The sequence below is a fragment of the Pelagibius sp. 7325 genome (genome assembly GCF_037652055.1).
GTDB lineage: Bacteria > Pseudomonadota > Alphaproteobacteria > Kiloniellales > Kiloniellaceae > Pelagibius.
The window spans coordinates 55,465-111,103 of sequence record NZ_JBBKAH010000006.1 but is presented as its reverse complement, the minus strand read 5'-3'; the positions used below and the strand labels follow the sequence as shown (position 1 = coordinate 111,103).

General features: G+C 67.0%; 54 protein-coding genes (2 of these 54 running past the window's edge). 18 read left to right on the top strand and 36 right to left on the bottom strand.

The features are described from left to right. The 6 genes from WDC82_RS16565 to cysG form a co-directional block, all read right to left on the bottom strand. On the bottom strand, positions 1–1,230 hold the 5' portion of the coding sequence (locus tag WDC82_RS16565; protein ID WP_340118469.1) for a tetratricopeptide repeat protein. Its footprint begins 492 nt before the window's first position; only the first 1,230 of its 1,722 coding nucleotides appear in the window; it begins with the start codon at positions 1,228–1,230; its stop codon lies off the left edge, out of view. A 185-nt stretch (positions 1,231–1,415) separates the two neighbouring features. After that, positions 1,416–2,204, bottom strand: coding sequence for a phosphoadenylyl-sulfate reductase (locus tag WDC82_RS16560; RefSeq protein ID WP_340118514.1), 789 nt, complete (start codon positions 2,202–2,204; stop codon positions 1,416–1,418). A 2-nt stretch (positions 2,205–2,206) separates the two neighbouring features. After that, the gene (locus WDC82_RS16555) at positions 2,207–2,707 is read right to left on the bottom strand and encodes a DUF934 domain-containing protein (protein ID WP_340118468.1); all 501 of its coding nucleotides are present in this window, start codon (positions 2,705–2,707) and stop codon (positions 2,207–2,209) included. Beyond that, the gene (locus WDC82_RS16550; protein ID WP_340118467.1) at positions 2,694–4,349 is read right to left on the bottom strand and encodes a nitrite/sulfite reductase; all 1,656 of its coding nucleotides are present in this window, start codon (positions 4,347–4,349) and stop codon (positions 2,694–2,696) included. Before WDC82_RS16550 ends, WDC82_RS16555 begins: the two co-directional genes overlap by 14 nt. 41 nt (positions 4,350–4,390) lie before the next feature. Beyond that, positions 4,391–4,720, bottom strand: coding sequence for a DUF2849 domain-containing protein (locus WDC82_RS16545; protein ID WP_340118466.1), 330 nt, complete (start codon positions 4,718–4,720; stop codon positions 4,391–4,393). A gap of 32 nt (positions 4,721–4,752) precedes the next feature. After that, positions 4,753–6,186: a siroheme synthase CysG gene (cysG, locus tag WDC82_RS16540; RefSeq protein WP_340118465.1), complete on the bottom strand. Its 1,434-nt coding sequence runs from the start codon at positions 6,184–6,186 to the stop codon at positions 4,753–4,755. 309 nt (positions 6,187–6,495) lie between these two features. On the opposite strand from cysG, the gene WDC82_RS16535 reads away from it, so the two are divergent. Next, positions 6,496–6,858, top strand: a complete 363-nt coding sequence (locus WDC82_RS16535) for a hypothetical protein (protein ID WP_340118464.1) — start codon at positions 6,496–6,498, stop codon at positions 6,856–6,858. On the opposite strand, the gene WDC82_RS16530 is transcribed toward WDC82_RS16535, so the two are convergent. Next, on the bottom strand, positions 6,855–7,859 hold the full coding sequence (locus tag WDC82_RS16530) for an ornithine cyclodeaminase family protein (RefSeq protein WP_340118463.1): 1,005 nt from the start codon (positions 7,857–7,859) through the stop codon (positions 6,855–6,857). The two genes, WDC82_RS16535 and WDC82_RS16530, sit on opposite strands and share 4 nt — an antisense overlap. 124 nt (positions 7,860–7,983) lie before the next feature. Here WDC82_RS16530 and WDC82_RS16525 point away from each other — a divergent pair, with 124 nt between their 5' ends. Further along, positions 7,984–8,892, top strand: coding sequence for a LysR substrate-binding domain-containing protein (locus WDC82_RS16525; RefSeq protein WP_340118462.1), 909 nt, complete (start codon positions 7,984–7,986; stop codon positions 8,890–8,892). 54 nt (positions 8,893–8,946) lie between these two features. Here WDC82_RS16525 and queG read toward each other — a convergent pair whose 3' ends face one another. The 6 genes from queG to WDC82_RS16495 all read right to left on the bottom strand — a co-directional run bounded on the left by queG (position 8,947) and on the right by WDC82_RS16495 (position 14,116). Then, a complete protein-coding gene (queG, locus tag WDC82_RS16520; RefSeq protein ID WP_370661561.1) occupies positions 8,947–10,158 on the bottom strand; it encodes a tRNA epoxyqueuosine(34) reductase QueG in 1,212 nt (403 codons plus the stop codon). Then, entirely contained in the window at positions 10,115–11,248 is a 1,134-nt protein-coding gene (gene tgt, locus WDC82_RS16515) for a tRNA guanosine(34) transglycosylase Tgt (protein ID WP_340118460.1), read from the bottom strand. Before tgt ends, queG begins: the two co-directional genes overlap by 44 nt. Continuing rightward, entirely contained in the window at positions 11,241–12,308 is a 1,068-nt protein-coding gene (queA, locus tag WDC82_RS16510; protein ID WP_340118459.1) for a tRNA preQ1(34) S-adenosylmethionine ribosyltransferase-isomerase QueA, read from the bottom strand. Before queA ends, tgt begins: the two co-directional genes overlap by 8 nt. A 107-nt stretch (positions 12,309–12,415) precedes the next feature. Continuing rightward, positions 12,416–12,997 (bottom strand): hypothetical protein, encoded by a 582-nt coding sequence (locus tag WDC82_RS16505; RefSeq protein ID WP_340118458.1) that lies wholly within the window; start codon positions 12,995–12,997, stop codon positions 12,416–12,418. Positions 12,998–13,108: 111 nt separating this feature from the next. Next, positions 13,109–13,564 carry a helix-turn-helix transcriptional regulator gene (locus tag WDC82_RS16500; RefSeq protein WP_340118457.1) on the bottom strand — a complete coding sequence of 152 codons (456 nt, stop codon included), beginning with the start codon at positions 13,562–13,564 and terminating at the stop codon, positions 13,109–13,111. Positions 13,565–13,768: 204 nt separating this feature from the next. Beyond that, positions 13,769–14,116: an ArsR/SmtB family transcription factor gene (locus tag WDC82_RS16495; protein ID WP_370661558.1), complete on the bottom strand. Its 348-nt coding sequence runs from the start codon at positions 14,114–14,116 to the stop codon at positions 13,769–13,771. A gap of 194 nt (positions 14,117–14,310) precedes the next feature. Between WDC82_RS16495 and WDC82_RS16490 the strand changes: the two genes are divergently transcribed. Next, on the top strand, positions 14,311–14,538 hold the full coding sequence (locus WDC82_RS16490; RefSeq protein WP_340118455.1) for a sulfurtransferase TusA family protein: 228 nt from the start codon (positions 14,311–14,313) through the stop codon (positions 14,536–14,538). Between the two features lie 15 nt (positions 14,539–14,553). On the opposite strand, the gene WDC82_RS16485 is transcribed toward WDC82_RS16490, so the two are convergent. Then, positions 14,554–15,723: an efflux RND transporter periplasmic adaptor subunit gene (locus WDC82_RS16485; protein ID WP_340118454.1), complete on the bottom strand. Its 1,170-nt coding sequence runs from the start codon at positions 15,721–15,723 to the stop codon at positions 14,554–14,556. 223 nt (positions 15,724–15,946) lie between these two features. On the opposite strand from WDC82_RS16485, the gene WDC82_RS16480 reads away from it, so the two are divergent. From WDC82_RS16480 to WDC82_RS16455, 6 genes are all read left to right on the top strand, one after another. Further along, the gene (locus WDC82_RS16480; protein WP_340118453.1) at positions 15,947–16,876 is read left to right on the top strand and encodes a histone deacetylase family protein; all 930 of its coding nucleotides are present in this window, start codon (positions 15,947–15,949) and stop codon (positions 16,874–16,876) included. 214 nt (positions 16,877–17,090) lie between these two features. Next, positions 17,091–17,342 carry an exodeoxyribonuclease VII small subunit gene (locus tag WDC82_RS16475; protein WP_340118452.1) on the top strand — a complete coding sequence of 84 codons (252 nt, stop codon included), beginning with the start codon at positions 17,091–17,093 and terminating at the stop codon, positions 17,340–17,342. Continuing rightward, a complete protein-coding gene (locus tag WDC82_RS16470) occupies positions 17,332–18,279 on the top strand; it encodes a polyprenyl synthetase family protein (RefSeq protein ID WP_340118451.1) in 948 nt (315 codons plus the stop codon). Before WDC82_RS16475 ends, WDC82_RS16470 begins: the two co-directional genes overlap by 11 nt. A 118-nt stretch (positions 18,280–18,397) precedes the next feature. Further along, positions 18,398–20,332, top strand: a complete 1,935-nt coding sequence (dxs, locus tag WDC82_RS16465; protein ID WP_370661557.1) for a 1-deoxy-D-xylulose-5-phosphate synthase — start codon at positions 18,398–18,400, stop codon at positions 20,330–20,332. 88 nt (positions 20,333–20,420) lie between these two features. After that, positions 20,421–21,845, top strand: a complete 1,425-nt coding sequence (locus WDC82_RS16460; RefSeq protein WP_340118450.1) for an MATE family efflux transporter — start codon at positions 20,421–20,423, stop codon at positions 21,843–21,845. Next, entirely contained in the window at positions 21,842–22,615 is a 774-nt protein-coding gene (locus WDC82_RS16455) for a TlyA family RNA methyltransferase (RefSeq protein WP_340118449.1), read from the top strand. The genes WDC82_RS16460 and WDC82_RS16455 overlap by 4 nt, the downstream gene beginning before the upstream one ends. Positions 22,616–22,712: 97 nt before the next feature. On the opposite strand, the gene WDC82_RS16450 is transcribed toward WDC82_RS16455, so the two are convergent. The 7 genes from WDC82_RS16450 to sppA all read right to left on the bottom strand — a co-directional run bounded on the left by WDC82_RS16450 (position 22,713) and on the right by sppA (position 30,592). Then, positions 22,713–23,744, bottom strand: coding sequence for a histone deacetylase family protein (locus tag WDC82_RS16450; RefSeq protein WP_340118448.1), 1,032 nt, complete (start codon positions 23,742–23,744; stop codon positions 22,713–22,715). Continuing rightward, positions 23,741–24,664 (bottom strand): nitrilase-related carbon-nitrogen hydrolase, encoded by a 924-nt coding sequence (locus WDC82_RS16445; RefSeq protein ID WP_340118447.1) that lies wholly within the window; start codon positions 24,662–24,664, stop codon positions 23,741–23,743. Before WDC82_RS16445 ends, WDC82_RS16450 begins: the two co-directional genes overlap by 4 nt. A gap of 61 nt (positions 24,665–24,725) precedes the next feature. Continuing rightward, positions 24,726–25,769: an extracellular solute-binding protein gene (locus tag WDC82_RS16440; RefSeq protein ID WP_340118446.1), complete on the bottom strand. Its 1,044-nt coding sequence runs from the start codon at positions 25,767–25,769 to the stop codon at positions 24,726–24,728. Between the two features lie 79 nt (positions 25,770–25,848). Continuing rightward, positions 25,849–26,643: an ABC transporter permease gene (locus WDC82_RS16435; RefSeq protein ID WP_340118445.1), complete on the bottom strand. Its 795-nt coding sequence runs from the start codon at positions 26,641–26,643 to the stop codon at positions 25,849–25,851. Further along, the gene (locus WDC82_RS16430; RefSeq protein WP_340118444.1) at positions 26,643–27,530 is read right to left on the bottom strand and encodes an ABC transporter permease; all 888 of its coding nucleotides are present in this window, start codon (positions 27,528–27,530) and stop codon (positions 26,643–26,645) included. Before WDC82_RS16430 ends, WDC82_RS16435 begins: the two co-directional genes overlap by 1 nt. A gap of 6 nt (positions 27,531–27,536) precedes the next feature. Then, on the bottom strand, positions 27,537–28,619 hold the full coding sequence (locus WDC82_RS16425) for an ABC transporter ATP-binding protein (RefSeq protein WP_340118443.1): 1,083 nt from the start codon (positions 28,617–28,619) through the stop codon (positions 27,537–27,539). Between the two features lie 134 nt (positions 28,620–28,753). Beyond that, entirely contained in the window at positions 28,754–30,592 is a 1,839-nt protein-coding gene (gene sppA / locus WDC82_RS16420; RefSeq protein WP_340118442.1) for a signal peptide peptidase SppA, read from the bottom strand. Between the two features lie 184 nt (positions 30,593–30,776). Here sppA and WDC82_RS16415 point away from each other — a divergent pair, with 184 nt between their 5' ends. Together WDC82_RS16415 and WDC82_RS16410 are read left to right on the top strand one after the other, a co-directional pair. After that, a complete protein-coding gene (locus tag WDC82_RS16415) occupies positions 30,777–32,069 on the top strand; it encodes a class I SAM-dependent RNA methyltransferase (protein WP_340118441.1) in 1,293 nt (430 codons plus the stop codon). A gap of 160 nt (positions 32,070–32,229) precedes the next feature. Then, entirely contained in the window at positions 32,230–33,132 is a 903-nt protein-coding gene (locus tag WDC82_RS16410; protein ID WP_340118440.1) for a sulfotransferase domain-containing protein, read from the top strand. Here WDC82_RS16410 and ltaE read toward each other — a convergent pair. The 3 genes from ltaE to fabI are packed head-to-tail and all read right to left on the bottom strand — an operon-like array spanning position 33,129 to position 36,147. Further along, complete coding sequence (gene ltaE / locus WDC82_RS16405) at positions 33,129–34,163, bottom strand: low-specificity L-threonine aldolase (RefSeq protein ID WP_340118439.1); 1,035 nt, start codon at positions 34,161–34,163, stop codon at positions 33,129–33,131. The genes WDC82_RS16410 and ltaE overlap by 4 nt on opposite strands. 16 nt (positions 34,164–34,179) lie before the next feature. Beyond that, on the bottom strand, positions 34,180–35,274 hold the full coding sequence (aroC, locus tag WDC82_RS16400; protein WP_340118438.1) for a chorismate synthase: 1,095 nt from the start codon (positions 35,272–35,274) through the stop codon (positions 34,180–34,182). 33 nt (positions 35,275–35,307) lie between these two features. Next, the gene (gene fabI, locus WDC82_RS16395) at positions 35,308–36,147 is read right to left on the bottom strand and encodes an enoyl-ACP reductase FabI (protein WP_340118437.1); all 840 of its coding nucleotides are present in this window, start codon (positions 36,145–36,147) and stop codon (positions 35,308–35,310) included. 185 nt (positions 36,148–36,332) lie between these two features. Here fabI and WDC82_RS16390 point away from each other — a divergent pair, with 185 nt between their 5' ends. Together WDC82_RS16390 and WDC82_RS16385 are read left to right on the top strand one after the other, a co-directional pair. Continuing rightward, on the top strand, positions 36,333–37,601 hold the full coding sequence (locus WDC82_RS16390; RefSeq protein WP_340118436.1) for a YihY family inner membrane protein: 1,269 nt from the start codon (positions 36,333–36,335) through the stop codon (positions 37,599–37,601). Between the two features lie 47 nt (positions 37,602–37,648). Next, complete coding sequence (locus WDC82_RS16385) at positions 37,649–38,281, top strand: LysE family translocator (protein WP_340118435.1); 633 nt, start codon at positions 37,649–37,651, stop codon at positions 38,279–38,281. A gap of 15 nt (positions 38,282–38,296) precedes the next feature. Here WDC82_RS16385 and WDC82_RS16380 read toward each other — a convergent pair whose 3' ends face one another. From WDC82_RS16380 to WDC82_RS16370, 3 genes are all read right to left on the bottom strand, one after another. Then, positions 38,297–38,641 (bottom strand): chaperone modulator CbpM, encoded by a 345-nt coding sequence (locus WDC82_RS16380; protein WP_340118434.1) that lies wholly within the window; start codon positions 38,639–38,641, stop codon positions 38,297–38,299. 38 nt (positions 38,642–38,679) lie between these two features. Next, a complete protein-coding gene (locus WDC82_RS16375) occupies positions 38,680–39,588 on the bottom strand; it encodes a J domain-containing protein (RefSeq protein WP_340118433.1) in 909 nt (302 codons plus the stop codon). A 156-nt stretch (positions 39,589–39,744) separates the two neighbouring features. Next, positions 39,745–40,221 carry an RT0821/Lpp0805 family surface protein gene (locus WDC82_RS16370; RefSeq protein WP_340118432.1) on the bottom strand — a complete coding sequence of 159 codons (477 nt, stop codon included), beginning with the start codon at positions 40,219–40,221 and terminating at the stop codon, positions 39,745–39,747. Between the two features lie 367 nt (positions 40,222–40,588). Here WDC82_RS16370 and pdxH point away from each other — a divergent pair, with 367 nt between their 5' ends. The 5 genes from pdxH to WDC82_RS16345 all read left to right on the top strand — a co-directional run bounded on the left by pdxH (position 40,589) and on the right by WDC82_RS16345 (position 44,460). Further along, positions 40,589–41,212, top strand: a complete 624-nt coding sequence (pdxH, locus tag WDC82_RS16365) for a pyridoxamine 5'-phosphate oxidase (protein ID WP_370661560.1) — start codon at positions 40,589–40,591, stop codon at positions 41,210–41,212. Next, a complete protein-coding gene (locus WDC82_RS16360) occupies positions 41,209–42,165 on the top strand; it encodes a cation diffusion facilitator family transporter (RefSeq protein ID WP_340118430.1) in 957 nt (318 codons plus the stop codon). Before pdxH ends, WDC82_RS16360 begins: the two co-directional genes overlap by 4 nt. Positions 42,166–42,279: 114 nt before the next feature. Continuing rightward, positions 42,280–43,140 (top strand): universal stress protein, encoded by an 861-nt coding sequence (locus WDC82_RS16355; RefSeq protein WP_340118429.1) that lies wholly within the window; start codon positions 42,280–42,282, stop codon positions 43,138–43,140. 114 nt (positions 43,141–43,254) lie between these two features. Further along, positions 43,255–43,620: a hypothetical protein gene (locus WDC82_RS16350; RefSeq protein ID WP_340118428.1), complete on the top strand. Its 366-nt coding sequence runs from the start codon at positions 43,255–43,257 to the stop codon at positions 43,618–43,620. Positions 43,621–43,674: 54 nt separating this feature from the next. Beyond that, positions 43,675–44,460: an SDR family oxidoreductase gene (locus WDC82_RS16345; RefSeq protein ID WP_340118427.1), complete on the top strand. Its 786-nt coding sequence runs from the start codon at positions 43,675–43,677 to the stop codon at positions 44,458–44,460. A gap of 113 nt (positions 44,461–44,573) precedes the next feature. Here the strand turns inward: WDC82_RS16345 and WDC82_RS16340 are convergent, their stop codons facing one another. The 9 genes from WDC82_RS16340 to WDC82_RS16300 form a co-directional block, all read right to left on the bottom strand. Continuing rightward, positions 44,574–45,140, bottom strand: a complete 567-nt coding sequence (locus WDC82_RS16340; RefSeq protein ID WP_340118426.1) for a hypothetical protein — start codon at positions 45,138–45,140, stop codon at positions 44,574–44,576. 182 nt (positions 45,141–45,322) lie between these two features. After that, positions 45,323–46,174 carry an ABC transporter permease gene (locus tag WDC82_RS16335; RefSeq protein WP_340118425.1) on the bottom strand — a complete coding sequence of 284 codons (852 nt, stop codon included), beginning with the start codon at positions 46,172–46,174 and terminating at the stop codon, positions 45,323–45,325. 4 nt (positions 46,175–46,178) lie between these two features. Beyond that, positions 46,179–47,447, bottom strand: a complete 1,269-nt coding sequence (locus tag WDC82_RS16330) for an ABC transporter permease (RefSeq protein ID WP_340118424.1) — start codon at positions 47,445–47,447, stop codon at positions 46,179–46,181. A 90-nt stretch (positions 47,448–47,537) separates the two neighbouring features. Next, positions 47,538–48,629: an ABC transporter substrate-binding protein gene (locus WDC82_RS16325; protein ID WP_340118423.1), complete on the bottom strand. Its 1,092-nt coding sequence runs from the start codon at positions 48,627–48,629 to the stop codon at positions 47,538–47,540. A 136-nt stretch (positions 48,630–48,765) separates the two neighbouring features. After that, positions 48,766–49,860 (bottom strand): ABC transporter ATP-binding protein, encoded by a 1,095-nt coding sequence (locus WDC82_RS16320; protein WP_340118422.1) that lies wholly within the window; start codon positions 49,858–49,860, stop codon positions 48,766–48,768. A 221-nt stretch (positions 49,861–50,081) separates the two neighbouring features. Further along, on the bottom strand, positions 50,082–51,419 hold the full coding sequence (locus WDC82_RS16315) for an extracellular solute-binding protein (RefSeq protein WP_340118421.1): 1,338 nt from the start codon (positions 51,417–51,419) through the stop codon (positions 50,082–50,084). Positions 51,420–51,603: 184 nt separating this feature from the next. Beyond that, positions 51,604–52,815 carry a 5-aminolevulinate synthase gene (hemA, locus tag WDC82_RS16310; protein WP_340118420.1) on the bottom strand — a complete coding sequence of 404 codons (1,212 nt, stop codon included), beginning with the start codon at positions 52,813–52,815 and terminating at the stop codon, positions 51,604–51,606. 222 nt (positions 52,816–53,037) lie between these two features. Next, complete coding sequence (locus WDC82_RS16305) at positions 53,038–54,429, bottom strand: aspartate aminotransferase family protein (protein WP_340118419.1); 1,392 nt, start codon at positions 54,427–54,429, stop codon at positions 53,038–53,040. Positions 54,430–54,642: 213 nt separating this feature from the next. Beyond that, on the bottom strand, positions 54,643–55,639 hold the 3' portion of the coding sequence (locus WDC82_RS16300; protein ID WP_340118418.1) for an ABC transporter ATP-binding protein. The gene runs 851 nt beyond the window's last position; only the last 997 of its 1,848 coding nucleotides appear in the window; its start codon lies off the right edge, out of view — the gene reads right to left on this strand; the stop codon is at positions 54,643–54,645.

Below are 55,639 nucleotides of genomic sequence, written 5' to 3'. Positions count from 1 at the left end.
CCGCGCGTAGTGCCAGAAGCCTTTTACGAAGGGGAACCGGTCTCCCGGATCGGGCAGGGCGAGCACGGTAGCCGGATCGCTGAACTGCGCATGGGCGCTGTAGGGCGCGGTCTTTATCGCCTGAACCCAGGCCAGTTCCTGCGAGACGTCGTCGGAGGTCACCGCGGCGAGCTTGTCTGCGCTGGCGAGCACGTCTTCAGCCACGCCGGCCATCTGCGCCGAGACGAGCAGGAAGTGCACATTGTGCGGATAGTAGCCAAAGCGATAGAGCGGGCTTGCCGCCTCGCCGGCCTGCCGCAGGAATGCTTCGTCGGCTGCGATGGCATCGCGGTTGACCTCCATCGAATCCTTGTGGCGTCCGATGCGCATATAGATGTGCGCCGGCATATGCGCGAGATGACCGGCGGCCGGCGCCGCGCCTCGCAGGCGATCGGCGACCGCCTCGGCATCTTCGGGATGGGCGGAGGCTTCCACCGCATGGATGAACAGGTGCGCCGCGCCGGCATGATCCGGATCGAGCTCGAGCGCCTGCTTCAGCGAGACGGCGATCTCGCGACCGCGGCCCTTCGGCGTGGTGCCATCGGCCTCCCAGTAGTCCCACGGCTGCAGGTTCATGAGCGCCTCGGCGAAGAGCACAAGAATGTTGGCGTCGCGCGGATAGTCTTGAGCGGCTTTTTGCAGGGCGTTGGCCCATGCCTTGTCCAGTGCGGTGCGATCCTCACTGGGATTGTCTGTATATCGAAGGGCCAGCGCCTCGATGAGCGCCTTCTCCTTGGCGCTGGTTCCCTGCCGCAGTGACATGGCCCGCTGAGCGGCGGCGAAGGCCGGTGCCACGGCTTCTTCGTGCATGCCGTCGTTGATGTTGGGGCCGAGCACCAGGGCCTCACCCCAGTAGCAGAGGGCGCAAGCGGGATCGAGCCGCTGGGCCTCCTGGAAGGCGCGCCGAGCCTCGGCGTGGTTGAAGGCCCAGGCGAGCCGCAGGCCCTGGTCGAAGTAGGCCTGTACCATGGTGTTGCCGGTGGTGATCGGCATCGTCATCACGCCGAGCCCGTCGTAGAGCGGTTGCGTGCCGGCGCCGCTGCCATCGGTGACTGCGGCGCTGATCCCCGGTTGGAAAACTTCCTGTCCGCGCTCGGGCGCCGCGGCGTCGTGGGCATGGGCAAGGGAAATTGTCGCGGTGCTGGCAAGCAGGGCCGCCGCGAGTGGACGCTGTAGGTGTTTGCGAATCATGGGTAAATTCCTTGTCTCTTGTCGTCAGAGGCAGACGCCGGGCAGTTGTCCGTACGGCTCCGCGGTCTGCGCAGGATTGAGCAAGGAGAGCAATAGCCCTGCGGCGTGTCGCGACGATGTCGCCGCGCCGCCCATTGGGTTTCAATTATGTCGGTTACCGAGCGCTCGCCGAAAGGCGGTGGGCGTCAGCGAAGGCCCTTGACGCTGCCAAGGGGGCTCAGGAGGGACTGGTGGATGCCGCATTCGGTTTTGCCGCTGCCGGCCCAGCGGCCGGCGCGCGAACCCGCCTCGCCACCGCTCTTGAAGGTGCAGGGAGCGCAGCCGATAGAGCCGTAGCCCTCCGCGCCGAGAGGATGGCGCGGCAGGCCGCGGTCGGCGAAGGCGGCGGCGATCGCGGCGGTGTTCCACTTGGCCAGCGGATTGACTTTGATGCGTGATTCGGAAGGCTCGAACAGGCCGATCTCTCCGCGCAGTCCGCCCTGGAAGCGCTTGCGGCCGTTGATCCAGGCGCTGAAACCGGAGAGCGCGCGCTCCAGCGGCAGCACCTTGCGCAGGCGGCAGCAGAGATCCGGATTGCGGCGCCACAAGGTACCGTCCTGATCGGCCCAGGCGAGATCTTCCGCGGCGGGCCCGATGCTCCGCACATCGGTAAGCCCAAGGCGCTCGATCAGCGCGTCGCGGTAGGCGAGGGTCTCGGGAAAGTGCTTGCCGGTTTCCAGGAAGATCACCGGCGTCGCCGGGTTCACCTGTGCGACGAGGTCCAGCAGCACCGCGGACTCGGTGCCGAAGGAGGACACTACGGCGATGCGGCCGGGAAAGATCTCATTGATGGCGGCATCCAGCAGCGCGGTGCTGTCCAGACCGCCGTAGCGCTGTTCCAGCAGGCGGGCGCGCTGGGCAAGGCGCAGGGCACCGTCCTGGTTCGCCGGTGGCCGCACGGCGAGGGAACGGCGGCCGACTTCGCCGGGGCGCATCGTCACGACTTCGCGCCGACGCGGCCCAGCACGCCGATGGACGCGCGCTGCCGGCCGGTCGGCTGGTAGGTGAAGGCGATCTCGCTGGTCGCATCGTGCCAGGCTTCCACGGCCTTCTCGTCCTTGACCTCGAAGGCGTCGAAGCCGCAGCGCAGCATCAGCTGGAACTGATCGCGCAGCACGTTGCCGACGGCGCGCAGTTCGCCGGTGAAGCCGTAGCGTTCGCGCAGCAGGCGCGCCGAGGAATAGGGACGACCATCGCCGAAACGTGGAAATTCCAGCGCGACGAGATCGAAGAGCGCGAGGTCGTCGGCGATCTGCGCCGGCGCCTGGTCGCTCTTCAGACGCAGCCCGAGGCGGCCGTTGTGGCCGCGCAGGCGCTCGCGCCGCTCGCGCCACTGGTCCAGCGTGACGATGACTTTGTCGCCGGGCCGCGCATCGGCATCGTCGGCCAGCGGCGTCCAGTCGTCGGTCACCAGGGCGCCATCCTTAAGCAGCGGCATAGAGCTTCTCCTTGAAGGGCGCATGACCGATGCGAGCCAGGGTGTCGTTGAAGCGCTCTCCGTCGCGGCGCTGCTCCAGGTAGGTGGCGACGATATTGTCCACCGCATCGACCACGTCGTCGTAGGAGAACGCAGGACCGATAATCTTGCCGACGGCGGCGTTCTCATCGGCGCTGCCGCCGAGCGTGATCTGGTAGAACTCCTCGCCGTGCTTGTCGACACCCAGGATGCCGATGTGGCCGACATGGTGATGGCCGCAGGCATTGATGCAGCCGGAGATCTTGACCTTCAGTTCGCCGATGTCGTGCTGGCGCTGAAGGTCGCTGAAGCGCTGGGTCAGGCGCTGCGCGACCGGGATCGAGCGCGCGTTGGCCAGGTTGCAGTAGTCGAGACCTGGGCAGGCGATGATGTCGGAGATCAGCCCGGCGTTCGGCGTGCCGAGGCCGTTGGCCTCCAGCGTCTCCCACACCTCGGGCAGGTCCGACAGGCGAACGTGCGGCAGCACCAGGTTCTGCTCGTGGCTGACACGGATCTCGTCATGCCCGAAGCGCTCGGCGAGGCCGGCGACCACGTCCATCTGCTCGGCGCTGGCGTCGCCCGGCGCCTCGCCCTCGGGCTTCAGCGAGACGGTGACGCAGGCATAGCCGGGCGCGCGGTGTGCCGTCACATTGGTGCGGACCCAGCGGGCGAAGGCGCGGTCCTCGAAGCGGCGCGCCTCGAACGCTGGCTGGTTGGCATCCAGCGTCTCGAAAGCCGGCGGCGCGAAGTATTCCTCGATGCGCCGGATCTCCTCGGTGGGCAGGGTGAGAGCACCGTCCTTGACGTGCTGCCACTCGTCCTCGACCAGGTCCTTGAAGGTCTCGGCGCCGGTCTGCTGCACCAGGATCTTTATGCGCGCCTTGTAGAGATTGTCGCGGCGGCCGAGCTGGTTGTAGACGCGCAGGATCGCTTCCAGGTAGCTCAGCAGGTGCTGTTTGGGCAGGAACTTTCGGATCGACGTACCGATCACCGGGGTACGGCCCATGCCGCCGCCGACGATCACCTCGAAGCCGACCTCGCCGGTCTCGTTGCGGCGGATCTGCAGGCCGATATCATGGAAGCGCACGGCGGCGCGGTCGTTCGGCGCGCCGGTGATGGCGATCTTGAACTTGCGCGGCAGGAACGTGAATTCCGGGTGCAAGCTCGACCACTGGCGGATGATCTCCGCATAGACGCGCGGATCCTCGATCTCGTCGCCGGCGGCCCCGGCGAAGTGATCGGCGGTCACGTTGCGGATGCAATTGCCGCTGGTCTGGATGGCGTGCATCTCGACCTCGGCCAGCTCGTCCAGGATATCCGGCACGTCGTCCAGCTTCGGCCAGTTGTACTGGATGTTCTGGCGCGTGGTGAAGTGGCCGTAGCCGCGGTCATACTTGCGCGCGATATGGGCCAACTTGCGCAGCTGGCGCGCTGACAGCGTGCCATAGGGCACGGCGACCCGCAGCATGTAGGCGTGCAGCTGCAGATAGAGGCCGTTCATCAGGCGCAGCGGCTTGAACTCGTCCTCGGAGAGCTCGCCGGCGATGCGGCGCTCCACCTGGCCGCGGAACTGCTTCACGCGCTGGCGCACGAAGGCGGCATCGAACTCGTCGTAGCGGTACATCTCTCAATTATCCTTTTTCGCGGCGCGCTGGGGCGCGCTGATCAGGCGGCGCGGCTGCGCGCGTCGTTCTCTTGCTGTCGGTAGTCGGCGCGCACGGTCGGGCCGGCGGCACGGATGATCTCGCGGGCCGATAGCGGCTGCAGGATGCCGTCGACCTCGCTGACCTCCATGGCGTAGGGCGCGACGATCCTGCGTGCGGCGACATCGGCGGCGGCCTCAGCCAGCATCGCATCGATCGCCGCCGGGTCTCTGCTGGCGCGGCTTTCGTTGAGGTGGATCGACCACTTGCCGGAATCGGTCAGGTAGACGACGTCGCCCTCGCGCAGGCGGTTGGCGGTGACGATCTTCAAGCTGTCGGTCTTCTTGCTCATGGCGGCGGTCTCTATCCTTTGATCAGCGCTTATCAGACAGCGATGGCGCGCTGCAGTTCGGCGGCCAGGCGGGCGGCGGCATCGGCTTCCGCCAAATCGGCTTCGAGGGCCTGACGCGCGACCTCGCCGATGACGATGAGGGCGGGGCCGGCGATACCCTCGGCGTTCAGGCGTTCGCCCAGGGTCTCCAGGCGCGCGGTGACGACCCGCTGCTCCGGCCGGGTGCCGTTCTCGATGACCGCCACCGGCGTGCCGGCGGCAAGACCGTGCTCGATGAGCCGCGCGGCAACCGTGGCGGCGGTTGAGACGCCCATGTAGACGGCCAGGGTCTGCTTGCCGCTGGCGAGGCTCGCCCAGTCGAGATCGGGTTCGCCGTCCCTGGCATGTCCGGTGAGAAAGGTGACGGCCAGCGCGGTACCGCGTAGAGTTAGCGGAATGCCTGCGGCGGCGGCGCAGCCGGCGGCAGCGGTTACCCCCGGCACCACCTCGACGGCGATGCCGCGGGCCTTGAGATAGTCCATCTCCTCGCCGCCGCGCCCAAAGATAAAGGGGTCACCGCCCTTCAGGCGCACCACCCGCCTGCCGGCCAGGGCGTGCTCGGCCATCAGCGCATTGATCTCGTCCTGGGTCTTGGCGTGGTTGGCCTTGGACTTGCCGACGTAGATGCGCTCGGCGTCGCGGCGCGCGTAGTCGACAATCTCCGGGCCGACCAGCTTGTCGTAGAGCACCACGTCGGCTTCCTGCAGCCGGCGCAGCGCCTTGAAGGTCATGAGATCGGGGTCGCCCGGCCCGGCGCCCACGATGGCGACGGAGCCTGCCTCGGCCATCTGCGCCGCGCGGCCGTTGACGAGACTCAGCATGGCCTCACGCGCGCCGACCTCGTCGCCGGCCAGCACCTTGTCGGCGACCGCCCCGGTGAAGAAGCGCTCCCAGAAGCGGCGGCGCTGCAGGCCGTCGCCGATCTGCGCGGCGACGGCGCCGCGGAAGGCGCCGGCGAAGCGGGCGAGGCGGCCGAGGTTGGCCGGCAGCAGGGATTCGAGACGCTCGCGGATCTGGCGCGCGAGAATCGGTGCGTCGGCGCCGCTGGAAATGCCGATGACCAGCGGGTCACGGTCGATGATGGCCGGCGTGATGAAGGTGGAGAGGTCCGGGCGGTCGACCACATTGACCGGCACGCCGCGGGCCTGGGCTGCGGCGGAGACGGCATCGTCGACGGCATCAATCCCGGTGGCGCCGATCACCAGGGCGGTGCCGGCAACGTCCCCGGCCTGGAACGGCCGGGCGTGCCAGGTGAGCGCGCCCTCGCGCGCCAGCCGGGTGATTTCCGCATTGGCCTCGGGAGCCACCACGACGACACGGGCGTCCGCCTTTAACAGCAGACGCAGCTTGCGCGCGGCCAGCTCGCCGCCGCCCACCACCAGGCTGGGACGGATCGAGAGGTCGTGAAAGGCCGGAAAATACCGCATGCGACGCCTTCCTGGTGTTGGCCGGGCCTGTGGCGCAGGTCGGGCCGGGTGTTGATCCTCAGGTTCCGCGGCTTTTGGGGCCGCGATGGCCGTGTGCTGCCAATCTGCAGGACGGCCTCCTTTCACAATGAAGCTAGGGAGATTGGCATTATTTGTCCAGATAGAACTGTAAAAATAATTTCTATAACAAAATATTAGTGTAAATATGAGGTATTCCGATGTCCGGCTGGGATGGGCGCCTTGGCGGATGACAGGGGCGGCGCATCTGCCGTATCAAGGGGGAGAGCACTGTTCCCGGGAGTCGTCCTCATGTTCTTTTCCCCGCGCCTCGGCCTGGCGAGGGCCCTCACAACCGCGGCTGCGCTGATGGTCATGCTGGGGGGCTGTTCCTTCGCGCCGTACCGGGTCGTGGGTTCCGACGCCGCGGCCGACGCCGCCGCGGCGCAAGGTGCGGACCTGCTGCCGCGGCTGCGGCCGCTCGCCCTCGGCATCTGCTACAGCCCGGCGTTCAATGATCTGGCGGAGGTCGAGGCGGAGGCCGTCTACCGCTGCGACGGTGGCCGGCTGGAAAAGATCGACGAGGATGTCTTCTGGAACGGCTGTTCGATGAGCCAGCCGAACCGCATCAACTACATCTGCTATCCGCCCGACAAGGCCAAGCGGCTGAACTAGAACGTGGCCGTGGCGCTGCAGCCTTCGGCCAGGGCTCGCCTGTAGACGAGTTCAGCGGCGACCAGATCCTCCATTGCTATGCCCATCGCCTTGTAGACCGTGATCTCCCGGTCGTTCTCGCGCAGGGGCCGCTTGCCGAGCAATGCGTCGCCGAGGCGGATGGCATGGGCCGGGTGGATGTCCTTCAACTCCCCGCAGCCGACCGGCGGAGCCTCGAAGGCGGCATCGTCTTCAACATAGAGCTTGTGGTCCCGCGCCAGGGCGATGGGCAGTTCGCCCAGGGGAGGTGCGTAACCGACCGAACTGATGTGAGTGCCCGGGCGAACCCAATCTGCCTCGATGACCGGCTGATAGGCATGGCTCGCCAGGCAGACGACATCCGAACGCCGCACGGCGGCCTCCACATTGGCAACGGCGGTCGCTTTCCGATTTCTGGCGGCCAGTTTCTGCGCATCTTCGAAGTGAAGCGAGGCGACGAGGATTTCGTCGAAGTCGCGCACCAGGGGCAAAAGCTTCAAGTGCTCGCGCGCCTGAACGCCGGCGCCGACGATGGTAGCCACCCTGGCGTCCGGCCGGGCGAGGTGGCGGGCGGACAGCACGGCGGCGGCGGCCGTGCGGATGCCGGTGATGTAAGTTCCGTCCATCAGGCATAGCGGCACGCCGGTGGCCGCGTCGAAGAGGTTGATCATGGCCAGGTGGTTGGGCAGGTCGATTGCCAGATTTCCTTCAAAGACACAGACCATCTTCACCATGATCGGGCCGCCGGCCTTCCAGGCCGGCATGGACAGCAGGAAGCCGCTGTTCGGGACCGTGATGGCGGGGCGCGGAGGTGTCTGTATCTCGCCCAGGGCCAGCGCCCGGAAACCGTCGGCGAGCCCGTCCAGCAGGGCCCCGGGATCGAGCAGGCGCGCGACCTCCGCTTCGCTGATGGTCATAACTTTTAAGGCGCCCTTGCTGATCTCCGCAGCGCTCCTCGCTGTCCGTTCCGCCTGCTTCGTCATCACGCTCTTCCTTCAAGGTAACGTTTTTTGCGGCTGTATTCCGCCTGCTGCAGGCATTTTGCGTTTGACCCACAGGCCGCCGCAAATGACTCTGGTGCAGATACTCATTATCTGAAGTAATGGAATGGCACGGGCGCTCCTGCCTCCTTTTGCCGCTCTGCGGGCTTTCGAAGCGGTGGCAAGAACGCTGAGCTTTACCCGTGCGGCCGAGGAACTCGGCGTCACCCAGGCCGCCGTCAGCCGTCAGGTGGCCCTCCTGGAGCGGGACCTTCGAGTGCGCCTGGTTGAGCGGCGGGCCCGTCACAACGAGTTGACGCAGGCGGGCCACCGGCTCGCCACCGCCCTCCACGAAGGCTTCGACGGTATCGCCGGCGCAGTCGCGGCGGTGTCGTCGCGCCCGGCCAAGACCATCGTAACGGTCAGCGTGGCCCCCTATTTCTCCGCGTGCTGGCTGACACCCCGCATCATGCGTTTCGTCCAACAGCATCCGATGATCGATCTGCGCCTGCATCACGCCTATCAGCCGCCGGACTACCGGCATGACCTGATCGACCTCGGCATCAACTGGGGCGAGGGACATTGGCCGGGCGTCACGGCGGAGCCGGTGCTCGACGGCGCGCTGACACCGCTCTGTTCGCCGGTTTATCTGCAGCGCTACGGCGACCTGCGGCGGCCCGACGACCTGCTGCGGCATCGCCTGTTCTATGAGTTCCAGGTGGAGGACTGGTCCGCGTGGTTCGCCGCCGCCGGCGTGGCGCTCGTAGGCGAGCCCGATGCAACGCGCCTGGACGATTCCAGCGCGCTGCGGCGGGCGGCGCTGGACGGCCATGGCGTTGCGCTTTTCTTCCGCGCGCTCGCGCAGGAGGATCTCGCCGTCGGCAGCCTGGTGGAGCCTTTCGACTGTGCCGTGGATACCGGAAGCCGCTACTACCTGAACTATCCGTCCGGGCGCGACCTCACCGCCGCTGCTAAAACCTTTTGCCGGTGGCTGCGGGCGGAGGCCGGCACGGCGGTCCAGGGGAGAGGGTCGTGAGACAATGGCCCCTCCAGGCCGCACCTCAATCTGTGATGCAAAAACACAGTTGAATCACGGGGCCGGGGGGTCGCCTTCGGCAAGTTCATCCGGCCCTGATCTGCCCCGAGCGGCACTACACCGGCGCCATTCTGCCTGCACCTCGGGATCGCTTTCCTCGACCCCATGGTGCTGCTGCAGTGCCAGAAGGCTATCGGCCGGCAACAATCGCCCCAGCGCCCAGACCGCCATGGCGCGCACCAGCGGCGAGGCGTCGTCCAGCAGAGTCTCGGCGCGCGGCACCAGGTGTGGTTCGGCACTGTTGCCGATGGCGATAAGGACGTTGCGGACGAAGCGGTCGCGGCCGATGCGCTTGATCGGAGACCCGGCGAAGACGCGGCGGAAGCCCGCGTCGTCGAGTTGGGCGAGGTCGGCCAGGCGCGGCGCGGTCAGCTCGGCGCGTGGCAGGAAATTCGGCTCCGTCGTGCGCTGGGCGAACTTGTTCCACGGGCAGACGGCGAGACAGTCGTCGCAGCCGTAGATGCGATTGCCCATGGCGGCGCGGAATTCGCGCGCGATGTGCCCCTTGTGCTCGATGGTCAAGTAGGAGATGCAGCGCCGCGCGTCGAGCTTGTAGGGGCCGATGAAGGCCTTTGTCGGGCAGACGTCGAGGCAGCGCCGGCAGGAGCCGCAGTGATCCTCCTCCGCCGCATCGGGCGCGAGTTCGAGGTCGGTGAAGACCTCGCCGAGGAACAGCCAGGAGCCGAGCGCTTGGGACACCAGGTTGGAGTGCTTGCCCTGCCAGCCGAGCCCGGCGGCCTGGGCGAGGGGCTTTTCCATCACCGGCGCGGTATCGACGAAGACCTTTACCTTGGCGCCGTGACCCTCGTGCAGCCAGCGCGCCAGGGCCTTGAGGCGCTTCTTGATGAGATCGTGGTAGTCGGCGTTGCGCGCGTAAACGGAAACCGTTGCGCGGTCATGCCGATCGAGCAGCCCCATGGGATCGGCCGCGGGACCGTAGTTCTGGCCCAGCACGATGACCGTCCGTGCCTCGGGCCACAGGGTCTGCGGGTCGGCGCGCCGGTCGGCATGGGCGGCCAGCCAGTCCATATCGCCGTGGCAGCCTTCGGCCAGGAAGGCACGGAACTCGGCGCGCGCGGCCGGCGCCACCTCGGCACGCGCGAATCCGACCGCGTCAAAGCCAATTTCCAGCGCCCGGGCACGGATCGCGGCCTTGATATCGCTAGAGGGGGGCGATGTCGCCTTCCGCTTGCTGTCGCTCGAAATCGGCAACGAAATCCTCCAAGCGGCCGCCTTCGATGGCCGCGCGCAGACCGGCCATGATCTGCTGATAGTAGTGCAGATTGTGACGCGTCAGCAGGATCGGACCAAGCATCTCCTTGGCCTTGAAGAGGTGATGCATGTAGGCGCGGCTGTAGTCGGCGCAGGTCGGGCAGGGGCAATCGGGATCCAGCGGGCGCGGATCATCGCGGTGGCGCGCGTTCATCAGGTTCAACACCGCCCGGCGCGTGAAGGCCTGGCCGGTGCGCCCGCTGCGTGTCGGCAGCACGCAGTCGAACATGTCGATACCGCGCTGCACCGCGCCGACGATGTCAGCCGGCTTGCCGACGCCCATCAGGTAGCGAGGGCGGTTCCTCGGCAGATGGGGCACTGTGGCGTCGAGAGTCTCGAACATCGCCTGCTGGCCCTCGCCGACGGCGAGGCCGCCGACCGCATAGCCGTCGAAGCCGATGGCCTTCAAGGCCTCTGCCGAGCGGCGACGCAGCGCGGGATAGACGCTGCCCTGCACGATGCCGAACAGGCCATAGCCCGGCCGCCGGGTGAAGGCTTCCTTGCAGCGCGCCGCCCAGCGCATGGAGCGCTCCATTGACTCCTCGGCGACCGTCTCGGTCGCCGGGAAAGGCGTGCATTCGTCCAGCACCATCGTGATGTCGGCGTCGAGCAGTTCCTGGATCCGCATGGCGCGCTCGGGCGTGAGGTTGTGCGGCGTACCGTCCAGGTGGGAGCGGAAGGTGACGCCGTCCTCGGTGATCTTGCGCAGCTCTTCCAGGGACATGACCTGAAAGCCGCCGGAGTCCGTCAGGATCGGCCCCTGCCAGTTCATGAACCTGTGCAGGCCGCCCAGCGCGGCGACGCGCTCGGCGCCAGGGCGCAGCATCAGGTGATAGGTGTTGCCGAGGATGATCTCGGCACCGGATTGCTTCACCTGCTCCACCGTCAGGCCCTTCACCGTACCGGCGGTACCGACGGTCATGAAGGCCGGCGTGTTGACGATGCCGTGCGCGGTGGTCAGGCGTCCGCGCCGCGCCGCGCCGTCGCTAGCCAGCAGTTCGTACCCGAGTCCGAAATCACGCACGATCCGTCTCCGGCTCCAGCAGGCAGGCGTCGCCATAGGAATAGAAGCGGTAGCGCTCAGCGATGGCATGGGCGTAGGCCGCTTCCATGCGGGCCTTGCCGGCGAAGGCGCAGACCAGCATGAAGAGGGTCGAGCGCGGCAGGTGAAAATTGGTCATCAGCAGATCGACGCACTTGAAGCGGTAGCCGGGCAGGATGAAGAGGCGGGTCTCGCCGGTGAACGACGCGATGCTGCCGTCCGCCGCGGCGACGCTCTCCAGGAGGCGCAGCGAGGTGGTGCCGACGGCCACCACGCGCCCGCCGGCGGCACGCGTGGCGTTCACCGCCGCGGCGGCCTCGGCACCGATCTCGCCCCATTCGCTGTGCATGGCGTGCGCCCCGACGTCCTCGGTCTTCACCGGCAGGAAGGTGCCGGCGCCGACATGCAGGGTGACGGTGACGCGCTTGACGCCGCGTTCCTCCAAGCGCTGCAGCAGCGCTGGCGTGAAGTGCAGGCCGGCGGTCGGCGCGGCCACGGCGCCCTCGCGGCGGGCGAAGACGGTCTGGTAGTCGTGGCGGTCGCGCGGGTCGCCGGTCTTGTCGCGCTGGATGTAGGGCGGCAGCGGCATGATGCCGTGCGCCTCCAAAGCCGCCAGCAGGGCGTCGTCACGCCGGTTGAAGGCGAGCGTCACCTCGCCGGCGTCGCCCTTGCCGGTCACCGTGGCGATGAACGGGCCGTCGGCATCGGTCGCGAAGGCGATCTCGTCGCCGGGGTTCAGCTTACGCGCCGGCTTGGCGAAAGCCTTCCATGTCGCTCCTCGGCGGGTGGGGTCATCCACGGCCTGGTGCAGGGTGACCTCGACACCGGCGGTGCCGCGCCGGCCGGCCAGGCGCGCCGGAATCACCTTGGTGTCGTTGCTGACCAGCAGGTCGCCCGGCCGCAGCAGGTCCGGCAGGTCGCCGACGCGGCAGTCGGCCAGGCCTTCGCCGACATGCAGCAGGCGGGCCCGGTCGCGCGGCTCGACGGGGCGCTGGGCGATGAGATCGCGCGGGAGGTCGAAATCGAAGTCGCCAGTTCGCATGGGCGGCTGCTTGGAGGGTCCCATTGGGGTTTGCATGGGGGCAGGCTCTACCACCGCGCCGGCGGCAGGCCAAGCCGCCTCATGGCCTTTAGGTCTGGCGGCGCCCGTCAGTCGGCCGGCGGCAACAGCGGGATCGGGTCGCCGGTCTCGACGGCCGGACCGGCTGGTGCCGATCGGCTGTAGAGCCTGTCGGCGATGGTCGGTACCCGCACCTCGGGCGCGCCGCCGATATAGGCGGTTTCCGCCGGCGGCAGCGGCGCCTGGTCGACGGCTGCGCCGCCGCCGGCGTAGTCCGACGCCCGGTAGGTCAGCAGCCGGCTGCCTTCGATCACGTAAACGACGGCCGGGACGCCTGCCGGGACGCCGGTCGGGACGAATGCCGGCGCGGCCTCCAGCGCCGAGGCCGGCGGCGCGGCGGTTTCGAGGGGCGGCGGCTCGGCCTGGCCCGCCGCGGCATCGGGGCGCCCCGTGGTGCCGAAGGTCCGCGCGTAGACATCGCTGTAGGGCGATCCCGGGGAAGCGGCGTAGGTGGGGGTGAAGACGGCGGCGTCCTGGGCGCCAGCGGAACCGGCCGGCAGGGCCACCGCTAAGGCCAGGGCGAGGCGGGCGGCGGGCCGGCGGTGCGCGATGGGCGCCGCAAGACCGCTTGCAGCCGCGCGCGCGTCCTCGCCTGGCACTCGTCGGATCATGGCTTTCTCTACCGCTGTGCCGCCGAGGCGGCGGCGTGCGAGAGCATTTAGCGGCCCGGACCCGCCGGCGTCCAGCGGCGATTGCCCCGGATCGGCCGGCCGGACACAGCGCTAGTGAAGCGATTCCGCCGTGGCATCCTGATCGCCGACCGTCCGCACCAGGGCGTAAATCTGGCGCCGGACGCTGGGGTCGTTGATCCGGTTGTAGGCCTGGATGAGCTTCAATGTATCGCTCTTGCCGAGCAGATCCTGCATGCCCTCCTCGGCGGCGGCTCCGGCCTCGCTGCGCACGTCTGCGGGGTTGGACGCTTCGCCCTGCGGCGTCAGTCCCTGGTAGAAGTAGGCCACTGGTACGCGCAGCACCCGCGCCAGATGAAACAGGCGGCTGGCGAAGATGCGGTTGGTGCCGCGCTCGTACTTCTGGATCTGCTGGAAAGTGATGCCGAGCGCGCGCGCCAGGGTTTCCTGGCTGAAGCCCATGGCCAGGCGGCGCAGGCGCAGGCGCGATCCGATGCAGATGTCGATGGGATCCGGGGAAGCAAGAGGTTCACTGGGTTTTTCGGTCACTCTGGATCTCTTTGGTTATTGTTGTTCGACCCAGCGGCGATGGGTAGGAACTCGACATAGCGGAGAAGTTGAATCAGAGCCCAGGCTTAGCGCAAAGCCGCCAGGCCGATCAAGCGCGCGAAATGATCAGAGGAGAACTGATCATCGTGCTTACAGCCTGCGCGCGCAGATTCCGTGCAGGTTGATCAGTAAAGGGGGTAGGCCCTAAATCTCGGACTTGCGCCAGAAAGCGCGCTCATCAGCCGATGCTGCCCCGCAGGGGCGCTCACGGGTGCCGTCCATCGCCGCCGGCAGGCTGCCGGCGTTCTGCGCGAATAGGTCGCGCAGCGCGCGCAGGATGGGGGCAACGTCGGTACTGGCGACCGAGTAGTAAACGGTCTGCGCCGAGCGGCGGGTCTTCACCAGGTTGTCGCGGCGCAGCTTGGCCAGGTGTTGGGACAGTGCCGACTGGCTGAGGCCCACCAGCTTGCACAGTTCGGTCACCGAATGCTCACGTTCCGAGAGGTAGCAGAGGATGGCCAGACGCCGCTCGTTGCCCATCGCCTTCAGCAACCGGCTGGCTCTTCCCGCTGTCAGCAATAGAGGACCATATGGCATGGAGGTGATACTTGTTCGCGAACAGTGATGGTCAAGGCCCCCTCGATCTTTTTTGCGCCAGACGATATCTATGGGCCTGCAGTCCCTGAGAGCTGCCCGCCGGCGGGCAGCGTTGGAAGCAGGAAGCCTGAGGGAGCCCCGGAGAGCCGATGACGACCACTGTATTGGATGCAACTGGCCTGAAGTGCCCCTTGCCCGTGCTGCGCGCGCGCAAGGCGATGAAGGGCGTGGCTGCCGGCGATCTTCTTGAGATCAAGGCAACCGATCCGGGCGCCGTTAAGGATTTCCAATCGTTCTGCGAAACCACCGGCGACGAGCTGGTGGAGTGGCGCGAGGATGGCGGGGTCTTCGTCTTCCGTATCCGCAAGGCCGGGTGAGCGCCGCCTATCGTTCTAGGAGCCTTCCTCGACCTTCACCGGAATGCCGGGGCGCAGGCGCTCGTTGCCGCGCACGACGACAAGGTCGCCGGCGGCGAGGCCCTCGACCACTTCGAAGCGGTTGCCGACCGCCTCCCCGACGATGACCTTGCGCGAATCCGCGATCCCGTCGGCGACGATGAAAACGATGGTGTCGCCTGAGCGCTGGATGACGGCGTCCTTGTGCACCGAGACAACCTCGCGCGGCGCGCCGAGCGGCACCTGCAGCGTGGCCGACTGCTCGTTGGCCAGCAGGCCGGCGATGCCGGCGGCCGCGGCGCCGAAGTCGGGCGTGAAGCGCACGGCGCGCGTGCGCGTCAGGGGGTTTTCGTCGGGGATGATCGCGCGCACCGTGGCCTTGAAGGTGATGCCGTCATCGAGCCTGCCGTCCAGCACGGTGCCGGGGGTAAGGCCGGGCAGGCGGTTGGACGGCACGTCGGCCTCCACCTCCAGGCTGTGGTCGGCGATCATATTGACCAACGCGTCGCCTTCGCTGACATAGGCCCCCGTTTCGCTGAGGCGGCGCGAGATGACGCCGTCGTAGGGCGCCTTGATCTGCGTATAGTCGAGGTTGATCTCGGCGAGGCGCAGGAGGGCGCGGGCGGAAGTCACCGAGGCTTCGGCCTCCCGCGCCCCGGCCTCGGCGATGACGACCTGCTGACGCACGTCGTCGAAGCGCGCCTGGCTGAAGGCGGCGGACTTCTTCAGGCCTTCGATGCGTTGCAGCTCCTGCCGTGAGAGGGCGATCTCGGCCTTGCGCGTGTCCAGTTCGGCGCGCGCCAGGGCGAGGCCGGCGGCCGCCAGATCGCGCTCCGCCTTCATGGTGGAGTCATCGAGCACGGCGATGACGTCGCCGGCGCTGATGCGGTCGCCGACCTGAACGCGGAACTCCAGGATCGGCCCGCTGACCCGTGCGGCGACGAGGCCGGCCTGCTGCGCCACCAGACGGCCGATCACCGGCACGGTCTGGGTCAGGGGCTCGCTGCGCACGGCATCGACGTGCACCGGGGCGGGCGTCTGCTGGGCCCAGGCGCTCCCTTCGGCCAGCGCGGCGAGGCCGGCGAGGACACAGACCAGGAGGCCCGGCCAGGCCGGGCGACGCCTGCGCGTGGTCCGCCCAGCGGACCAGTGAACGGATCGGTTCAAGATGCTCTCCACGGCCCTTCTTTCGGCGCCTCTACCGGACGCTCTGCCGCCCAACATGGGCGCGCGCCGCCGGGCAAGTCAATGGCACGCGCCGCCGGTCTGCCGCACCCCTTGCGGCAGGCCGCCCAAATTGCCCGGTTAAGTTGGCCGGCCAATGATTCTATGATATCGCCATGCACTGCCGATTCATCCCCGCCGTCCTTTCCCCCTGCCGAGCTCATTTATGACGACACTCCTCTTCAGCCATCCCGCCTGCGAGCAGCACATTCCCGACAGCGGTCATCCGGAAGGCCCGGTTCGCCTGAGGGCGATCCGCCAGGCCCTCTCGGTGCCGGAGTTCGACGCGCTGCTGCGGCGCGAGGCGCCGCGGGCCGAGGAGAGCCAGATCGCCCGCGTGCATCCCGGCAGCTTCGTGCGTGATCTGCTGGATCAGGTGCCCGCGACCGGCGAGATCCACCTGGATGCCGACACCATCATGTCGCCGGGCTCCGGCGAGGCGGCGTTGCGCGCTGCCGGCGCGGTGGTCGCGGCGGTCGATGCCGTGATGGCGGGCGAAGCGGACAATGCCTTCTGCGCCACCCGCCCGCCCGGCCACCATGCCGAGCCCGACCATGCCATGGGCTTCTGCCTGTTCAACAACGTGGCCGTGGGTGCCCTGCACGCGCGCGAGGCGCACGGTCTGCACCGCATCGCGGTGGTGGATTTCGACGTTCACCACGGCAACGGCACCCAGGCGGCGTTCTGGGGCGATCCGGACCTGTTTTACGCATCGACCCACCAGAGCCCGCTCTATCCGGGCACTGGGTCGACGCGCGAGCGCGGCGTCAACGCCAACATCGTCAACGTGCCGCTGCCGCCCAACGCGGGTTCGAAGGAATTCCGCCAGGCCATGCGCGACAACGTCGTGCCGGCGCTGACCAGCTTCCAGCCGGAGTTCCTCTTCATCTCCGCCGGCTTCGACGCCCATGCCGAGGATCCGCTGGCGGGGCTCAATTTCACCGAGGAGGACTTTGCCTGGGCGACCACGGAATTGCTGGCGCTCGCGCGCAATGCCTGCGGTGGCCGCCTTGTCTCCGTGCTCGAAGGCGGCTACAACCCGGCCGCCCTGGGGCGCAGCGTGGCGGCTCATGTCCGGGTGCTGATGCAAGGCTGAGCCGGCGTGGCATTTCCGCCTTTGCGGCGGGCCCGGGCAAAGAAGGAGCAACCGCCGAGGAAAGGCTGTTGTTTCTGCGGCGCCTGAGGCATGTTCGGAAGGTCGGTTCGGTGCCGGTTCCGGGCGGATTTTGAACGATTCCGGCAAACTGGACCGAGAGTGGAACCCCACGGGTTGAGAAGGGGGTCGCTGAAGAGAAGCGAGAGAACTGGGTATGGCAGACAACAATATTCCCGCTGATATCAGCAAGATGTCCTTCGAACAGGCGCTCGACGAGCTGAAGGCGATCGTCGCCAAGCTGGAGCAGGGCCAGGGCACGCTGGACAGCGCCATCGGCGACTATGACCGGGGCGCCGCGCTGAAGCGCCATTGCGACAGCAAGCTGCGCGAGGCCCAGGCGAAGATCGAGAAGATCAGCCTTTCCGCCAGTGGCGGGGTGAGCAGCGAGCCGCTCGATGTCGAATAGCAGCGCCAAGGCCCAGGGCGGCGCCCAGGCAGACGTCTGGTCGGCCGGGGACGTCAGCCTGGAGGCGGCGCTTGCCGCCCAGGGCGATGCCGTCACCCAGGTGCTCGACAGCCTGCTGGCGCCGGTCGACGGTCCGCGTGGCCGGGTGATCGAGGCGATGCGCTACGGCGCGCTCGGCGGCGGCAAGCGTCTTCGGCCGTTCCTGGTCTGCGAGTCGGCCCGGCTGTTCGACGTGCCTCGGGCTTCGGCGCTCAGGGTCGCGGCCGCCATCGAGATGGTGCACTGCTACAGCCTGATCCACGACGACCTGCCGGCGATGGACGACAGCGCCCTGCGCCGCGGCCGGCCGACCGCCCATGTCGCCTTCGACGAAGCAACAGCGATTCTTGCCGGCGACGGCCTGCTGACCGAGGCTTTCACCGTGCTGGCCGATGCGCTGACGCACGACAAGGCAGAGGTCCGCATCGCCCTGGTCGCCGCCCTGGCGGCTGCTGCCGGTGCCGCCGGCATGGTCGGCGGCCAGATGATCGACATGTCGCCGGAGCGCACCGGGCTGGACCTCGCGGGGATCTCCCACCTGCAGAGTCTGAAGACAGGCGCACTCATCCGGTTTTCCTGCGAGGCCGGCGCGATCCTTGCCGAAGCCGGCCACGCCGAGCGCGAGGCCCTCGTCCGCTATGCTGAGGACCTCGGCCTCGCCTTCCAGATCGCCGACGACCTGCTCGACGCCCAGAGTACGCCAGAGGCGCTGGGCAAGCCCACGGGGCAAGATGCGAGCCTCGGAAAGGCCACATTCGTCGGCCAGCTTGGCATTGAAAAAGCGCGGGAAAAGGCCGAATCGTTGGTCCGGTCTGCCTGCGCACGACTTGATCTTTTCGGTGAAAAGGCAGACCTTCTTAGGCAGACGGCGGCTTTCGTCGTCTCCCGCCGGTCCTGATGCGCGCTTTGCGGGGGTTGAGCGCGACGGCACAGGGACGGAGAGGCCGGCTGCTTGGGGCGGCCGGGTGTTGGAGAGACAATCAGATGCCGCAAAGGCATCAGGAGCGATAAACGGCGTGGCACAAATCGGTCATAACAGTCGTCCAACCCCCCTTTTGGACGAAATCAACATTCCGGCAGACCTGCGAAAGCTCGACGAGAGCCAGTTGCGCGATCTTGCCGACGAACTGCGCGCGGAGATGATCGAGGCGGTCTCGGTGACCGGCGGCCATCTCGGCGCCGGCCTGGGCGTTGTCGAGCTGACGGCGGCGCTGCACTACGTTTTCGACACGCCGCGGGACAAGCTGATCTGGGACGTCTCGCACCAGTGCTATCCGCATAAGATTCTGACCGGCCGGCGCGACCGGATCCGCACCCTGCGCCAGGGGGGCGGCCTGTCCGGTTTCACCAACCGCAAGGAGAGCGAGTACGATCCTTTCGGCGCGGCGCACAGCTCGACCTCCATCTCCGCCGGCCTCGGCTTCTCGGTCGCACGCGACCTGCGCGGCGAAGACAATGCGGTCATCGCGGTGATCGGCGACGGCGCCATGAGCGCCGGCATGGCCTACGAGGCGATGAACAACGCGGGCGCGATGAACTCGCGCCTCATCGTCATCCTCAACGACAACGACATGTCGATCGCGCCGCCGGTCGGCGCCATGAGCGCCTACCTGTCGCAGCTGATCTCGTCGAAGCCGTTCCTCTCGGTGCGCCAGATCGGGCGCCAGCTGGCCAAACGCTTTCCGCGCCCCATCGAGATGGCGGCCAAGCGCGCCGAGGAATACGCGCGCGGCTTCCTGACCGGCGGCACGCTGTTCGAGGAACTCGGCTTCTTCTATGTCGGGCCGATCGACGGGCACAATCTGGACCATCTGCTGCCGGTGCTGAAGAACGTCCGTGATTCGCACTACGAGGGGCCGGTGCTGATCCACTGCGTGACGCAGAAGGGCAAGGGCTACGAGCCGGCCGAGGCCGCCGCCGACAAGTACCACGGGGTCGCCAAGTTCGACGTGGTGACCGGCAAGCAGGCCAAGAGCACGCCCAAGGCGCCGAGCTACCAGAATGTCTTCGCCAAGGGCCTCATCGCCGAGGCGGAGCACGACGACAAGATTGTCGCGGTCACCGCCGCCATGCCGTCGGGCACCGGTCTCAATCTTTTCGGCGAGCGGTTTCCGGCGCGCACCTTCGATGTCGGCATCGCCGAGCAGCACGCAGTGACCTTCTGTGCCGGCATGGCCTGCGAGGGCTTCAAGCCCTTTGCCGCGATCTATTCCACCTTCCTGCAGCGCGGCTACGACCAGGTGGTGCACGACGTGGCGATCCAGAGCCTGCCGGTGCGCTTCGCCATCGACCGCGCCGGCATGGTCGGCGCCGACGGCGTCACCCACCAGGGCAGCTACGACCTGACCTACCTCGGCTGCTTGCCGAACTTCGTCATCATGGCGCCGAGCGACGAAGTGGAACTGATGCACATGGTCGCGACCGCCTGCCGGATCGACGACCGTCCCTCGGCAATGCGTTACCCGCGCGGCGAGGCCAGCGGCATCGCCATGCCGGATCGCGGCACGCCGCTGGAGATCGGTAAAGGGCGCATCCTGCGCGAGGGCGGCAAGGTGGCGATCCTCTCGCTGGGCACGCGCCTGGCAGATGCGCTGGCGGCCGCCGAGGACCTCGCCGCGCGCGGGCTGTCCACCACGGTGGCCGATGCGCGCTTCGCCAAGCCGCTGGACGAGGATCTGGTGCGCCGCCTGGCGCGCGAGCACGAGGTGCTGGTGACGGTGGAGGAGGGCGCCATCGGCGGCTTCGCCACGTTGGTCATGCACCAGCTCGCCCGTGAAGGCATCTTCGACAAGGGCCTGAAGTTCCGTCCGATGACGCTGCCTGATGTGTTCATCGATCACGAGAAGCCTGACGTGCAGATCGCCCAGGCTGGGCTGGACCGGGCCGGAATCGTGGCGACGGTTCTGGGTGCGCTTGGTCAGGCGGCAATGGAATCTCCTGCAAGGGCTTGAAAAATCGACATTTTCTGGCTTTGAGCGCATAGCCGCCCTGCGCGCTGGAAGGGTTTCCCGCGTCGTCTGACGTCGTCATAGTGCAAACATGTCCGGATCGACTCTGCCGAACGCTGCGGCGCTTGCCGCTGGCGCACCTTCTGCTGCCGCTTTGTGGCGCCGCGAGATCTTCGCGACGCTGCGCCTGTCTGCGCCGCTGGTGCTTACCCAGCTGGCGATGATCGGCATCAACACCACCGACATCGTGATGATGGGCTGGCTGGGCCCCGACGAACTGGCCGCCGGGGCGCTGGGCATGAACATCTACATGCCGCTCTATCTCTTCGGCATGGGCATCGCCACGGTGGTGGCCCCGATGGCCGCGCAGGCGCTCGGCGCGCGCGACTTCCGCGGCGTGCGCCGCACGGTGCGCCAGGGGTTCTGGCTGACGCTGCTGTTCGGCGCGGTGTTCACCGCGATCATTTTCTATGGGCGGCATGTGCTGCTGGCGACCGGCCAGAACCCGGCCATTTCGCTCCTGGCAGAGGATTACCTGCAGGCGGTGGCCTGGGCGCTGATTCCCAGCCTGTGGTTCGTGGTGCTGCGCTGCTTCGTGACGGCGCACTCACGGCCGCGCTCGGTGCTGATCATCATGCTGCTCGCCGTCGCGGTCAACGCAGTCTCCAACTACGGTCTGATGTTCGGCAACTTCGGCCTGCCGCGCTGGGAGCTGACGGGCGCCGGGATCACCAGCTCGGTGGTCTCGCTGCTGTCGTTCCTCGCTCTGCTCGGCTACGTGCAGTGGGACCGGCGCTTCAAGCGCTATGCGGTGATGGGGCGCTTCTGGCGGCCCGACTGGGGCCGTTTCGTCGAGCTGTTTCGCGTCGGCGTACCGATCGGCCTCACCATCGTCGCCGAGGCCGGGCTGTTTTCGGCCGCCGCCTTCCTCATGGGCCTCATCAGCATCGAGGCGCTGGCCGCCCACGCCATCGCCCTGCAGTGCGCCGCCGTCGCCTTCATGGTGCCGCTCGGCCTCGGCCAGGCGGCGGTGGTGCGCGTCGGCCTCGCCGCCGGCGCGCGCGACCGCGACGGCGTGGGGCGTGCCGGCTGGGCGGCACTGATCGCCGGTCTGCTGTTCATGGGGATTTCGGCGCTGACCTTCTGGTTCGCCGGTGGCTGGCTGGTGGGACTCTTCCTCGACGCCTCGGCGCCGGAGAACGCGGCGGTGATCGAACTGGCGGTTGCCTTCCTGGTCATCGCCGCGCTGTTCCAGCTGGTCGACGGCGGCCAGGTCATCGGGGTCCATGTCCTACGCGGCTTGAAGGACACCACGGTGCCCATGTGGCTTGCCATCGGCGGCTACTGGGCGGTCGGCTTCGTCGCCTCGGTGGTGCTGGCTTTTCCGCTCGGCCTCGGCGGTCGCGGGGTGTGGATCGGGCTCGCCCTGGGCCTCGCCTTCGTCGCCCTTGCGGTTGTCTGGCGCTTCCACCGGCGCGCGCGCCTGCTGCCCAACGGCGGGCTCCCGCTCCGATGAGCCAGGCGAAGCCCGGCAAGGCGAGAGCCGCAAAAACCAGAGCAGACGTCGCGCTGGTCGAGCGGGGCCTGGTGGAAAGCCGCGCCAAAGCGCAGGCGCTCATCATGGCCGGCAAGGTCTTCGCCGGCGAGCGCAAGCTCGCCAAGCCCGGCGAGAGCGTCACCGAGGATCAGGCCCTGGAGGTGCGTGGCCAGGACCATCCCTGGGTCAGCCGTGGCGGCCTGAAGCTGGCGCACGCCCTGGAAGCTTTCGATCTCGATCCGGCGGGCCAGATCTGCCTCGACATCGGCGCTTCGACCGGCGGCTTTACCGACGTGCTGCTCCAGCACGGCGCGGCCAAGGTCTATGCCGTCGATGTCGGGCACGGGCAACTGGCCTGGAAGCTGCGCAACGATCCGCGCGTGGCGGTGCTGGAGCGTATCAACGCGCGCACTCTGACGGCCGAGCAGGTGCCGGAGCCGGCGGACCTTTTGGTCTGCGACGCCAGCTTCATCGGCCTGGAGGTGCTGTTGCCGGCGCCGATGGCATTGACCGGGCCCCGGGCCGCGATGGCGGTCCTCATCAAGCCGCAGTTCGAAGTCGGCAAGGCGCGCGTCGGCAAGGGCGGCGTCGTGCGCGACCCGGTGCTGCACGCGGAAGTCTGCGCGCGCATCGAGGCCTGGGTGAATACGCAAGCCGGCTGGCGTGTGGAAGGCATCGTCGAAAGCCCGGTCACCGGCCCCGAGGGCAACAAGGAATTCCTGCTGGTGGCGAAGAAAGAGACCGCATGACAATTGTCATGCGCGGACTTGATCTGCGCATCCATTGTTCCGCAATCCCGCTGCTGCTCCAGGGACCCGCGGGTGACAGACAAAGACGGAACGGCGCCTAACTTCGTCCCTCAAATCCCAGCAGCACGTTCACGGCGTTCACACCGATCTCGGCCACCGCGTAGCCGCCCTCCATGACGAAGAGCGTCGGCTTGCCCAGCTTGGCGATGGTCTCGCCGATCTTCAGGTAGTCCGGCGACTTCAGCTTGAACTGCGAGATCGGGTCCTTCTCGAAGGTGTCGACGCCCAGAGAGACGACGACCATGTCCGGCCCGTAGGCGGCGATCTTCTTGCAGGCATCGTCCAGCGCGGCGCTCCAGGCATCGAAGCCGCTGCCCCAGACCAGCGGGTAGTTGGCATTGCAGCCTTCGCCCTTGCCAGCGCCGGTCTCGTCTTCGTAGCCAAGGAAGAAGGGGTACTCCTGCTTCGGGTGGCCGTGGATCGAAGCGAAGAAGACGTCCGGACGGTCGTAAAAGATCGCCTGGGTGCCGTTGCCGTGATGGTAGTCGACGTCGAGGATGGCGACCCGCGCGGCGCCGGAATCGATGAAGGACTGCGCGGCGATGGCGGCGTTGTTGAGGAAGCAGTAGCCGCCGTAGAAATCCGCGGCCGCGTGGTGTCCGGGCGGACGGCACAGCGCGAAGGCGGACCTGGCGCCGTCGCGGACCATGTCTGCGGCGGTCAGCGCCACGTCGGCGGCGGCGGTGGCGGCCTGCCAGGTTCCGCTGGTGATCGGCGTGCCGGCGTCGAAGGAATAGTAGGAGAGCTTGCCGTCGATGTAGTCCGGCTCGATCTGGCGCAGGCCGCGGACCGCCCAGACCAGGGGCAGCGCCTCGTAGTCGCGGCCTTCGGCGGTCCACATATCCCAGGCCTTGGAGAGGAAGTCGACGTAGCCGGCGTCGTGCACCTTCAGCACCGGGTCGAGGCCGTGCGCGGTCGGCTCTACCACGAGGCCAAGGTCGACCGCCTTCACACGGTCGAGCACCGTCTCGGCGCGCGACGGCATCTCGACAGCGGGCTGCATCTGGCCGTTGATGAGCTCCAGCTTGGCGTGGTGGAGCTTGTGCTTTTCACTGTAGACGGTCTTCACGCAGCGGGTTCCTCGACAATGGAAATGTGATCGGCGCGCCAGGTGCCGGGCCAGACCTCCGCGCCGCTCTCGCGCAGACGGCGGATCTCCGCGAAGGGTATATTGTGGGCGAAGAGCACCGGGCCGTCGCCCTCATGCTCGGCCAGCGGCGGAATATCCTCGAGGACGCCGTTCATGCCGAGACTCGGCTCGCAGGGCAGGTAGAGCGCGCAGGCGGAAACGTTGGTCGGATTCTGCGTCGTGCCGGGCGCGCGGCCGATGGTGCCGCAGGCGCCGACGGCGCACATCAGTTCGACCGCGCGCGCCTTGGCGCAGCCGAAGACGCGGGAATAGCCGGAGAGCTTGCCGGTCATCGAGGGCACAAGAATGAGGTCGGGCCGCAGTGGCGCCAGCTTCTGCGACAGCGCCGGCATCTCGATGTCGAGGCAGATGAGCGTCACGATCTTCAGGCCCTGCCACTCGACAAGGTGGACCTCCTTGCCGGGCACGAGATCCCAGCTTTCGGGATCCTGTTCCCCGGGGGTGAGGGAAAGCTTGTCCTGCGGGATGACCCGCCCGTCGGGCAGCAGCAGCCAGGCGCGGTTGCTGTAACCGCCTTCACCATCCCCTTCCAGCGCCCAGGGCATGGAGCCGGCGAGGAGGCCGATGCCGTGCTTTGCCGCCAGCGGGCGCAGCAGCTCCACGGCGGCCGGCGCCTGTTCGGCCATCCAGGCGATCTCGCGTTCGGGCGCGAGGCCTTCCGGTTTGAACGACAGCCAGGCCTCGCAGGCGTATTCCGGCATCACCAGCAGCTTGGCGCCGGCTTGCGCGGCCTCGGCCATCTTGGCCTCAACGTGCGCCGCCCAGGCCTCGAGTCCGTTGAGCGGCGTGGCGAGATTGGTGGCCCAGAGGGCGAGGGAGAAGGGGGAGATATCGGTCATGGGGGGAATATCGGTCGGCGGAGGGCGGGCCGCAAGACCCGCCCTCGCCACCGGTCAGGCATTAACTCTTCAGGCGCGTCCACACCTTGTTGCGCAGTTCGCGCGCCGCCGGCGGACAGTCGAGATTCGGCCTCAGGCGGTCGGCGTACTCCTCGGGCATGGCGACGGCGGGGTCATTCTTCAGGGCATCGTCCATGAACTCGCCGGAACCCTTAATGGCGTTCATGTAGCCGGTGAAGTTGGAGGCGATGGCCGCGTTCTCGGGCGCCATCATCCAGTTGATGAAGGTCTTGGCGTTTTCCTTGTTAGGCGCCGAGGTCGGCACCACGAAGTTGTCGGCCCAGAAGGTGATGCCCTCCTTGGGGTACATGTAGACGGCGCTCGGCAGCTTCTCCTTGGTGCGGTGCGACGCCCCGTTCCACTGCATGTGCGCGGCCACCTCGCCGGCGGCCATGCGGTCGATGGTGCCGTCGGAGTTGTAGGTGGCGACGAACGGCTTCTGCTTCTCCAGGATGTCGAGGATCTTCTGCGCGTCCTTGGAATCCTCGGTGCACTTGGAAACGCCGGCGTAGTAGGCGGCGGCGTTGTAGACCTCGACCTCGTCGTTCAGCATGGCGATCTGCCCTTTGAGGGCATCGCGCGGCTCGAAGACTTCCTTCCAGGAGTTTTCCAGCTCGCCGACCTTGGCCGAATCATAGGTGAAGCCGGTGGTGCCCCACATGTAGGGCGCCGAGTATTCGCGCTTGGGGTCGGCCGGCATGTTGTCGTGCGGCGCCATGACGTTCTGGTAGTTCGACATCTGGTTGGCGTCGATCTTCTCGGCAAGCCCCTCGTCGATCATGATCTTCACCATGTAGTCCGACGGTACGACCACGTCGTAGCCGGCAGCGCCGGCCTGCAGCTTCGCCAGCATGGTCTCGTTGGAGTCGTAAACGTCTAGGGTTACCTTGATGCCGGTGTCCTTCTCGAACTTCGCCAACAGGTCGGGCGGGAAGTAGTTCGACCAGTTGTAGAGAAAGAGTTCCCCCGCGGCCTGAGCAGAGCCTGCCGTCAGGCTGAGAACCGCCGCGCAGGCGACCGTACTCAAGAGTTTCTTAATAGCCATTTTCTGAGCCTCCGATTTCTTTTTCATAGGACGGGCTTGTCGCCTTGTCCGTGCGGCGCCGTCTCGCCGCAGCGGGGCGTTATCGCCGCAGCCTGCCGACCAGGAACGACAGGGTGACGAAGAGGATCGAGACGATCAGCATCATCGAGGAAATCGCGTTGACCTCCGGCGTGATGCCGATGCGGATCATGCCGAAGATATAGACCGGCAGCGTGGTTGCGCCGGCGCCGGCCACAAAATAGGTGATGACGAAGTCGTCCAGCGAGATGATGAAGGCCAGCATTCCGCCGGACAGGATGCCCGGCCACAGCAGCGGTAGCGTCACGCGCCGGAAGGCCTGCCAGTCGCTGGCGTAGAGATCTGCGGCGGCTTCGCCCAGCGCCTTGTCCATGCCCTCCAGGCGGGCGCGGATCGGCAGGTAGGCGAAGGGGATGCAGAACACCGTGTGGGCGACGATCACCGTGGTGAGGCCCAGCCGGAAGCCGATGAGGATGAAGAACAGCAGGCTGGCGACGGCCGTGACGATTTCAGGCACCACCAGCGGCAGCACGATGAGGCCGGAAATGCCGTCCGCGCCGCGGAAGCGGCCCTTTGCCATGCCGAGAGCGGCGAGAGTCGCGGCGGCCGTCGCCGCCAGGGTCGCGGCGGTGGCGACGACGAGGGAGTTGGTTGCCGCGCGGATGATGTCGTCGTTGGCCAGCACGATGCCGTACCACTGGGTCGAGAAGCCGCTCCAGATCGTCGCCAGGCGGTTCTCGTTGAAGCTCAAGACGATGAGCACGATGATCGGCAGGTAGAGGTAGGCGAAGAACAGCCAGCTGGCCGCGCGGATACCGCGGAAGCGCCACAGGGGATTGCTGACATCGACGCGCATCAGTGGCCTCCCGCCGGCGCGCGCCGGAAGCGTAGAAGGTAGGCCATCATCGCCAGCAGTACGATGGCGAGCAGGGCGAAAGCCAGCGCCGCGCCGAAGGGCCAGTTGCGCGCGGCGCCGAACTGGCTCTGGATCAGGTTGCCGATCATCATCGACTTGCCACCGCCCAGGAGCTCCGGCGTCACGTAGGCGCCCAGCGCCGGCACGAAGACCAGCACGCAGCCGGCGGCGATGCCGGGGGCGGCCAGCGGCAGGATGACGCGGGTGAGGGCGCGCTTGCGGTCTGCGCCGAGGTCGAAGGCGGCCTCGATGAGCCGCGAATCCATTTTTTCCAGGCTGGCGTAGATCGGCAGCACCATGAAGGGCAGGTAGCTGTAGGTGAGGCCGATGGAAACGGCATAGGGCGTATAGAGCAGACCGAGCGGCTGGTCGCTGATGCCCAGCCAGTGCAGCAGGTTTTCCACCAGGCCGCCGTTGCGCAGCAGCAGGATCCAAGCGTAGTTGCGCACCAACAGGTTGGTCCAGAACGGGATGGTGACCAGGAAGATCAGCAGGTTGCGGCGGCCTTCCGGCTGCATCGACATGTAAAGCGCGGTCGGGAAGCCGATCGCCAGCGCCAGCACGGCGGTCAGCAGCGAGAGGCCGAAGGAGCGCGCGAAGATCTGCAGGTAGTCGGTGTTGAGGATCAGGCTGTCGTCGAGGTCGCGCTCGAAGATGAAGTTTACGTAGGCTTCCGGGGTGATGCTGTCCCACACCACGCCGCCGTTGAGGCCCTTCTGCAGGATCGACACGTAGGCCATGAGCAGCAGCGGCGCCACCATGAAGAACCCGATGATCGCCAAGGCGGGCGTGATCTGCAGGACGCGCTTGCCGGTTGCGGAAACCATCTGGGCTCAGTCCGCCAGGCGCTGGACGGCGGCCGGCGCGATCTGCACCTTCACCTCGGCGCCGCTGGCGAGGTCGAGGCGCGCGCCCTCGCTGTTCTGGCTGCGCACGACGAAAGGCGTGCCGTCGGCCAGCGTCAGGTGGTAGGTGGTGTCGGTGCCCATGTAGACCACGGCGCCCACCTTGGCCGGCAGGCCCTCGGCGGTGGCGGACGCGAGCACCGCGCGTTCCGGGCGCACCGCCAGGGTAACGTTGCTGCCGCCCATGTCGTTCGCGGCGCCGTTGAGGCCCAGGACGCTGCCGCACTTGAGATGTGCGACGGTGCGTCCGCCGGCGTTCTCCAGGCGGCCTTCCAGGAAATTGGTCTCGCCGATGAAGTCGGCGACGAAGCGGCGCTGCGGGTGTTCGTAGATTTCCGTCGGCGAGCCGATCTGCAAGACCTTGCCGCTCTCCATCACCGCGAGGCGGTCGGACATGGTGAGCGCTTCTTCCTGGTCATGGGTGACGAAGACGAAGGTGATGCCGGTCTCGGTCTGCAGGCGCTTCAGCTCGATCTGCATCTCCTTGCGCAGTTTCAGGTCGAGCGCGGAGAGCGGTTCGTCGAGCAGAAGCACCTTGGGCTGACTGGCCAGCGCGCGGGCCAGGGCGACGCGCTGCTGCTGGCCGCCCGAAAGCTGCGCCGGCTTGCGGTTGGCGTAGCCCTGCAGCTTCACCAGGGCCAGCATCTGCTCGACACGGGCCTCGCGCTCGTCCTTGGGGCGGCCCAGCATCTCCAGCCCGAAGGCAATGTTCTGTCCGACACTCAGGTGCGGGAAGAGGGCATAGCTCTGGAACACCGTGTTGATCGGCCGCTTGAAGGGCGGCAATCCGGTCAGCTGCTGGCCTTCCAGGAAGACATCGCCCTTGGTCGGCTGCTCGAAGCCGCCGATGAGGCGCAGCAGGGTGGTTTTGCCGCAGCCGGAGGGGCCGAGCAGGGTGAAGAACTCGTTCTGGCGGATGGTCAGCGAGACGTCGTCGAGGGCATGAACCGCCTCTGATCCGGCGCCGAAGGTCTTGGACAGCCCCCGCGCTTCGATGGCTGCTGTTTGCACTCAACTCTCCCTGTACCTGCTTGCTGTCGAGCATAGCGAGGCAGGTTGAGCGACCACAAGGCGGAATCCTGGCGGTTTCCCACATCTGCTGCGAAAAAGCTTTGAATTTTGCGGGTTTGATCGCTCGGCTTATATCACCTGACGGGAATGGCCTGGGGCGATTGCAAGGCATGGCTGCGCGGGTCGCCAGTCAGCGTTTCCGCAGCCCGGACCAGCGGCGCCAGGGTCTCGGCCACTCGCGCCAGGCTGCGCAGCAGCGCGCGCATGCCGGGGCTTTCGATGCCGCCGAGGGCATCTTCCAGGAAGGCGGCAAAGGGATCGCGCTCGGCCGGGAAGGCGCGCAGGCGCACGCCCGCGTCTTCGGCGATACCGGCGGCGCCCTTGGCAAGGCTGAGCGCCTTCCGGTAGCCGCCCAGCTCGTCGATCAGACCGGCCGCCTTGGCGTCGGCACCCGACCAGATCTGGCCCTTGGCGACCGCCAACACCTCTTCGCGCGCGAGACCGCGCCCTGCGGCCACCTTGCCGGTGAAGTCGGCATAGGTGGCATCCAGGGTCTGCTGCAGCCAGTCCCACTCGTCGCGGCTGAAGGGGGCATTGGGGCTCCAGATCGCGGCGCGCTGGCCCGCCTGCACGCCGTCCCAATTCACGCCCAGGTCCGCCCAGAGCTCGCGCAGCGAAACCTTGCCGGCTACCACGCCGATGGAGCCGGTGAGGGTCCCCGGCTGGGCCACGATGGCCTCGGCCGCCGCCGAGACGAAGTAGCCGCCGGAGGCCGCGACATTGCCCATGGAAACCACCAGCGGCTTGCCCAGGTCGCGGGCGCGCTGCACCTCGCGCCAGATGGTGTCGGAGCCGACGTAGGAGCCGCCCGGGCTGTCGACGCGAAAGACGATGGCCGCGACCTCGGGGTCGTCGATCGCCGCGGCCAATGCCTCGGCGACGTCGACGGCGCCCATGGTGACGCGCCCGAAGATGGGATCGTTCTCGCTCTCAGCCAGGATGATCGGGCCTTCGCCGTGCACCAGTGCGATGACGGGCGCATCGGCATTATCGTCCAGCTCCGAGCCGTCCTGCTCCACGGTTTCCGCGTAGTCGCCCAGCGAGACCCAGGCCGCTTCTTCGCCGCCGGCGGACTGCATCGCGGCCTCGACGGCATCGCGCAGCTCGTCCCAATAGCCGAGGCGGTCGACCAGACCCAGGTCGACGGCCTGCCGGCCGCGGTAGGGCGCGCGGTCGACCATCTGGCGCACGGCGGCGGCCTCCAGGTTGCGCGACTCGGCGACCGACGTCGCGATCTGCATCAGCGCTGAATCGAGATAGCGCTGCAGGTTCTGGCGGATCGGCGCGGGCATGGTGTCGTCGGTGAGAAAGCTCAAGGCGCCCTTGTACTCCTCGCGCTGGGCGACTTGGGCGCGCACGCCGATGTCCTCCAGCAGCGGCTTCAGGAAGGGCTGCTCCAGGGCGAAGCCGGTAATGCCGAGATCGCCCGAGGGCTGCATCCAGATTTCCCCCGCCGCGCTGGCGAGGAAGTAGTGCAGGGTGCCGTTGCCCGCCTCGCCGAAGGTCTCGGCGAAGGCGGTGACCGGTTTGCCCTGGGCGCGAAACCCGGCAACGGCCTCGCGCAGCTCCTGCACCTGGGCGAGGCCCGGCTCGCCCCAGCCGGCGCGAATGACGAGGCCCTTCACCCGCTCGTCGCGTCCGGCCGCGTCCAGCGCCGTCACCGCCTCGCGCAGCACCAGCGTGGGCCCGAGGGAGGCGCGCGCCAGGGGATTGTCGGGGCGCTGCTCGACCAGCCCTTCGGAGAGGTCGAGCACCAGCACCATACCGTCGGGCACCTCGGCCACCCGCGGCTGGAAGGCGTCGAAGCGGGGCAGCAGCAGGGCGCCGGCAACGACGCCGGCGATGATGAGGAAGCCGACCGCCGCGAAGAGGCCGACCACGCACTTCAGCAGGAAGAGGATGATTCGGATCATGCCGCTATCTCACCGGCTCGCCCGCCCCCTGGCCAGTTAAATTTTCGTGCCGAAAGAGGGACCGGCGGGGACGGTGTCGCGGCTTGCCAGCCGGGCGGGGATCGCGCAAAGTCCGCCCGCAAAACCCAGCGAAATAGGGAAAAACCACGGATCATGACGGAGAGAACACCCCGGAGGCGGGCCCATGCGGCGTAAGGCGCGGCGCGGCGGCGGCCGCCAGGTCGAGCTGACGGTGGAGGCGCTGGGCGCCAAGGGCGACGGCATTGCCACGGTCGACGGCCGCCCGCTGTTCCTGGCCCAGACCGTGCCCGGCGACCAGGTGCTGGCGCGGGTGACGGGGGAGCGCGGCGGCGGCTTCAAGGGCGAGGTGATCGAGCTGCTGCAGCCCGGCCCCAACCGCGCCGACCCACCCTGTCCCTTCTTCGGTCCCTGCGGCGGCTGCGCCCTGCAGCACATGGAGGACGGCGCCTACGCGGCCTGGAAGGCGGAGCAACTCACCATCGCGCTGGAGCGCAAGGGCCTGCAGCCGGAGACGCTGCATCCCCTGCGGCGCGTGGCGCCGGGCAGCCGCCGGCGCATCACCTGGTCGGCGCTGCGCACGGCCGAGAAGCTTTTGCTCGGCTACTACGAGCGCGAGTCCCATCAGCTCGCCGACATCGATTCCTGCCTGCTGGTAGCGCCGGAGCTGCACGCGCTCATCGCGCCGCTCCATGCGGCTCTGCAGCCGGTGCTGGAGATCCGCGAGCAGGCCCGCGTCACCGCGACGCTCTGCGAAACCGGCGTCGATGTACTGATCGACTCGCGCCAGCCGCTGCGGCTCATCGACCGCGAGACGCTGGCCGCCTTCGCCGAGGAAAGCGACCTGGCGCGGCTGTCGTGGACCGACGGACAGGACGAGCCGACCCCGCTGGCGTTCCGCCGCGATCCGCTGCTCACTTTCGGTGGCGTGCCGGTGCTGCTGCCGCCCGGCGGCTTTGTGCAGCCGACGGCGGAGGGCGAGGCCATTCTGGTCGAGCTGGTCATGGCCGCGGTGCCGGACGGCGCGGAGACGGCGGCCGACCTCTTCGCCGGCTGCGGCACCTTCACCTTTCCGCTTGCCGAACGGATGCAGGTCTACGCGGCCGAAGGCGCCGAGGACTCGCTGATGGCCTTGGAAGCCGCCGCGCGGCGCTCCGATCGTGCGGGCCGCGTGCAGGCGGAACCGCGCGACCTCGCACGCTTTCCGGTGCTGGCCGACGAACTCTCCGGCGGCGATGTGGTGGTCTTCGATCCGCCGCGCAACGGCGCCCGCGAGCAGGTTGCGGAGATCGCCGCCTGCGACGTGCCGACGGTCATCGCCGTCTCGTGCAACCCCACGACCTTCGCGCGCGACGCGCGGACATTGGTCGACGGCGGCTACCGTCTGAAAGAAGCGACGCCCATCGACCAGTTCCCCTGGTCGGGTCATCTGGAACTGGTCGCGGTGTTCGAGCGCTAGGTTACAATTGCAGGATAAGTCCTGACGTTCCTTAACGATTTTGTAAGACCACGCACCGAAAATCTCTCCTGTCCGCTGCGTTGGCCCGGCTACCTACTCACCGCCGCGACACCCGCGCTCCTGCGGGAATGACCCTGGGTGAAACGGAGGTGAGAACGACATGACGGCATGGCCGCAGAAGCGTCGCGAGCTTCACAATCATCATTTCGATTCGACGATCTGGAACGACTTCCGCTTTCGCGACGACGACATCGTCATCGCCACCTACGGCAAGTCGGGCACGACCTGGTTACAGCAGATCGTCGCGCAATTGATCTTCGCCGGGCGCGACGACGTGTCGGTAGCGGAGCTGTCGCCCTGGCTGGATCTGCGCATCCCGCCCAAGGAAGTAAAGCTGCCGGAGATCGAGAAGCAGACGCATCGGCGTTTCCTGAAGACCCATCTGCCGGTCGATGCGCTCGTTTTTTCGCCGAAGGCCAAGTACATCTACATCGGCCGTGATGGCCGTGACGTCGCCTGGAGCATGTACAACCATCACGCCAACGCCAATCAGCTCTGGTACGAGGCGTTGAACGATTCGCCGGGCCGCGTCGGGCCCGCGATCGAAAGGCCGACGGACGACGTACGGCAGTACTACCTCGAATGGATCGAGCGGGACGGCCATCCCTTCTGGCCGTTCTGGGACCACGTGCGCTCGTGGTGGGCCATCCGCCACTTGCCGAATGTCCTGCTGCTGCATTTTGCCGATCTCAAGAACGACATGCCGGGAGGGATCCGGCAGATCGCGGCGTTTCTCGATATCGCGGTCGACGAATCGCGCTGGGACGCCATTGTCGAGCACTGTTCGTTCGATTACATGAAGGCGAATGCCTCGGCCAGCGTGCCGCTCGGCGGCGCCTTCTGGGAAGGCGGCGCGCAGACCTTCGTGCACAAAGGCACCAACGGCCGCTGGCGCGATGTCCTCACGGCCGCGGACTGCAAGGCTTACGAGCACCGCGCGCGGGCGGAACTGGGCGAGGACTGTGCCGCCTGGCTGGGCGGTGGAAGCGAAGCGAAGGCCTAACGTTTCGCTTCCTGCAGCACGTTGCGGATCGCGTCCACCGCGGTCATCACATCGTCTCGCGAAATATCCAGGTGGGTGACGGCGCGGACGGAGGTGCCGGCGCCGCCCAGGTCGACGCCCTTGGCTTTCAGCGCATCGCAGAACGAGTCGGCGGTCATGCCGCTGCCGGCGATGTCGAAGAACACGATGTTGGTCTCCACCGCCTGGGGGTCGACCTTCACGCCCGGCAGGTTGCGCAGGGACTCGGCGAAGAGCTTGGCGTTGGCATGATCCTCGGCCAGGCGCTCGACGTTGTGCTCCAGCGCGTAGATGCCGGCGGCCGCGATGATGCCGGCCTGGCGCATGGCGCCGCCGGTGCGCTGCTTCAGGCGCCAGGCTTCTTCGATGAATTCCTTGGAGCCCGCCAGCACCGCGCCGACCGGGCAGCCGAGACCCTTGGAAAGATCGATCCACAAGCTGTCGAAGGGGCCGGCGAAGTCCTTGGCCGTAACGCCCGAGGCGACGACGGCGTTCAACAGGCGCGCGCCGTCCATGTGGTAGGCGAGGCCCTGCTGATCGGCGAGCGCGCCGAGCGCCTGGATGTCGGCGAGCGGCCAGACGGCGCCGCCGCCCAGGTTCGCGGTCTGCTCAATTGCGATCAGGCGGGTCTGCGGATTGTGGCGGTCCTTGGGGCGGATCGCCGCGCGCGCGGCCTCTACCGAGAACTGGCCCTTGGCGCCATCGAGGCCCTGGATCTGCACGCCGGAAAAGGCGGCGGTGCCGCCGGCCTCGAAGTTCAGGATGTGCGCGGTGCGATGGGCGATGATCTCCTCGCCCGGACGGCAGTGGATGTGGATGGCCAGCTGGTTGCACATGGTGCCGGACGGCAGGAAGACCGCGGCCTCCTTGCCCAGCAGCTCGGCGGTCATCTCGCAGAGCCGGTTGACGCTGGGGTCCTCGCCGCGCTGCTCGTCGCCGACCTCGGCCTCGGCCATGGCAAGGCGCATCGCCTTTGACGGCTGCGTCTGGGTGTCGCTGTAAAGATTGATCATGATGTCCGTCCTGGAATTACTCGGGCAACGTGCCGGTCAGTGCGCGCTGGCGCAGCAAGTGGTCGGCCAGCACGATCGCCATCATCGCCTCGCCCACCGGCACCGCGCGGATGCCGACGCAGGGATCGTGACGGCCCTTGGTGACGATCTCGGTCTCCTTGCCGTGGCGGTCGACGGTCTTGCGCGGCGTCAGGATGGAGGAGGTCGGCTTCACCGCGAAGCGCACCACCACGTCCTGGCCGGTGGAGATGCCTCCCAGGATGCCGCCGGCCTTGTTGGAGGTGAAGGCGACGCCGTTGCCTTCCAGGCGCATCTCGTCGGCGTTCTCCTCGCCGCTGAGGGCTGCCGCTTCCAGCCCGGCGCCGATCTCGACCGACTTCACCGCGTTGATCGACATCATCGCCTTGGCGAGGTCGGCGTCGAGCTTGTCGTAGACCGGCTCGCCGAGGCCCGCGGGCACGCCCGAGGCCACCACCTCGATCACGGCACCGGTGGAGGAGCCGGCCTTGCGGACGCCGTCGAGGAAGCCTTCCCAGTCCTTGGCCGCCTTGGCGTCGGGGCACCAGAAGGGATTCTGCACGATCTGGTCCCAGTCCCAGTTGTCACGCTCGATGCGGTGCGGGCCCATCTGCACCAGGGCGCCGCGGATCGTCACCGCCTGGCCCAGCACGTGGTTGAGCACCTTGCGGGCGATGCCGCCGGCGGCGACCCGCATGGCGGTCTCGCGCGCCGAGGAGCGCCCGCCGCCGCGGTAGTCGCGGATGCCGTATTTCTTCCAGTAGGTATAGTCGGCGTGACCGGGCCGGAACTTGTCGGCGATGTCGCCGTAGTCCTTGGAGCGCTGGTCCTGGTTCTCGATGACGAGGGAGACCGGCGTGCCGGTGGTCACGCCATCGAACACGCCGGAAAGAATCTTCACCTCGTCAGGCTCGCGGCGTTGCGTCGTGAAGCGCGACTGTCCGGGCTTGCGCCTGTCGAGCCAGTGCTGCAGGTCCGATGCTTCCAGCGGGATGAGCGGCGGCACGCCGTCGACGACGCAGCCGATGGCGGGGCCGTGGCTTTCGCCCCAGGTGATGAAGCGAAAGATCTCTCCGAAACTGTTGCCTGCCATCGGCGGGGCGCCCTTACGGGGTGAGAGTCTGCCTCAGGATTGAGGCGTGAAATTCTTCAGCAGCTCGGCGAGCTGCGGGGCTGCATCGACCGACATCATGCCGACCACGTGATAGCCGGAGTCGACGTGATGCACCTCGCCGGTAACGCCCCCGGAAAGATCAGACAGCAGGTAGAGGCCGGCGCCGCCGACCTGCTCGATGCTGACATTCTGCCGCAGCGGCGAATTCAGTTCGTTCCACTTCAGGATATGCCGGAAGTCGCCGATACCGGAGGCGGCCAGCGTCTTGATCGGGCCGGCGGAAATGGCGTTGACGCGGATACCCTGGTCGCCGAGGTCGGCAGCGAGGTAGCGTACGCTGGCCTCCAGCGCCGCTTTGGCGACGCCCATGACGTTGTAGTGCGGCATGACGCGCTCGGCGCCGTAGTAGGTCAGGGTGACGATGCTGCCGCCATCCTTCATCAGCGGCACAGCCCGCTGGCTGATCGCGGTCAGCGAATAGCAGGAGATGTCGAGCGAGCGCAGAAAGTTGCCGCGGCTGGTCGCGAGGTACTTGCCCTTCAGCTCTTCCTTGTCGGCATAGGCGATGGCGTGGACCAGGAAGTCCAGCTTGCCCCAGGCCTTCTCGATTCCGGCAAAGACGGCGTCGATCGAGGCGTCGTCGGTGACGTCGCAGGGCAGCACCAGCTTGGCGCCGACCGAATCGGCCAACGGGCGGACCCGCTTTTCCAGGGCTTCGCCCTGGTAGGTGAAGGCGAGTTCGGCCCCCTGTGCGTGGGTGGCCTTGGCGATGCCCCAGGCAATGGACCGGTCATTGGCGACCCCCATGACAAGGCCGCGCTTGCCGGCCATTAAGGGTTGGGGCTCGGTCATTCCTTCTCCTCGAAATGTCAGTCAGATTGCAAAGGTGCTTCAGGAAGAGCGGCATCCTACACCAAAGGCCTCGCGGGTCAACGCCGCGACCTCGCAATAATCCCACATTTCCGCCGATTCTTGCTATACAATGCCGCTCTTTCGGGCAGGCAGGCGGGGCCCCTGAGCGGACATGGGATGGTGCCATGAAGAAACCCGAATTTCTTGGATTCCTGCGGAACCTTGCCCCTTTTGCCGCCTACTGCGGCCGCCGTTTCATGGCCGACCAGTGTCTGCGGACGGCAACCCAGCTGAGCTACGCCTCGCTGCTGGCCATCGTCCCAATCCTGGCCATCTGCTTCGGCCTGCTGTCCGCCTTTCCGGCCTTCGAGCGCCTCAGGGTCGATGCCCAGCTGCTGCTGTTCCAGAACCTCGTGCCCAACGCCGGGGTGGAGGTCAGCGACCAGATTGCCACCTTCGTGGAGAACGCCCGATCGATGACCGGGGCGGGGACCCTGGCGCTGATGGTCACCGCCATTTTGCTGCTCTCCACCATCAACGGCGCCTTCAACGGCATCTGGCGGGTTACCGAGCCGCGCTCGCTGGGTGTGCGCATCATGGCCTATTGGATGGTGCTGACCATCGGGCCGCTGCTGCTCGGCGCCTCGCTGTCGCTGTCCAGTTATGGCTTCGCCACCGCGGTGCTGGAGCACGGCGACCGTGCCTTCGGCCTCACCCGCCTGCTGCCCTTCCTGCTCACGGCCTGCGGTTTCACCCTGCTGTATACCGTTGTGCCGGCGCGCAGCGTCGCCTTCCACCATGCGTTGATCGGCGGCGTTGTCGGCGCGGCGCTCTTCGAGTTCGTGAAGTGGGGCTTTGGTCTCTACCTGAGGCAGTTTCCCTCTTATGAGGCGATCTACGGCGCCATGGCGGCGGTGCCGGTCTTCCTGGTGTGGATGTACATCTCCTGGGCCATCGTGCTGTTCGGCGCGGAGGTCGCCGCGGCGGCGCCGGAGTGGCGTCTGCTCGATCGCCTGCGCGCCGGTAGCCGCGGCGCCGGGCCGCGGCTGGCGCTGGCGCTGGCACTGCTGTATCGCCTGCGCAACGCCGCGCGCTCGGGCTCCATGCTGAAGGAAACCGCACTGACCCGCGGCCTTCCCGCCGGCCTCGATCAACTGGCGTCGGTTCTCCACGCGCTGAAGCAGCACGGCTTCGCCGGGCGCAGCGGTGGGCGCTGGTTCCTCACCCGCGACCTGACGACGGCCAGCCTGCAGGATCTGCTGGTGGCGCTCGACCTCGCGCTGGCGCCGGGCGAGGGCTGGCCGGAAGGGGTCGAGGCGATCGTCAACGCGGCAGGCGAGCTCGGCCACGACGTGAAGGGCAAGAGCCTCGCCACGCTGATCGACAAGGCGACGGCCAGCGATCCGCCCGACGGCGTTGCGCGCTTGCATCCGGCGCCCAGGGACGAAAGATAGGGCGATGAAAGATAGGTGAACAGCCCTCCCCGCTAGGACCCCGCCCCATGGAACTCGTCCACGTTCTCAGCTTCGCCGCGGTGGCGGGCCTGCTGGTCATGTCGCCCGGTCCAAACGGCGTGTTGATCGCCAAGACCGTCCCGACCTCCGGCCGGCTTGCCGGTTTCGCCAACATCGGCGGATTCGTCGCCGCCTTCTACCTGCACGGCACGCTGGCGATCTTCGGCATCTCGGTGATCCTGGTGCGTTCGGCCGAAGCCTTCTTCGTGGTGAAGATGCTGGGCGCGGCCTATCTCTGCTGGATCGGCTTCAAGGCCTTGCGCGACGCCTGGCGGGGTGTCGAGAAAGTCGCCGCGGTGACACCGGCCCGGCGCCGGCGTACGCTCGCCAAGGCCTTTGCCGAAGGGTTCGTCACCAATGCCCTCAACCCCAAGGTCTCGATGTTCTACCTCGCGGCCTTTCCGCAGTTCATGCCTCTTGGCGAAGGCGCGGTGTCGGGCGCATTCCTGCTGGTCTGCGTGCACGCGCTGCTGAACGTGGTGTGGTTCACCGCGATGGTGCTGTTGTTCGCAAAGGTCATGCGCGTGGCGCGCGGCGGGCGCTTTCAGCGCTGGCTGAAGGCTGTGACGGGGGTGATCTTCGTGGGCTTCGGCGCCAAGCTGGCGGCACTCAATCCCTGATCGCCGCAACCCGGATCACGTCGAAGCCGTCTGGTCCTCGTCGTCGTCGCTGAGGTGGGCGCGCAACTGCTCCTGCGCCGACTCCGGCAGTTCCCGGATCGCTTCGTTCAGTTCGGATAGCGCGCGGCGCAGGCTGTAGACCTGATCGAGCAGCCGCAGCACGACGGGGATGGCGTCCTCGTTGACGCCGAGGTCGTTGCGCAACTCGGCGATCAGCTTCACGCGCGCCACGTCGGCTTCGTCGAAATAGAAATCGCCGCTCTCCTCGACCGGCAGCACCCAGTGCTGCTCAATCCAGGCATGCAGCTCGCTGGCACCGATGTCCAGCGATACCAGCACATCTTCGAAACTTGCCGCCATGGCCGTCGCGCTCCCCTCGCTCTGGCTGTGGACCTCGATCAGGTCATGCCCGCCTTGCGCCGCGGGTCGTAGTCGTGCGAGCGGCTCCAGTTCTCGATGAACTCACGCAGCTCCTGGTCCGGTCGCTCCGGCAGCATGACGCGCAGTTTCACGTACTGGTCACCGACCTCGTCGCTGTCGCGCGCCTGGACGCCCTTGCCCTTGAGGCGCAGGGTCGAACCGCTGTTGGAGCCCTGTGGGATCTTCATCGACACGCTGCCGTACACCGTCGGCACGGTGACGGTGGCACCCAGCAGCGCCTCCTGCAGGGTGACCGGCAGTTCGACATGCACGTTGTTGCCCTTCCGCTCGAAGAACGGGTGCGGCTCGATGTGCACCTCGACCAGCGCGTCGCCCGCCGGTCCGCCGCCGACGCCCGGCATTCCCTGGCCTTTCAGGCGCAGGCTCTGGCGATCCTCGGTGCCCGGCGGAATGCGCACGTCCAGCGTCTTGCCGTCGGCCAGCTTGATGCGCTTCTTGGCGCCCTTGGCGGCCTCCAGGAAGCTGATCGGCACGGTGTAGGAGACGTTGGCACCCGGCCGCCGCACCCGGCGGGTGCGCGAGCCGAAGAGGTCGGCGAAGATGTCGTCGACGTTGACGTCCTCGCCGGCGTCGAAGGGGCTGTACTTGGCGCCCCGCTTGGTGCCGGCATGGTTACGGTAGAATCCGCCTTTCCAGGGTGTTTCCTGGCCGCTGGCGTCGATCTCGCCCTGGTCGAAGCGCTTACGCTTCTCCGGGTCGCCCAGGATGCTGTAGGCCTGGGAAACTTCCTTGAACTTCTGTTCGATGGCCGCGTTGCCCGGATTGATGTCCGGGTGCAACTCCTTGGCCAGCTTGCGGTAGGCGCGCTTGACCTCCTCTTGCGAGGCCGAGCGCTCGACGTTCAGCAGCTTGTAGGGATCCTGCATAGGCTCTAACGACGTGACCTTGAAGGTTTGACCCCGGAATCGGGGAAGGAGGCATCCGTGCCAGGATACCTCCTCCCGATCCTACACCCAAGAGGCTGTCAGATTTCCTTAACGCCCGCCGAAGGCGGGCCGGGAAAGGTCTCGAACACCCTCTGTTTAGCTGCGGATTTCCCAGGCGCCGTCGGGCTGGCGGCAGGCCGTGCCGTAGGCCTGCTCTTCCTTGCCGCCGATGATGACGGTCTGCTGGAACTCGCGGCAGTAGGCGCCGGTCGAGGAGGTGCCCTCGCGGGTTGGCGTCACGCTGCCGCTGTTGCCGGTGTTGGGGTTGCTCCAGGTGATGGTATCGCCGACTGGCGCCGTGGTGGCGCGCTGGTAGGCCGACTCGGCCTTCTGGCGGTCGACCTCGTCCATGGTACGGCCGATCTCGCTGCCGATGAAGGCGCCCAGCAGGGCGCCGGCGGCCGTGGCGGCGAGTTGGCCGGAGCCGCCGCCGAACTGGGCGCCGAACAGGCCGCCCGCTGCGGCACCGCCCAAGGTACCGATGGTCTGCTTGGTGCCGCCCAGGCTGCTGTTTTCGCAGGCGGCGGCAGTGAGCGCGATGGCGGCGGCGGCGATAACGACTCGGAACTTCATTGTATTGCCCTTTCTCAACGTCAAGGGTCCCCCCGGTCAATGGCTCCCGTTCTTGGCTCAGGAGAGGACCCCAGGCATGGCCTGGAGGAACAGTTAGGCCCCAAATGGGGCGATCCGATGGCAGGTGCCAGTGCGGCGGAAAACCTGTCTATGCTACGGTTGCCGCCGCAGAACCATCCCCGGCAGCATGCCCGGATGATTTATCGCGCGCAAATCCGCGCATTTCGGCCCTTCTAGGCCCTGTTCCAGGCTATGCGGCCGCTATATGGTGGCGCCCTGCGATAGATCAACCCGGCTCGCCCCGGTAGGTTTCCCGGCAGCTTCGGGCAGGGTGGGCCGGTTCGGTAAAGGACGTAGGTAAATGGAAATCAGATCGGAGCAGCCTGCCGATCCGCTGGCGCTCTTCGCCGTCTGGCTGGCCGAGGCCGAGGCCTCGGAGCCCAACGACCCCAACGCCATGGCGCTGTCAACCGTCGGCGAGGACGGCATGCCGTCCTGCCGCATGGTGCTGCTGAAGGGTTATGACCGCGACGGCTTCGTGTTTTACACGAACTACGAGAGCCGCAAGGGCCGCCAGCTGTTGGCGACACCTAAGGCGGCGCTGCTGTTCCATTGGAAAAGCCTGCGCCGCCAAGTGCGCATCGAGGGCGCGGTGGTGCCGGTCGGCGATGCCGAGGCGGACGAGTATTTCGCCAGCCGCCACAAGCAGAGCCAGATCGGCGCCTGGGCCAGCCAGCAGTCGCGTCCCCTGGAGGGCCGCTTCGAGCTGGAAAAGCGCGTCGCCCTCTACGCCGCCAAGTACGCCCTCGGCACGGTGCCGCGCCCGCCTCACTGGTCGGGTTTTCGCCTGACCCCGCGGCTCATCGAGTTCTGGCAGGATGGCGCCTTCCGCCTGCACGACCGCCTCGTCTACAGCCGCGGAGAGGGGGGGGCGGAAGCCGGAGCGGAAGGCTCCGTGAGCGGTTGGACCACGGAGCGGCTCTACCCGTGAGCGGAGGACCGGATCAGCCGGCCCGGAAGGACGCTGCGGCTCGCGTCGGCGGGCCGGAGGCAGCGCGGCTGCTGCGTCTGGCGACCACCGCCTCGGTGGCCACCGCCTGCCTGCTGATCGTGGTGAAGCTGGTCGCTTTCGTGGTCACCGACTCGGTCAGCATCCTGTCGACGCTCATCGACTCGCTGCTCGACGCGGCGGCATCGATGATCAATCTCATTGCCGTGCGCCATGCCCTGGTCCCGGCCGACCGCGAACACCGCTTCGGCCACGGCAAGGCGGAGCCGCTGGCCGCCATGGGGCAGGCCGCCTTCATCACCGGCTCGGCAATCTTCCTGGTGATCGAGGCGGCACCGCGCTTCTTCACAACCCACGAGGTGGCGCGTAGCGAGATCGGCATCGCCGTCATGCTGTTCTCGATCGTCGCCACGCTCGCCCTCGTGGCCTTACAGCGCCACGTCATCCGGCGCACCGGCTCGCTGGCGATCAGCGCCGACCAATTGCACTACACCGGCGACGTGCTGGTGAACGGGGCCGTCATCGTGGCGCTGATCCTCGCCGCGCAGCTCGGCTGGCACCTTGCCGATCCGATCTTCGGCATCGGCATCGCCGCCTACATCCTCTACAACGCCTGGCAGATCGCCAGCGGCGCGCTCGACATGCTGATGGACCGCGAGCTGCCGGAGGAGGAACGCCACAGCATCCGCGCGGCGATCCTCGGCCACCGCGGCGTTCTGGGTATCCACGACCTGCGCACACGTGCCTCCGGCCCGCAGATTTTCATCCAATGCCATATCGAGCTCGATCCCCATCAGAGCCTGGTGCAGGCTCACGCCATCGCCGATGCGGTGGAAGGGGACCTGCGCGAGGCCTTCCCCGGCGCCGAGGTGATCGTGCACCAGGATCCTTATGAGGGTGGCCCGGACCGTGGCGACGGGATTAAGTCCGCTTAGCGCCAAAGAGGTCCTGCTTGACTCAGGTCAATGCCGGCGGACGCCGTTCGCCCTCTCATTGAAACGAGTTAGAAGCAGTTCTTTCGTTTCCCACCTTAAGCCAAGGAGCCAGCCATGGATTGGGCCGCCATTCTTGCCGTAACCGACGGGGCCGCCGGCAGCGACGCGGCGATGGCCGCGGCGATCGACCTCGGTCAGCGCTTCGGCGCGCGCGTCGAAATGCTGCATGTGGCCAACGACCCGCGTGACCTGCTGCCTTACGTCGGAGAGGGCATGTCCGGCACCGCCCTGGAGCAGGTCATGGCGTCGGTCGAGGCCAGCAACGCCCGGCGCCGCGAGGCGGTAGAGACGAGCTTCAAGCGCCTGTGCAGCGGCCTGCCCGCAGTCCAGGCCGACGAGCCGGTCGAGGCGGGCAAGTTCGCGGTCTGCCTGCACGTCACGGTCGGGCGCCAACCCGAGGAGATCGAGCGCCTGGGGCGCCTCGCCGACGTCATCGTGATGCCGCATCCTTCGCTGACCGAGGGCGACGAGTCGGCCTCGATGGACGCCGCGCTGTTCGGCACCGGCCGTCCGGTGATCGCCGTGCCGGCGGAAACCAAGAAAGGTTTCGGTAGCAAGGTTGCTGTCGCCTGGGACGGCTCTCGCGAGGGGGCGATGGCGGTCACCGCGGCCTTGCCGCTGCTGAAGCAGGCCAGGGAGGTGGTGGTGATCACCGCGCGCGAGGACGACGATGTAATCGAGCCCAGTGCGCTGGCGCGCTACCTGGCCGGTCACGGCATCACGGCGAAGACCTGGGCCTATACCCCGGGCAGCGAGTCGATCGCCGACGGCCTGCTCGGCCAGGCCGATCATGCCGGGTCCGACTGCCTTGTCATGGGCGCCTATGGCCACAGCCGCCTGCGTGAGCGCATCCTGGGCGGCGCCACCGAGGGCGTCCTGCAGCGTGCCAAGATCCCTGTTCTCATGGCCCACTAAGGCCGCTTCGACGGCCCGGGGCGCGGCGCGGATTTGCGCTGCCGGGCTGCATCAGCCAAGCTAAGCGCGGTCCGGCCGGAATGTTGGCCGGCCGTGCGTGTCAGGAGGTTTTACGTGAGCGTGAAGAACATCCGGTTGGAACTCGCCCGGGATCACGACTTTCCGAACGGCAGCGCGGAGCACGGCTATATCATGAAGGCACCCCTTACGCCGGAGGGTCACATCGATGCGGAAGCCTGGCGCCACGCACGCGAGAGCTGCACGGTGACGCGGTTCTGGCAGGGCGAGCCCGACGAAACCGGCCACCTTCGCCACACCCGCGGCGGCAATTGGGCCTTTCACTACGACGTGAAGGGCGATCCCGATGACGACGAGACCGGGTTCAAGTTCGAGTCGCACGTGTTCAAGGAAGGCGAGTACGTGTCCATTCGCGAGCACGACGGTGATCTGCGGACCTTCCGCGTCGTCTCGGTCCGCTGAACGGGGGCCCATTTCTTTCCTGGCGCCGCCGGTCTGCCGGAGTAAGATCGCGCCATGAGCGACACGACCAACGGCCAAGCCCACCAGCAGTCCCAGCAGCCTCAAGGACAGCGTCAGCGCGTGGTGCTGACCGGTGCCAGCCGCGGCATCGGCCACGCCACGGTGAAGCGTTTCAGCGACGAGGGCTGGGAGATCATCACCTGCTCTCGCGAGGAGATTCCCGCCCACTGCCTGCGCGATCCCAATTGGACCCACCACATTACCGCCGATCTTTCGGACAAGAAGGCGGTCGCCGCTTTTGTGGCCGAGGCCAAGGAGATCATCGGCGACGGGCCGGTGCATGCGCTGGTGAACAACGCGGCGGTGTCGCCAAAGACGGCTTTCAAGGAGCGCCTCGGCTGCCTCAACGGCAGCCTCGACCTGTGGCGCGAGGTCTTCGAGCTGAACTTCTTCGCGCCGCTGGCGCTGGGCCGGGGTTTCGCCTCGGCCCTGCGCAAGGGGCCGGGCGCCATCGTCAACATCACCTCGATCGCCGGCCATGGCGTGCATCCCTTCGCCGGCTCGGCCTATTCGACCTCCAAGGCGGCGCTCTCGGCCCTCACGCGCGAGATGGCGGTGGAATTCGCCGAGCTCAACGTGCGGGTCAACGCCGTGGCACCCGGCGAGATCGAGACCGAGATGATCGGCGAAGAGTACGAGGCGCTGATTCCGCGCATCCCGCTGCACCGCATGGGCCGGCCGGAGGAGGTCGCCTCGACGGTTTTCCGCCTCTGCACCCCGGACTTCGGTTACGTCACCGGCACGGAAATCTTCGTCACCGGCGGCCAGCACCTGTACTGAGCGCGTTACACTGCGGTGACATCCCGGCGCGCGTTGGCGGGATCGCTTGCCGCTATCTGGTCCCGGGAACCAAACTCCGCGACGGCAGCTGGGCTGTGGCAGGAAGGCGACCCTCAGCCGACGCTGTCGCGCAGCTTGGCGGTCCAGGCCAGGCGCGCGTTGGACTGGGCAATTTCCAGGTCGAGCCACTCATGCAGATAGCCGGCTTCCAGGTCCTGGTGTTCGCGTAGGTCGATCAGACGCGCCAGTTCGCGCTCGCAGATGTCGTGCAGCAATTCGGCCTGGACACGCCGGTCGGACGGCGCCATCAGGTGCAGGAAACGCATCTTCAAGGCGACGATCAGCTTGTTGATGTCGCTGATCTGGGGGCGCACGTTGGCGGAGAGCAGCCGCAGCAGCTCGGCGCGGCCCTGCTCGGTGACGGTCAGCAGCTGGTTCTCATTGTTTGGATCGTTGGGGTCGTCGGCGTCGGGCACCCCGCCCTCGTTCTGCACCAGACCCTCGACCTTCAGCACCTCCAGAGGGGCGCCGACGAGGTCCAGCGAGGGGCCGACGATGCGGCCGGTGAAGTGCCGCACCTCGCGCGCCAGCGCGGCATAGCTCATCGGCTTGCTGGCCAGCATACCCAAGGCCAGCAGCCGGACGGCTTCACTGGGGATCAGGGTGTTGTCGCGATACATCGGCGGGTGGTTCCAGTGCAGTCCCTGCGGGCCGGGCGGCTGCCCGGCAAGAAGGAATATAGGCGACTGCGGGTACTTTGTCCATAAAGATGCAAATGCGAAGCATTCTCAGCTATATCTAAGGGGGGCAGGGCCTTGGGGGGACCGGTGGTGGGGCCGGCGGGTTGCTGTGCCGGGGGACTTTACTGGGGCGACATGCCGCGCATGCGCTCGTTGCGCCGGCGTAGCAGTTCTACCGTCGTCAGCAATATGATCGAGAACGTCACCAGGATCGTGGCCACCGCCAGGATGGTCGGGCTGATCTGCTCGCGCAGGCCGGAGAACATCTGCAGGGGAATGGTGCGCTGGTCGAAGTCGGCCAGGAAGAGCACGACCACCACTTCGTCGAAAGAGGTGATGAAGGCGAAGAGGCCGCCCGAGATCACGCCCGGCAGGATCAGCGGCATGATGACCTGGAAGAACACCGTGGTCGGCGAAGCGCCGAGATTCTGGGCGGCACGGATCAGGCTCTGGTCGAAGCCGATGAGCGTCGCCGTCACGGTGATGACGACGAAAGGCGTGCCGAGGGCGGTATGGGCAAGGATGATGCCGAGATGGGTCTGCGCCAGGCCAATGGAGGAGTAAAAGAAGAACATGCCGGTCGCGGAGATGATCAGCGGCACGATCATCGGCGAGATCAGCAGACCCATGATGATGGACTTGTAGGGCGTATAGGGCCGGCTCAGCCCGAGAGCCGCGAGGGTGCCGAGCACCGTCGCCAGAATGGTCGAGGCGATGGCGACGATGAAGCTGTTCTGCAGCGAATGGATCCACTGCGGATTGTTCACGAAGTCGCGGTACCAGCGCAGGGAGTAGCCTGCCGGATCGAAGCTCAGCATTTCCGGCGTGAAGGTGAAGAAGGGCACCGCATTGAAGGAAAGCGGAATGATCACCAGGATCGGGGCGATGAGGAAGAGGAAGATCGCCGCGCAGATCACCCGGTAGCTGTAGTACCAGGTGCGCTCAAGCGGGCCGGCGTAAGCAGGAAGCGCCATTTTTCTATCCCAGCTTCATTTTGTCGACGCCGACAAGGCGGTTGTAGGTGAAGTAAAGCCCGATCACCAGGCCGAGCAGGATGACACCGAGGGCGGCGGCCAAGCCCCAGTTCAGCGACGACTGCATGTGATAGGCGATCTGGTTGCTGATCAGGGTGCCGGAGGTGCCGCCGACCAGGGCCGGGGTGATGTAGTAGCCGATGGCGAGGATGAAGACGAGAATGCTGCCGGCGCCGATGCCTGCCACCGTCTGCGGCATGTAGATGCGCACGAAAGCGGTAAACTGGTTGGCGCCGAGCGAGCGCGCCGCGCGCATGTAGCTCGGCGGGATGGTCTTCATCACGCTATAGAGCGGCAGCACCATGAACGGCAGCAGAATATGCGTCATGGCGACGATGGTGCCGACCTTGTTGTGAATCAGTTCGAGGCGGCCGTCGTCGGAGAGGATGCCGATCCATACCAGGACGCTGTTCACCACGCCCTCGGACTGCAGCATCACGATCCAGGCGGTGGTGCGCACCAGCAGCGACGTCCAGAAGGGCAGCAGCACGAGAATCATCAGCAGGTTGCTGTAGCGCAGCGGCATCGTCGCCATGAGGTGGGCGATGGGATAGCCGAGCAGGATGGTCAACCCGGTGATCAGCAGGCTCATCCACAGGGTGCGGATGAAGAGATCGACATAGATCCGCCGGAACTCCGGCTGGGCCTCGACTGCGCCTTGCGGATCGAACCGCAGGTCGAGAGAATTCAGGTAATAGCCGAAAGTGTAGGGGGAACTGAGGCGCTTCAGCAGCAGCCAGGTTTCCGGCTTGCCCCAATCTTCGTTGGCATCGATCAGGCCTTCTTTAAAGGCACCGCTCTCGATGATCCGGTCGACGCGGCGCGAGGTGCCCATGACGGTGCCGCGCATGCCGCTGATTTCATAGTTGAGGCGCGTGGCGACCTTGCCGATCTCCCTGCTCTCGCGGCCGTCTCTGAGGTCTTCGGCCAGCGCGGCGAAAGCCGACTCCGGCGGTAAATTCTCACCGTCCCAGTCGGCGAGGGCCTCCACGGTTCTCGGCAGGTTATCGGGCACCACCGAATTGTCGATGCTGCGCAGCGACATATCGACGATGGGAATGAGGAAGCTGAAGAGGATGAACAAGAACAGCGGGGCAATGAGGCCGAGGGCCATCAGCCGGTTGCGCCTGAGCGCGCGGGCGATCGACACTTTCAACGGCGTGCCGTCGGCCGTCCGCATAACGTCGCGCGGGTCCGATGCTGCCTCTGCCATATCCCGTCCGCTTTTGATCTTTGAGTCTTTAGGTGCCGGGCAAGCCCGAAGGGAGTGGGGGATGGACGCCGTCCGTCCCCCTGCCTGCCCTTACTGCTGCAACCAGGCTTCGAACCGCTCGTTCAGTTCGTCGCGGTTATCGGCCCACCACTGGAAGTTGGTGAGGAAACCCAGTTCCGCGTACTTGGTCGGCATGTGCGGCTCCATGTCGATGCCGAGCTCAGCGTGCGTGCTGACCAGCGGCAGAGAGGACTTGCGGGCCGGGCCGTAGGAGATGTACTTGGCCTGGTCTGCAAGGCGCTGCGTGTCCGTCGCAAAGCGCATGAACTTCAGCACCTCATCGATGTTCTTGCCGTCGGCCGGAACCGCCCAGCCGTCGATGTCCAGCACCTGGCCGTCCCAGATCATGGCCAGCGGCTGCTTCTCTTCCTCGATGGCAGAGAACAGGCGGCCGTTATAGCCGTTGCCGAAGACAACTTCGCCATCGGCCAGCAGCTGTGCCGGAACGGCACCCTCGGTCCACCAGATCACCTCGCTCTTGATGGTGTCGAGCTTGGCGAAGGCACGCTCGATGCCCTCCGGCGTGTCGAGCACGTCGTAAACCTCGTTTACCGGAACGCCGTCGGCGATCAGGGCCCACTCCAGATTGTTGACCGGAGAACGCTGCAGGGTGCGCTTGCCCGGGAACTTCTCCAGGTCGAAGACGTCAGCCATGGTCTTAGGCTGCTCGCCCTTGAACGCGTCGGTGCGGTAAGCGAAGGCGAAGGAGTAGATGATCTGCGGAACGAAACAGTCGGAGACCGTCCCTTCGAGGAAGTCTTCCATCGGCGGCGTGCCGTCGGGCGCGGCTTCCAGCATGGCGTTGTGGTCGAGTTCCATGAACAGGCCCTCGTCGCAGCCGCGGATGGCGTCGGCAACGACAACGTCGACCAGATCCCAGGTCACGTTCCCGGCTTCCGCCTGGGCACGCACCTCGGCGAGGCCGCCGCTGTAGTCGAGCGAGTTCAGCTGAACGTCGGGGTTGGCCGCCATATAGGGCTGGTGGTAGGCCTTCAGCTGGCTGGCTGTATAGGCACCGCCCCAGGAGACGACGTTCAGTTCTACCGCCTGCGCCGAGGCGGCGAAGGCCAGACCGGCGATGCCGGCGAGGCCGATGGTGGTGTATCGCAAAGTCTTCTTCATTTAATGGTTCTCCCTGTTGTGGATCACCGGGCGTTGCCGGCAGTTTGGCAGTGCTTTGAACCTGCTGCCTCCGCGAACGGCCCCCCCGGCCTGATGGCGAGGCAACCTTGCTACCTCATATATAGCTCCCGAGACCTCATGCGTCCAAGGCTCGGCAGTCTTCCAAGGCCCAGCCGACGCGGACCGCGCCGCCTTCGTCGATGATGGCGTGGCCCTGTGCGTTGGGGACTTTCACCACGAACTGATCGTTTCCGGCGAAGTTCACCCGCGTCCTGATGTGATCGCCCAGGTAGATCAGTTCCTCGACCTTGGCCTCGAAAGTGTTGGGATATTTGTCCGCCGGCGGATTGATCAGGACCCGCTCGGGCCGCAGCGACAGGGTGGTCCTGTCACCGGGCCCGCCGATGTTGACGGCAAGCGCCTCGACATTGCCGCCGCTGTCCAGCTCGACGGTGCAGCTCTGGCCGTTCACCGCCGTTATGCGGCCCGAGAGCTTGTTGTTCTCGCCAATGAAGGCGGCCACGAAGGCATTCTCCGGCTCCTCGTAGAGCTTGGGCGGCGTGGCGAGCTGCTGGATGACTCCGTCGTCGAAGACGGCGATGCGGTTCGACATGGTGAGCGCTTCGGACTGGTCGTGCGTCACATAGACCACCGATACGCCAAGGGTTTCATGGATATGCTTGATCTCGAACTGCATTTCTTCGCGCAGGTTCTTGTCCAGCGCGCCCAGCGGTTCGTCCATCAGCACCAGATCCGGTTCGAAGACCAGGGCGCGGGCCACCGCCACGCGCTGCTGCTGGCCGCCGGAGAGCTGGCTCGGGCGGCGGTTGTCGTATCCGTCAAGACGAACCATCGAGAGGGCCCGCTTGACCTTCTCCTCCGCCTCGGCCTTGCCCATGTGCCGGACCTGCAAGGGAAAGGCCAGGTTCTCGCCCACCGTCTTGTGGGGAAACAGGGCATAGTTCTGGAACACCATGCCAATGCCGCGCTTGTGCGGCGGTACGTTGTTGATCGGCCGGCCGTTCAGCAGAATCTCGCCGTGGGTGGCCGATTCGAAGCCAGCGAGCATCATCAGGCAGGTCGTCTTGCCTGAGCCCGAGGGGCCGAGCATGGTGAGGAACTCGCCCCGTTTGATGTCTAGATTCAGGTCTTTGACGACCAGTGTTTCTCCGTCGTAGCTCTTCTGCACGCCGACGAAGCGAACTATAAAGTCCTCGTCTCCGCTTGCCACTCGCGGTTTCTCCCTGCGCCCCCAAGTTACTATTAGTATAACCACAAATGCTCGAGCTGGATGCCTGATGCCTGTGGTTCTTTGTATTATGGAGCGAAGCCTAGCTGATCGTATCGGGGGATGAAACCTTGAAAAAGGGAACGCGCCACGGTGCACGGAAAGGTTGCGATTCCCGTGGGTCTTCTCGGATTATTGGTGGCAAGAGCCGGCCGCCGAAACGTTCAGCGCGCGAGCCAGGCGTTGAAGCGTGCCACCAGTTCCGGACCCCGCTCGCGCCAGAACAGCGCATCGTTACGCAGGGCGGACGCCAGGTTCTCTTCCGTCGTGGGCAGGAAGTCGGCCATCTCGACGTCCGCATGGACGTAGCTGCCGACCTCGGCGACCGCCGAGCGACGCACCGGGCCGTAGGGAATCCAGCGGGTCTGTCGTGCCAGGGGCTCGGTGCCGGTGGCGAAGCGGATGAACTGCTGCGCCGCTTCACCATTGGGCGCGCCGGCGGGGATGGCCCAGAGGTCGATGTCCCACAGCTGGTGATCCCAGATTAGCGCGAAGGGCTGCTGGCGCACGGCGATATCGGCGAAGGCCGGCGCGTTGTAGGTCGAAGTCATGATGACCCTGCCGCTCGCCAGCAGACGTCCCGGCTCGCGCGGGTCGTTCCACCAGACGATCTCGTCGCGGATGCTGTCCAGCTTGGCGAAGGCGCGCGTGACGCCGGCCTCCGTGCGCAGCAGGTCGTAGATCTCGGTCGGTGCGGCGCCGTCGGCGAGCAGCGCCCATTCCAAATTGGCCATCGGAGTGCGGCGCAGGCCGCGGCCGCCGGGGAAGCGATCGGTGTCGAAAAAATCCTGCAGGGTGGTCGGGCTGGCATCATCGGCGCGCACGCCGTCCGGGCCGGTGCTGTAGGCCAGCAGCATCGACCATGCCTGGGAGCCGACGGCGCAGGGTTGCAGGGTGCCCGGCAGGAAGTCGGCGCTCGCCACGGTGCCATCGGACGCGGCGGGCATCATGAAGGTCATCTGCTGGAACAGCCCCTCCGCGCAGCCTTCGGCGGCATCGACCGGATCGACGTCAACCACGTCCCAGGTGACTTCCCCGGCCTCGACCTGCGCACGCAGCTGGTCCAAGCCGCCGCCATAGACCTTGCGGCTGATCTCGATGCCGGTGGTGCGGGTGAAGGGATGATGGATCGCCTCTTCCTGACTCTGCGAATAAACGCCTCCCCAGGACACCACCACCAGGGGGCCCGTCGGCTTGGCCGGCTCGACTTCGGGCGTGTCGCCGCTCGACGCGGCGGCGGCGGCCGGCGCCGGGCCGGCGCCGCTCTCAACCGGCGTGGCACTATCCACACTGTCGGTGGACGGTGCCGCGGACGAGGCCGCAGGAACCGTTTCGGGCACGGCCCCGGTGGCCGGGTCGGCGGCAGGAGGCGTCTCGGTTGTCGAGTCCACGCTGGCGCCGGCGGGGGCATCCTGGGCCCGCACGGGACTGCCTGTCGTCGCCAGGACGGTTCCCAGGAATAGAACGCCGATCAGGCTGGCGGCGTGCCTGCCGTTGGTCATGTGCTTGCTCTCCCCCAACTGGCGGGCCGGCATGGATTCCCCCCGGCGGCCCGCGGTCTGCGCAGCGCGAACCTAGCATTGCCCGGCAGGCCGCGCGGGGCAATGGCGCCGCCCCGACCGCGCTGTAACAATTGTGGGTTGGGGAGCGTTTGCTGGTGAGAGCCGAAAGGGGGCTGGAAGACGGCTAGGCGGCGCGGCGCAGGTTCATGACCTGCCAGATCTCCGTCAGGGCGTCGACCAGGCGGTCCATCTCGACGTCGCTGTGCAGGGGGGTCGGGGTCAGGCGCAGCCGCTCGGTGCCGCGCGGCACGGTGGGATAGTTGATCGGCTGCACGTAGATGCCGTACTGCTCCAGTAGGCGGTCGGTCACGGCCCGGCAGGCGACCGGATCGCCGACCAGCACCGGCACGATATGGCTCTGCGACGGCATGACCGGCAGGCCGGCCTCGGTGAGCCGGCGCTTCAGGGTGGCCGAGCGCTCCTGGTGGGCCTCGCGTTCGGCCTGGCTGTGGCGCAGGTGGGAGACGCTGGCCAGCGCCCCGGCGGCCACCGCCGGCGGCAGCGAGGTGGTGAAGATGAAGCCGGAGGCGAAGCTGCGCACGAAATCGCAGAGGGCGGCGGAGGCGGCGATGTAGCCGCCCATCACACCGAAGGCCTTGCCCAGGGTGCCCTCGATCACCGTCAGGCGGTCCATCAGGCCCTCGCGCTCGGCAATGCCGCCGCCGTGCGGACCGTACAGGCCGACGGCGTGGACCTCGTCCAGATAGGTCATGGCGCCGTGCTTGTCGGCCACGTCGCAGATCTCGGCGATAGGGGCGATGTCGCCGTCCATCGAATAGACCGATTCGAAAGCAACCAGCTTGGCGGCGGCCGGGTCGGCCTCGCTCAGCAGCTGGTCCAGGTGTTCGGGGTCGTTGTGACGGAAGATCGCCTTGCCGGCTCTGGAATAGCGGATGCCCTCGATCATCGAGGCATGATTAAGGGCGTCGGAGAACACGATGCAGTTTGGCAGGCGCGCCGCCAGAGTGCCCAGCGCCGCCCAGTTGGAGACGTAGCCCGAGGTGAACAGCAGCGCGGCTTCCTTGCCGTGCAAGCCCGCCAGTTCGCGCTCCAGCAGCACGTGGTAGTGGTTGGTGCCGGAGATGTTGCGGGTGCCGCCGGCACCGGCGCCACACTTGTCGATGGCGCCGTGCATGGCGGCCAGGACGGCGGGGTTCTGGCCCATGCCGAGGTAGTCGTTGGAACACCAGACCGTCACCTCGCCTTCGCCTTGCTTGCTGTAGCATCTGGCATGCGGGAAGGCGCCGGCATGGCGTTCAAGGTCGGCGAACACGCGGTAGCGGCCCTCGGCTTTGAGGGCAGCCATCTCCTGGGCGAAAAAGCGCTCGAAATCCATGGCGACTCTGATTTCCCGTGTTCCCGGGACCTTAAATTTCCTCAGGGTACCGGTCCCTACCATCGTGCGGCCCTTAGAGGGCCCCGGGGAGGAGCATACTAACAAAATACCCCGGCAGGGCACCCCCGGAAATGGTCCTCATGGGGGTAGGCCTTCCGCGTCAAATCGCCACAGAAAGCCCGTCCCAACAATGACCTGGATCAGTAAATCGGGGTCCGGACGTCAGGCGACCTGCGCCAGGCCCTGTTCGGCGACGAAGGCGGCGGTCTCGTCCAGCGCCTTGCGGAAGCCGGCGAGGACGGCGTCGATTTCCGCCTCGGTGATGATCATCGGCGGGCAGCAGGCGATGGTGTCGCCGAGGTTGCGGAAGATCACGCCGTGCGCCTGGGCGCGCGCCGCGAAGAAGCCGCCGACCTTGCCGAGCGGGTCGAAGGGCGCCTTGGTCGCCTTGTCGGCAACCAGTTCGACGGCGGCGATCAGGCCGATGCCGCGCACCTCGCCGACCAGCGGGTGGCCGGCGAAGGCCTTCAAGCCGTCCAAGAGGCGCGGCGAGACCGCACGCACATGGTCGACGATCTTGCGCTCCTCGTAGATCTTCAGCGTCTCAAGGGCCACCGCGGCGGAGACCGGGTGGGCGCTGTAGGTGTAGCCGTGGCCGAAGGAGCCGCGCTTGGCCGAGTTGTCGGCGATGGCCTGGTAGATGGCATCGGTGACCAGCACCGCCGAGATCGGCATGTAGGCGCTGCTCAACTGCTTGGCCACGCTCATCATGTCCGGCTTGATCCCGAAGGTCTCGCAGCCGAAGAGGTTGCCGGTGCGCCCGAAGCCGGTGATGACCTCGTCGGCGACCAGCAGCACGTCATACTTCTTGAGGACGGCCTGGGTCTTCTCCCAATAGCCGGCCGGCGGGACGATGACGCCGCCGGCGCCCTGCAGCGGCTCGCCGATGAAAGCGGCGACGGTGTCCGGGCCTTCAGCGAGGATCAGTTCCTCCAGCTCGCGGACCCGGCGGTCGACGAAGTCGGTCTCGCTCTCGCCTTCTTCGGCGAAGCGGTAATAGTGCGGCGCGCCGGTGTGGATGATATTGGCGATCGGCACGTCGAAATCGAACTGCGCGTAGGGCAGGCCGGTCAGGCTGGCGGCGGCGACGGTCACGCCGTGATAGCCCTTGATGCGGCCGATGATCTTCTTCTTCTCCGGCCGGCCGATGGCATTGTTGTAGTACCACACCATCTTCACGACGGTGTCGTTGGCCTCGGAGCCGGAATTGGCGAAGAACACCTTGGTGAGCTGAGCCGGGGTGATCTGTACGAGTTTCTCGGCGAGGTCGACCACAGGGGTCGCCGTCTTCTGCGCGAAGGAATGATAGTAGGGCAGCTTCGACATCTGGTTGGTGGCGGCGTCGACCAGGCGTTTCTCGCTGAAGCCCAGGCCCGCGCACCACAGTCCGGCCATGGCCTCCAGATAGCGATTGCCGTCCTCGTCGATCACGTAGACCCCGTCGCCGCGGTCGAGGATCAGCGAGCCCTCTTCCTCGTTCTTGCGGGCGTTGGTGTAGGGGTGCAGGTGATAGGCGATATCACGGCTGGCCGCCGAGTTTGGCCGGACGCTCATGGGGCTCTCCTAAGACAGTGTCGTATCCCGGCTCCGGCGGCGCGGGGCGACGGCCGGTGGCGGGACAGATGCGGGACCGCGGGCAGCCTACTCCCAGCCGGCGGGGAAGGCCAAGCCTTTGCCCCCGAAGCAGGGCGCATAGGCGGCTTGTGGCCCGCGCATGGGCACAAGTATTTGTAAACGGTTGAGTTTTCGCTCTCTGCCCGAGCGGGCTTAGGACGCCTTGCGGGTCTCGTCGACGCCGATGAAGCCGCCGGACTGGCGCTCCCACAGCTGGGCGTAGAGGCCGCCCTGGGCCAGCAGCTCGGCATGGCTGCCCTCTTCGACGATGTGGCCCTTGTCCATCACCACCAGCCGGTCCATGGCGGCGATGGTGGAGAGGCGGTGGGCGATGGCGATCACCGTCTTGCCGGTCATCAGGTGCTGCAGCTGGCTCTGGATCGCCGCCTCGACCTCGGAGTCGAGCGCCGAGGTCGCCTCGTCGAGCACCAGGATCGGGGCGTCCTTCAGGATCACCCGCGCGATGGCGATGCGCTGGCGCTGGCCGCCGCTGAGCTTCACGCCGCGTTCGCCGACATGGGCGTCGTAGCCGCGCCGGCCGCGCAGGTCGCGCAGCTCGGGGATGAAGCCGGCCGCCTCGGCCAACTCGGCAGCGCGGCGCATGTCGGCTTCGCTGGCCTGCGGCTTGCCGTAGACGATGTTGTCGCGGATCGAGCGGTGCAGCAGGGCGGTGTCCTGCGTCACCATGGCGATCTGCGCGCGCAGGCTGGCCTGAGTCACCTCGGCGATATCCTGGCCGTCGATCAGGATGCGCCCGCTCTCCAGGTCGTAGAAGCGCAGCAGCAGGTTCACCAGGGTCGACTTGCCGGCACCTGAGCGCCCGACGATGCCGACCTTCTCGCCCGGCTGCACCGTCAGCGAGAGGCTGTCGATGATGCCGCCTTCCTGGCCGTAGTGGAAGCCGATCGCCTCGAAGCGCACCTCGCCTTCGCGGACGGCGAGGTCGTGCGCGCCCGGGCTGTCGGTGACGGCATAGGGCTGCGAGATGGTTTCGATGCCGTTCTGCACCGTGCCGATGTTCTCGAACAGGCTGGTGACGGTGCGCAGGATCCAGCCCGACATCTGGGTGAGGCGGATGATCAGGCCGATGGCCACGGCAATGGCGCCGACGGTGATGGCCGTGTCCATCCACAGCACCAGGGCCAGCCCG

What these genes read in the sequence shown, in the direction of transcription:
- WDC82_RS16560 (WP_340118514.1), bottom strand. Translation starts at nt 2,204, where the DNA reads ATGCGCCCCGGCGAAGTCGGCCGCCGTTCCCTCGCCGTGCGGCCACCG.
- WDC82_RS16555 (WP_340118468.1), bottom strand. Translation starts at nt 2,707, where the DNA reads ATGCCGCTGCTTAAGGATGGCGCCCTGGTGACCGACGACTGGACGCCG.
- WDC82_RS16550 (WP_340118467.1), bottom strand. Translation starts at nt 4,349, where the DNA reads ATGTACCGCTACGACGAGTTCGATGCCGCCTTCGTGCGCCAGCGCGTG.
- WDC82_RS16545 (WP_340118466.1), bottom strand. Translation starts at nt 4,720, where the DNA reads ATGAGCAAGAAGACCGACAGCTTGAAGATCGTCACCGCCAACCGCCTG.
- cysG (WP_340118465.1), bottom strand. Translation starts at nt 6,186, where the DNA reads ATGCGGTATTTTCCGGCCTTTCACGACCTCTCGATCCGTCCCAGCCTG.
- WDC82_RS16535 (WP_340118464.1), top strand. Translation starts at nt 6,496, where the DNA reads ATGTTCTTTTCCCCGCGCCTCGGCCTGGCGAGGGCCCTCACAACCGCG.
- WDC82_RS16530 (WP_340118463.1), bottom strand. Translation starts at nt 7,859, where the DNA reads ATGACGAAGCAGGCGGAACGGACAGCGAGGAGCGCTGCGGAGATCAGC.
- WDC82_RS16525 (WP_340118462.1), top strand. Translation starts at nt 7,984, where the DNA reads ATGGCACGGGCGCTCCTGCCTCCTTTTGCCGCTCTGCGGGCTTTCGAA.
- queA (WP_340118459.1), bottom strand. Translation starts at nt 12,308, where the DNA reads ATGCGAACTGGCGACTTCGATTTCGACCTCCCGCGCGATCTCATCGCC.
- WDC82_RS16505 (WP_340118458.1), bottom strand. Translation starts at nt 12,997, where the DNA reads ATGATCCGACGAGTGCCAGGCGAGGACGCGCGCGCGGCTGCAAGCGGT.
- WDC82_RS16490 (WP_340118455.1), top strand. Translation starts at nt 14,311, where the DNA reads ATGACGACCACTGTATTGGATGCAACTGGCCTGAAGTGCCCCTTGCCC.
- WDC82_RS16480 (WP_340118453.1), top strand. Translation starts at nt 15,947, where the DNA reads ATGACGACACTCCTCTTCAGCCATCCCGCCTGCGAGCAGCACATTCCC.
- WDC82_RS16475 (WP_340118452.1), top strand. Translation starts at nt 17,091, where the DNA reads ATGGCAGACAACAATATTCCCGCTGATATCAGCAAGATGTCCTTCGAA.
- WDC82_RS16470 (WP_340118451.1), top strand. Translation starts at nt 17,332, where the DNA reads ATGTCGAATAGCAGCGCCAAGGCCCAGGGCGGCGCCCAGGCAGACGTC.
- WDC82_RS16460 (WP_340118450.1), top strand. Translation starts at nt 20,421, where the DNA reads ATGTCCGGATCGACTCTGCCGAACGCTGCGGCGCTTGCCGCTGGCGCA.
- WDC82_RS16455 (WP_340118449.1), top strand. Translation starts at nt 21,842, where the DNA reads ATGAGCCAGGCGAAGCCCGGCAAGGCGAGAGCCGCAAAAACCAGAGCA.
- WDC82_RS16445 (WP_340118447.1), bottom strand. Translation starts at nt 24,664, where the DNA reads ATGACCGATATCTCCCCCTTCTCCCTCGCCCTCTGGGCCACCAATCTC.
- WDC82_RS16440 (WP_340118446.1), bottom strand. Translation starts at nt 25,769, where the DNA reads ATGGCTATTAAGAAACTCTTGAGTACGGTCGCCTGCGCGGCGGTTCTC.
- WDC82_RS16435 (WP_340118445.1), bottom strand. Translation starts at nt 26,643, where the DNA reads ATGCGCGTCGATGTCAGCAATCCCCTGTGGCGCTTCCGCGGTATCCGC.
- WDC82_RS16430 (WP_340118444.1), bottom strand. Translation starts at nt 27,530, where the DNA reads ATGGTTTCCGCAACCGGCAAGCGCGTCCTGCAGATCACGCCCGCCTTG.
- sppA (WP_340118442.1), bottom strand. Translation starts at nt 30,592, where the DNA reads ATGATCCGAATCATCCTCTTCCTGCTGAAGTGCGTGGTCGGCCTCTTC.
- WDC82_RS16415 (WP_340118441.1), top strand. Translation starts at nt 30,777, where the DNA reads ATGCGGCGTAAGGCGCGGCGCGGCGGCGGCCGCCAGGTCGAGCTGACG.
- WDC82_RS16410 (WP_340118440.1), top strand. Translation starts at nt 32,230, where the DNA reads ATGACGGCATGGCCGCAGAAGCGTCGCGAGCTTCACAATCATCATTTC.
- ltaE (WP_340118439.1), bottom strand. Translation starts at nt 34,163, where the DNA reads ATGATCAATCTTTACAGCGACACCCAGACGCAGCCGTCAAAGGCGATG.
- aroC (WP_340118438.1), bottom strand. Translation starts at nt 35,274, where the DNA reads ATGGCAGGCAACAGTTTCGGAGAGATCTTTCGCTTCATCACCTGGGGC.
- fabI (WP_340118437.1), bottom strand. Translation starts at nt 36,147, where the DNA reads ATGACCGAGCCCCAACCCTTAATGGCCGGCAAGCGCGGCCTTGTCATG.
- WDC82_RS16390 (WP_340118436.1), top strand. Translation starts at nt 36,333, where the DNA reads ATGAAGAAACCCGAATTTCTTGGATTCCTGCGGAACCTTGCCCCTTTT.
- WDC82_RS16385 (WP_340118435.1), top strand. Translation starts at nt 37,649, where the DNA reads ATGGAACTCGTCCACGTTCTCAGCTTCGCCGCGGTGGCGGGCCTGCTG.
- WDC82_RS16380 (WP_340118434.1), bottom strand. Translation starts at nt 38,641, where the DNA reads ATGGCGGCAAGTTTCGAAGATGTGCTGGTATCGCTGGACATCGGTGCC.
- WDC82_RS16375 (WP_340118433.1), bottom strand. Translation starts at nt 39,588, where the DNA reads ATGCAGGATCCCTACAAGCTGCTGAACGTCGAGCGCTCGGCCTCGCAA.
- WDC82_RS16370 (WP_340118432.1), bottom strand. Translation starts at nt 40,221, where the DNA reads ATGAAGTTCCGAGTCGTTATCGCCGCCGCCGCCATCGCGCTCACTGCC.
- WDC82_RS16355 (WP_340118429.1), top strand. Translation starts at nt 42,280, where the DNA reads ATGGATTGGGCCGCCATTCTTGCCGTAACCGACGGGGCCGCCGGCAGC.
- WDC82_RS16345 (WP_340118427.1), top strand. Translation starts at nt 43,675, where the DNA reads ATGAGCGACACGACCAACGGCCAAGCCCACCAGCAGTCCCAGCAGCCT.
- WDC82_RS16340 (WP_340118426.1), bottom strand. Translation starts at nt 45,140, where the DNA reads ATGTATCGCGACAACACCCTGATCCCCAGTGAAGCCGTCCGGCTGCTG.
- WDC82_RS16335 (WP_340118425.1), bottom strand. Translation starts at nt 46,174, where the DNA reads ATGGCGCTTCCTGCTTACGCCGGCCCGCTTGAGCGCACCTGGTACTAC.
- WDC82_RS16330 (WP_340118424.1), bottom strand. Translation starts at nt 47,447, where the DNA reads ATGGCAGAGGCAGCATCGGACCCGCGCGACGTTATGCGGACGGCCGAC.
- WDC82_RS16325 (WP_340118423.1), bottom strand. Translation starts at nt 48,629, where the DNA reads ATGAAGAAGACTTTGCGATACACCACCATCGGCCTCGCCGGCATCGCC.
- WDC82_RS16315 (WP_340118421.1), bottom strand. Translation starts at nt 51,419, where the DNA reads ATGACCAACGGCAGGCACGCCGCCAGCCTGATCGGCGTTCTATTCCTG.
- hemA (WP_340118420.1), bottom strand. Translation starts at nt 52,815, where the DNA reads ATGGATTTCGAGCGCTTTTTCGCCCAGGAGATGGCTGCCCTCAAAGCC.
- WDC82_RS16305 (WP_340118419.1), bottom strand. Translation starts at nt 54,429, where the DNA reads ATGAGCGTCCGGCCAAACTCGGCGGCCAGCCGTGATATCGCCTATCAC.